The 55,588-nt window shown below is 65.7% G+C and carries 54 protein-coding genes and 1 rRNA gene (1 of these 55 cut by a window edge); 23 read left to right on the top strand and 32 right to left on the bottom strand.

All coding sequences use genetic code 11. The annotated features are described in order from the left end of the window. On the bottom strand, window positions 1–937 hold the 5' portion of the coding sequence (locus ACY9XZ_RS05380) for a lysostaphin resistance A-like protein (RefSeq protein WP_463456041.1). The gene continues 80 nt to the left of window position 1, outside the view; the window shows 937 of its 1,017 coding nt (coding positions 1–937); it begins with the start codon at window positions 935–937; the stop codon falls past the left edge of the window. 138 nt (window positions 938–1,075) lie between these two features. Here ACY9XZ_RS05380 and ACY9XZ_RS05375 point away from each other — a divergent pair, with 138 nt between their 5' ends. From ACY9XZ_RS05375 to ACY9XZ_RS05360, 4 genes are all read left to right on the top strand, one after another. Further along, on the top strand, window positions 1,076–1,981 hold the full coding sequence (locus ACY9XZ_RS05375) for an acyltransferase (RefSeq protein ID WP_463456040.1): 906 nt from the start codon (window positions 1,076–1,078) through the stop codon (window positions 1,979–1,981). A 74-nt stretch (window positions 1,982–2,055) separates the two neighbouring features. Then, a complete protein-coding gene (locus tag ACY9XZ_RS05370; RefSeq protein WP_463456039.1) occupies window positions 2,056–2,763 on the top strand; it encodes an Nmad3 family putative nucleotide modification protein in 708 nt (235 codons plus the stop codon). Window positions 2,764–2,836: 73 nt separating this feature from the next. Continuing rightward, window positions 2,837–3,523: an RAD55 family ATPase gene (locus tag ACY9XZ_RS05365; protein WP_463456038.1), complete on the top strand. Its 687-nt coding sequence runs from the start codon at window positions 2,837–2,839 to the stop codon at window positions 3,521–3,523. Further along, complete coding sequence (locus ACY9XZ_RS05360; RefSeq protein ID WP_463456037.1) at window positions 3,520–3,930, top strand: hypothetical protein; 411 nt, start codon at window positions 3,520–3,522, stop codon at window positions 3,928–3,930. Before ACY9XZ_RS05365 ends, ACY9XZ_RS05360 begins: the two co-directional genes overlap by 4 nt. 132 nt (window positions 3,931–4,062) lie before the next feature. On the opposite strand, the gene ACY9XZ_RS05355 is transcribed toward ACY9XZ_RS05360, so the two are convergent. Beyond that, window positions 4,063–4,350 carry a DUF5789 family protein gene (locus ACY9XZ_RS05355; protein ID WP_463456036.1) on the bottom strand — a complete coding sequence of 96 codons (288 nt, stop codon included), beginning with the start codon at window positions 4,348–4,350 and terminating at the stop codon, window positions 4,063–4,065. 146 nt (window positions 4,351–4,496) lie between these two features. Here ACY9XZ_RS05355 and ACY9XZ_RS05350 point away from each other — a divergent pair, with 146 nt between their 5' ends. The 3 genes from ACY9XZ_RS05350 (at window position 4,497) to ACY9XZ_RS05340 (ending at window position 6,063) form a co-directional block, all read left to right on the top strand. Continuing rightward, window positions 4,497–5,273, top strand: coding sequence for a PHP domain-containing protein (locus ACY9XZ_RS05350; RefSeq protein WP_463456035.1), 777 nt, complete (start codon window positions 4,497–4,499; stop codon window positions 5,271–5,273). A gap of 54 nt (window positions 5,274–5,327) precedes the next feature. Then, window positions 5,328–5,492, top strand: a complete 165-nt coding sequence (locus ACY9XZ_RS05345; RefSeq protein ID WP_004516452.1) for a DUF6757 family protein — start codon at window positions 5,328–5,330, stop codon at window positions 5,490–5,492. 103 nt (window positions 5,493–5,595) lie between these two features. Beyond that, window positions 5,596–6,063, top strand: a complete 468-nt coding sequence (locus ACY9XZ_RS05340; protein WP_463456034.1) for a cupin domain-containing protein — start codon at window positions 5,596–5,598, stop codon at window positions 6,061–6,063. A 39-nt stretch (window positions 6,064–6,102) separates the two neighbouring features. Here ACY9XZ_RS05340 and ACY9XZ_RS05335 read toward each other — a convergent pair whose 3' ends face one another. The 7 genes from ACY9XZ_RS05335 to ACY9XZ_RS05305 all read right to left on the bottom strand — a co-directional run bounded on the left by ACY9XZ_RS05335 (window position 6,103) and on the right by ACY9XZ_RS05305 (window position 11,017). Further along, the gene (locus tag ACY9XZ_RS05335; RefSeq protein WP_463456033.1) at window positions 6,103–6,834 is read right to left on the bottom strand and encodes a type 1 glutamine amidotransferase; all 732 of its coding nucleotides are present in this window, start codon (window positions 6,832–6,834) and stop codon (window positions 6,103–6,105) included. 168 nt (window positions 6,835–7,002) lie between these two features. Next, window positions 7,003–7,140: a hypothetical protein gene (locus ACY9XZ_RS05330; protein WP_463456032.1), complete on the bottom strand. Its 138-nt coding sequence runs from the start codon at window positions 7,138–7,140 to the stop codon at window positions 7,003–7,005. 74 nt (window positions 7,141–7,214) lie between these two features. Further along, window positions 7,215–7,400 carry a hypothetical protein gene (locus tag ACY9XZ_RS05325; protein WP_463456031.1) on the bottom strand — a complete coding sequence of 62 codons (186 nt, stop codon included), beginning with the start codon at window positions 7,398–7,400 and terminating at the stop codon, window positions 7,215–7,217. Between the two features lie 6 nt (window positions 7,401–7,406). Beyond that, on the bottom strand, window positions 7,407–8,201 hold the full coding sequence (locus tag ACY9XZ_RS05320) for an aldo/keto reductase (RefSeq protein ID WP_463456824.1): 795 nt from the start codon (window positions 8,199–8,201) through the stop codon (window positions 7,407–7,409). A 115-nt stretch (window positions 8,202–8,316) separates the two neighbouring features. Then, window positions 8,317–9,300, bottom strand: a complete 984-nt coding sequence (locus ACY9XZ_RS05315; RefSeq protein WP_463456823.1) for a Gfo/Idh/MocA family protein — start codon at window positions 9,298–9,300, stop codon at window positions 8,317–8,319. A 30-nt stretch (window positions 9,301–9,330) separates the two neighbouring features. Then, entirely contained in the window at window positions 9,331–10,620 is a 1,290-nt protein-coding gene (locus ACY9XZ_RS05310) for a hypothetical protein (protein WP_463456030.1), read from the bottom strand. A 109-nt stretch (window positions 10,621–10,729) separates the two neighbouring features. Beyond that, a complete protein-coding gene (locus ACY9XZ_RS05305) occupies window positions 10,730–11,017 on the bottom strand; it encodes a DUF7577 domain-containing protein (protein WP_463456029.1) in 288 nt (95 codons plus the stop codon). A gap of 185 nt (window positions 11,018–11,202) precedes the next feature. On the opposite strand from ACY9XZ_RS05305, the gene ACY9XZ_RS05300 reads away from it, so the two are divergent. Beyond that, entirely contained in the window at window positions 11,203–11,640 is a 438-nt protein-coding gene (locus ACY9XZ_RS05300; RefSeq protein ID WP_463456028.1) for a DUF6735 family protein, read from the top strand. Between the two features lie 9 nt (window positions 11,641–11,649). Beyond that, on the top strand, window positions 11,650–12,369 hold the full coding sequence (gene nucS, locus ACY9XZ_RS05295) for an endonuclease NucS (RefSeq protein WP_463456027.1): 720 nt from the start codon (window positions 11,650–11,652) through the stop codon (window positions 12,367–12,369). A 70-nt stretch (window positions 12,370–12,439) separates the two neighbouring features. Here the strand turns inward: nucS and ACY9XZ_RS05290 are convergent, their stop codons facing one another. Then, the gene (locus tag ACY9XZ_RS05290; RefSeq protein WP_463456026.1) at window positions 12,440–12,691 is read right to left on the bottom strand and encodes a HalOD1 output domain-containing protein; all 252 of its coding nucleotides are present in this window, start codon (window positions 12,689–12,691) and stop codon (window positions 12,440–12,442) included. 83 nt (window positions 12,692–12,774) lie between these two features. On the opposite strand from ACY9XZ_RS05290, the gene ACY9XZ_RS05285 reads away from it, so the two are divergent. Then, window positions 12,775–13,530, top strand: a complete 756-nt coding sequence (locus tag ACY9XZ_RS05285; protein ID WP_463456025.1) for a helix-turn-helix domain-containing protein — start codon at window positions 12,775–12,777, stop codon at window positions 13,528–13,530. Between the two features lie 6 nt (window positions 13,531–13,536). Here ACY9XZ_RS05285 and mutS read toward each other — a convergent pair whose 3' ends face one another. Further along, window positions 13,537–16,374 carry a DNA mismatch repair protein MutS gene (gene mutS / locus ACY9XZ_RS05280; RefSeq protein WP_463456024.1) on the bottom strand — a complete coding sequence of 946 codons (2,838 nt, stop codon included), beginning with the start codon at window positions 16,372–16,374 and terminating at the stop codon, window positions 13,537–13,539. A gap of 490 nt (window positions 16,375–16,864) precedes the next feature. On the opposite strand from mutS, the gene ACY9XZ_RS05275 reads away from it, so the two are divergent. Further along, a complete protein-coding gene (locus ACY9XZ_RS05275; RefSeq protein WP_463456023.1) occupies window positions 16,865–17,254 on the top strand; it encodes a DUF7383 domain-containing protein in 390 nt (129 codons plus the stop codon). A 174-nt stretch (window positions 17,255–17,428) separates the two neighbouring features. Beyond that, entirely contained in the window at window positions 17,429–19,108 is a 1,680-nt protein-coding gene (gene thsB, locus ACY9XZ_RS05270; protein ID WP_463456022.1) for a thermosome subunit beta, read from the top strand. A gap of 405 nt (window positions 19,109–19,513) precedes the next feature. Here thsB and ACY9XZ_RS05265 read toward each other — a convergent pair whose 3' ends face one another. Next, window positions 19,514–20,386: a hypothetical protein gene (locus tag ACY9XZ_RS05265; protein WP_463456021.1), complete on the bottom strand. Its 873-nt coding sequence runs from the start codon at window positions 20,384–20,386 to the stop codon at window positions 19,514–19,516. A 76-nt stretch (window positions 20,387–20,462) separates the two neighbouring features. Here ACY9XZ_RS05265 and ACY9XZ_RS05260 point away from each other — a divergent pair, with 76 nt between their 5' ends. Next, the gene (locus ACY9XZ_RS05260) at window positions 20,463–21,458 is read left to right on the top strand and encodes an ornithine cyclodeaminase family protein (RefSeq protein WP_463456020.1); all 996 of its coding nucleotides are present in this window, start codon (window positions 20,463–20,465) and stop codon (window positions 21,456–21,458) included. Here the strand turns inward: ACY9XZ_RS05260 and ACY9XZ_RS05255 are convergent, their stop codons facing one another. The 3 genes from ACY9XZ_RS05255 to ACY9XZ_RS05245 are packed head-to-tail and all read right to left on the bottom strand — an operon-like array spanning window position 21,459 to window position 22,078. After that, complete coding sequence (locus tag ACY9XZ_RS05255) at window positions 21,459–21,680, bottom strand: DUF7535 family protein (RefSeq protein WP_463456019.1); 222 nt, start codon at window positions 21,678–21,680, stop codon at window positions 21,459–21,461. Window positions 21,681–21,725: 45 nt separating this feature from the next. Further along, window positions 21,726–21,893, bottom strand: a complete 168-nt coding sequence (locus tag ACY9XZ_RS05250; protein WP_463456018.1) for a hypothetical protein — start codon at window positions 21,891–21,893, stop codon at window positions 21,726–21,728. Then, on the bottom strand, window positions 21,893–22,078 hold the full coding sequence (locus ACY9XZ_RS05245) for a hypothetical protein (RefSeq protein WP_004960172.1): 186 nt from the start codon (window positions 22,076–22,078) through the stop codon (window positions 21,893–21,895). The genes ACY9XZ_RS05250 and ACY9XZ_RS05245 overlap by 1 nt, the downstream gene beginning before the upstream one ends. Window positions 22,079–22,245: 167 nt before the next feature. Here ACY9XZ_RS05245 and leuS point away from each other — a divergent pair, with 167 nt between their 5' ends. After that, complete coding sequence (leuS, locus tag ACY9XZ_RS05240) at window positions 22,246–24,936, top strand: leucine--tRNA ligase (protein ID WP_463456017.1); 2,691 nt, start codon at window positions 22,246–22,248, stop codon at window positions 24,934–24,936. 53 nt (window positions 24,937–24,989) lie between these two features. Here the strand turns inward: leuS and ACY9XZ_RS05235 are convergent, their stop codons facing one another. The 12 genes from ACY9XZ_RS05235 to ACY9XZ_RS05180 all read right to left on the bottom strand — a co-directional run bounded on the left by ACY9XZ_RS05235 (window position 24,990) and on the right by ACY9XZ_RS05180 (window position 36,220). Beyond that, window positions 24,990–25,442: a peroxiredoxin gene (locus tag ACY9XZ_RS05235; protein ID WP_463456016.1), complete on the bottom strand. Its 453-nt coding sequence runs from the start codon at window positions 25,440–25,442 to the stop codon at window positions 24,990–24,992. Between the two features lie 2 nt (window positions 25,443–25,444). Beyond that, a complete protein-coding gene (locus ACY9XZ_RS05230; RefSeq protein ID WP_463456015.1) occupies window positions 25,445–25,852 on the bottom strand; it encodes an Hsp20/alpha crystallin family protein in 408 nt (135 codons plus the stop codon). Between the two features lie 62 nt (window positions 25,853–25,914). Further along, entirely contained in the window at window positions 25,915–26,730 is an 816-nt protein-coding gene (pheA, locus tag ACY9XZ_RS05225; protein WP_463456014.1) for a prephenate dehydratase, read from the bottom strand. A 66-nt stretch (window positions 26,731–26,796) separates the two neighbouring features. Continuing rightward, window positions 26,797–27,636 (bottom strand): aldo/keto reductase, encoded by an 840-nt coding sequence (locus tag ACY9XZ_RS05220; protein ID WP_463456013.1) that lies wholly within the window; start codon window positions 27,634–27,636, stop codon window positions 26,797–26,799. A gap of 83 nt (window positions 27,637–27,719) precedes the next feature. Then, window positions 27,720–28,349, bottom strand: a complete 630-nt coding sequence (locus tag ACY9XZ_RS05215) for a hypothetical protein (protein ID WP_463456012.1) — start codon at window positions 28,347–28,349, stop codon at window positions 27,720–27,722. A 105-nt stretch (window positions 28,350–28,454) separates the two neighbouring features. Further along, window positions 28,455–29,873, bottom strand: coding sequence for a dihydrolipoyl dehydrogenase (gene lpdA, locus ACY9XZ_RS05210; protein WP_463456011.1), 1,419 nt, complete (start codon window positions 29,871–29,873; stop codon window positions 28,455–28,457). Window positions 29,874–29,912: 39 nt separating this feature from the next. Further along, complete coding sequence (locus tag ACY9XZ_RS05205; protein ID WP_463456822.1) at window positions 29,913–30,221, bottom strand: hypothetical protein; 309 nt, start codon at window positions 30,219–30,221, stop codon at window positions 29,913–29,915. A 141-nt stretch (window positions 30,222–30,362) separates the two neighbouring features. Next, window positions 30,363–32,006, bottom strand: a complete 1,644-nt coding sequence (locus ACY9XZ_RS05200; RefSeq protein ID WP_463456010.1) for a dihydrolipoamide acetyltransferase family protein — start codon at window positions 32,004–32,006, stop codon at window positions 30,363–30,365. 3 nt (window positions 32,007–32,009) lie between these two features. Beyond that, a complete protein-coding gene (locus ACY9XZ_RS05195) occupies window positions 32,010–33,008 on the bottom strand; it encodes an alpha-ketoacid dehydrogenase subunit beta (RefSeq protein ID WP_463456009.1) in 999 nt (332 codons plus the stop codon). Continuing rightward, entirely contained in the window at window positions 33,005–34,111 is a 1,107-nt protein-coding gene (gene pdhA, locus ACY9XZ_RS05190) for a pyruvate dehydrogenase (acetyl-transferring) E1 component subunit alpha (RefSeq protein ID WP_463456008.1), read from the bottom strand. Before pdhA ends, ACY9XZ_RS05195 begins: the two co-directional genes overlap by 4 nt. Before the next feature lie 172 nt (window positions 34,112–34,283). Further along, window positions 34,284–35,213 carry a lipoyl synthase gene (lipA, locus tag ACY9XZ_RS05185; RefSeq protein WP_463456007.1) on the bottom strand — a complete coding sequence of 310 codons (930 nt, stop codon included), beginning with the start codon at window positions 35,211–35,213 and terminating at the stop codon, window positions 34,284–34,286. Between the two features lie 125 nt (window positions 35,214–35,338). Next, the gene (locus ACY9XZ_RS05180; RefSeq protein ID WP_463456006.1) at window positions 35,339–36,220 is read right to left on the bottom strand and encodes an NmrA/HSCARG family protein; all 882 of its coding nucleotides are present in this window, start codon (window positions 36,218–36,220) and stop codon (window positions 35,339–35,341) included. Between the two features lie 203 nt (window positions 36,221–36,423). Between ACY9XZ_RS05180 and ACY9XZ_RS05175 the strand changes: the two genes are divergently transcribed. Together ACY9XZ_RS05175 and ACY9XZ_RS05170 are read left to right on the top strand one after the other, a co-directional pair. After that, complete coding sequence (locus tag ACY9XZ_RS05175; protein ID WP_463456821.1) at window positions 36,424–38,793, top strand: DEAD/DEAH box helicase; 2,370 nt, start codon at window positions 36,424–36,426, stop codon at window positions 38,791–38,793. 205 nt (window positions 38,794–38,998) lie between these two features. After that, complete coding sequence (locus ACY9XZ_RS05170; protein ID WP_463456005.1) at window positions 38,999–39,238, top strand: hypothetical protein; 240 nt, start codon at window positions 38,999–39,001, stop codon at window positions 39,236–39,238. A gap of 206 nt (window positions 39,239–39,444) precedes the next feature. Here ACY9XZ_RS05170 and ACY9XZ_RS05165 read toward each other — a convergent pair whose 3' ends face one another. After that, window positions 39,445–40,101: an HAD family hydrolase gene (locus ACY9XZ_RS05165; protein WP_463456004.1), complete on the bottom strand. Its 657-nt coding sequence runs from the start codon at window positions 40,099–40,101 to the stop codon at window positions 39,445–39,447. A gap of 248 nt (window positions 40,102–40,349) precedes the next feature. Continuing rightward, the gene (locus ACY9XZ_RS05160; protein ID WP_463456003.1) at window positions 40,350–43,538 is read right to left on the bottom strand and encodes a methyl-accepting chemotaxis protein; all 3,189 of its coding nucleotides are present in this window, start codon (window positions 43,536–43,538) and stop codon (window positions 40,350–40,352) included. Window positions 43,539–43,779: 241 nt separating this feature from the next. On the opposite strand from ACY9XZ_RS05160, the gene ACY9XZ_RS05155 reads away from it, so the two are divergent. From ACY9XZ_RS05155 to pheT, 5 genes are all read left to right on the top strand, one after another. Further along, the gene (locus tag ACY9XZ_RS05155; protein ID WP_463456002.1) at window positions 43,780–44,502 is read left to right on the top strand and encodes a PDDEXK family nuclease; all 723 of its coding nucleotides are present in this window, start codon (window positions 43,780–43,782) and stop codon (window positions 44,500–44,502) included. Window positions 44,503–44,784: 282 nt separating this feature from the next. Continuing rightward, window positions 44,785–45,810 carry a tRNA-intron lyase gene (gene endA / locus ACY9XZ_RS05150; RefSeq protein ID WP_463456001.1) on the top strand — a complete coding sequence of 342 codons (1,026 nt, stop codon included), beginning with the start codon at window positions 44,785–44,787 and terminating at the stop codon, window positions 45,808–45,810. 121 nt (window positions 45,811–45,931) lie between these two features. After that, on the top strand, window positions 45,932–47,581 hold the full coding sequence (locus tag ACY9XZ_RS05145; RefSeq protein ID WP_463456000.1) for a tryptophan--tRNA ligase: 1,650 nt from the start codon (window positions 45,932–45,934) through the stop codon (window positions 47,579–47,581). Window positions 47,582–47,850: 269 nt separating this feature from the next. Next, on the top strand, window positions 47,851–49,362 hold the full coding sequence (pheS, locus tag ACY9XZ_RS05140; RefSeq protein ID WP_463455999.1) for a phenylalanine--tRNA ligase subunit alpha: 1,512 nt from the start codon (window positions 47,851–47,853) through the stop codon (window positions 49,360–49,362). Further along, the gene (pheT, locus tag ACY9XZ_RS05135) at window positions 49,362–51,113 is read left to right on the top strand and encodes a phenylalanine--tRNA ligase subunit beta (RefSeq protein WP_463455998.1); all 1,752 of its coding nucleotides are present in this window, start codon (window positions 49,362–49,364) and stop codon (window positions 51,111–51,113) included. Before pheS ends, pheT begins: the two co-directional genes overlap by 1 nt. A 172-nt stretch (window positions 51,114–51,285) precedes the next feature. Here pheT and ACY9XZ_RS05130 read toward each other — a convergent pair whose 3' ends face one another. The 3 genes from ACY9XZ_RS05130 to ACY9XZ_RS05120 all read right to left on the bottom strand — a co-directional run bounded on the left by ACY9XZ_RS05130 (window position 51,286) and on the right by ACY9XZ_RS05120 (window position 53,159). After that, window positions 51,286–51,765: an RDD family protein gene (locus ACY9XZ_RS05130; protein WP_463455997.1), complete on the bottom strand. Its 480-nt coding sequence runs from the start codon at window positions 51,763–51,765 to the stop codon at window positions 51,286–51,288. Window positions 51,766–51,804: 39 nt separating this feature from the next. Continuing rightward, window positions 51,805–52,857, bottom strand: coding sequence for a quinone-dependent dihydroorotate dehydrogenase (locus tag ACY9XZ_RS05125; RefSeq protein ID WP_463455996.1), 1,053 nt, complete (start codon window positions 52,855–52,857; stop codon window positions 51,805–51,807). A gap of 104 nt (window positions 52,858–52,961) precedes the next feature. Then, complete coding sequence (locus tag ACY9XZ_RS05120; RefSeq protein WP_004516407.1) at window positions 52,962–53,159, bottom strand: hypothetical protein; 198 nt, start codon at window positions 53,157–53,159, stop codon at window positions 52,962–52,964. 248 nt (window positions 53,160–53,407) lie between these two features. Here ACY9XZ_RS05120 and ACY9XZ_RS05115 point away from each other — a divergent pair, with 248 nt between their 5' ends. Both ACY9XZ_RS05115 and ACY9XZ_RS05110 read left to right on the top strand, forming a co-directional pair. Beyond that, window positions 53,408–53,716, top strand: a complete 309-nt coding sequence (locus ACY9XZ_RS05115; RefSeq protein WP_004516406.1) for a non-histone chromosomal MC1 family protein — start codon at window positions 53,408–53,410, stop codon at window positions 53,714–53,716. Window positions 53,717–54,378: 662 nt separating this feature from the next. Then, window positions 54,379–55,588, top strand: a 16S ribosomal RNA gene (locus ACY9XZ_RS05110); the annotation flags it as partial.

Here is a 55,588-nt window from a genome sequence, read left to right as displayed (position 1 = left end):
GGCCGTACTCGCGGCGAACCCACCAGTACAGCGCGGCCCCGCCGACGCCGAGCAACGGGAGGGCGATGAGGCCGCCTTCGGGACCGAACTCGCCGCCGGTCACCAGCGCGGGACCGGTCGCGTCAGTCGAGAGCAGGGCGACGCCCATTCGGAGGCCGCTGACGGGGAAGCCAAACAGCGCGAGCGTGTAGTTCCAGGCGACGTGGAAGCCGCTAGCGACCCCGAGTCGGCCGGTCAGAACGTAACACGCGCCGAGCAGGAGGCCGTAGAGGGTGATGTTGGCCACGCTGAGCAGCGACGCGCTGGGGTTCGTCCAGTGGAGAACACCGAACAGTGCGCCCGTCAGCCCCGTCGCGACGATGATTGCGCGTCGCGTGCCGACCCAGCCGGCGAGCCCCTCGGCCGCGTTCGTCAGGAGATAGCCGCGGACGAGCACCTCCTCGGCGGTCGCCTGCACGAGGAAGAACGCCCCCAGAGCGAGGACGGCCACCAGTGGATCGAACGCTGTCAGGGGGAGCGGCCCACTGTCGACAGTTGCGAGCGCGACGCTGACTTCCGCCAGTCCGGCGGCGAGTTCGATGAGCAGGACGAGCGTAGGTAGCCCGACGCCAAGCGCGAGGCCGAAGGCCGCGTCGCGCCACCACTGCCGGTCGAACCCCAGCCCGTAGTCACCGAGCGTCCGTCGGTCGAGCAGATAGCCGATACTGACCGCGACGGTCGTTCCGGCGGCGAAGACGCTGACCTGCCGACCGACGACGAACGCCGGCCCGGAGAGGTTCGCTACCCCCCGCAGTAGTTCTACGAGCCCAGCGACGACGATGAGGCCGAACCCGGAGAGGAACAGCCAGACCGTGACCCGCCACGGCGCTCGCAGTCGGCGCTCCGCGGGATTGACGATGTAGCGCCGTACCTCCAAAATGAAGTCCGACCTGACCATGTCGTCGCGTGGAACGGGGGCGTCTTAACTGTGGCTTGCTCGCCGAACCCAGTGTGATATGGTGTCGTGACACAGGTGTTACTGGGTACGTTTCACGTAACGGAAACCCCTATCTGCCCGCGAAGCCACGTACCCGACATGACGAAGCGTCACGTGTCGCTGCCACCGCTCGCCGAAGAGGGGCTCAGGGCGTTTATCGACGAGGTCGACGAACGCCTCTCCGGCGACGAGGACACCTGCGACGTTGTCACTGACGTGCTGGTCGACCTCCACGGCGACCGGGAGGCCTACGAGCGCTGGCAGGACGGCGCGGATATCTCCCCGGCTGAACGGGTCCGACTGCAGGGGTACGACCCCTGTAACACGACCCTCGAAAGCGAGTACTACGCCGAGAAAGACGAGGAGCGGTTCAAACGTTCGAAACACCTCCAGTGGCTCTGGCGGCAGTTCGACGCGACGCCGATGGCGGACAACGTCGAGTTCGCGCTCCGGTTCCGGCGGATGCTCGCCGACCACCTGTTTGAATCCTGCGGCGAGGGCTGTCGCTTCTTCAAGGGCATCTCCTTTACCTACGGCCACAACATCGAGGTCGGCGACAACGTCGTCGTCCACGACGACGTCCATCTCGACGACCGCGGGAAGCTCACCATCGGCGACCGCGTCTCCATCTCCGACGACACCCACGTCTACAGCCACGACCACGACGCCGTCGACCAGACCCACGTCGACAACTACCACACCATCATCGAGGACGACGTGCGCCTGACCTACGACTCGATGGTCCGCGCCGGCGTCCGGATCGGCGAGAACGCCATCCTCGCGGCGAAGTCCATCGCCGGCAAGGACATCCCTGCCCACCACATCGCCGCTGGCACGCCAGCCAAGTCCCTGACCGTCAAGGACGGCTGGGAGTCCGTCGCGGAGCCCATCGAGGGGGCGAACGTCGACCGCCGCGCCGAGCGGCAACTGTCCGTCGACCTGCCCGAGGGGCTGGATGTATTCGACGAGTTCCAGCGGGACCTCCAGCCGCCGGACCGCCTGTAGCCGGCGCGATCCTACCACTCCGCCCCTCTTTGCCCCAACAGAAGTCCTTTCTCTCAGACCGACCAACGACAGCTATGCGAAGCGTCGCCATCAACGTCGGAGCCAACACGAACGAGCCCGGCTTCCGCGGCCCGCTGTTTCCCGACGGCTCTTTCGAGTACATCCCGATCCCCGAATCGAAACCGACCAGCGAGCCCGTGCCGACCTACGGCGATCTCGACCTGGGGACCGACGTGTCCGCGGTGGCCGACCAGCCGGTCCACTTCGACCCGGAGTTCCCCGAGGCCGGCGGACAACGCTACACGTACGGCGACGAACACGGCGTGAAGGCGGGGCCGCTGTCGGAGCTGTCGGCCGGCGACTACCTGTTCTTCTATGCGACGCTTTCGACTGTCGAGGAGCGCCCGGCCTGGGCGTCGCCGGAGTGGGGTGCCCACGTCATCGGTCACTTCCGACTCGCCCGCGACGCGGTGACCGGCGACGAGTACCGCAACCTCCCGTCCGAGGAACAGGCTCAGCTTGCCTCGAACGCCCACGTGAAACGCGACCCCTTCGACGCTCGCGTTCTCATCCGCGGCAACGCCGACGAGTCACGACTGTACGATACAGTGGTCCCGCTGTCGGCCCCCAGCGGCGGCATCGACGCGAACGAACTGGTCACCGAACTGTCCTCGGACTCGGGGGAGGGGCCGTGGTGGCGGCGGCCGATGCGGTTCGACGAGACCGGTACGGAGCGACTGCTCGAACTGGCCGATAGCCACCCCAGCGCTATCGACTGTTGATGCAGCCGAATGAGTTATCACCGGTGAAAATAGAAGGTGAAAGCATATGTCCAGACGGACTCAGGTAGCTGATATGCGTCTCTCTAGCGGGGTCCCCGGTTTCGACGAACTCATTCAGGGGGGTTTGCTCCCGAATCGTCTCTACGTGGTCAGTGGCCCGCCGGGCAGCGGGAAGACCACCTTCTGTTCACAGTTCATCACGCAGGGCGTCAAAGAGGGCGAGACCTGCCTGTACGTGACGATGCACGAGACCAAATCGGAGCTGATGCAGGACATGGCCGGCTACGAGTTCGGCTTCGACCGCGCGATGCAGTCCGACGCCATCCAGTTCCTGAACCTCGTCACCGAGAGCGGCAAACGCACGATCACGCAGTTCGGCAGCGAGGGCGGCCTGACGAACCGACTCGTCGCCTACATCAGACAGAACGACATCCAGCGGGTCGTCATCGACTCGACGATGCTGTTGCAACATTTCATGAACGACGTCGAAGACGAGATCACGGGCTTTCTCTCCGCGCTGAAACAGACCGACGCGACGACGCTGCTCATCTCCGAGATGACCGATCCCTCCTCGTACAGTGACGAACACTACCTCGCCCACGGTGTCGTCTTCTTCCACAACTTCCTCGAAAACGGGAGCATGACCCGCGGCGTCCAGGTCATCAAGATGCGGGGCACCGCCATCGACTGTGACATCCGGGAGATCTCCTTCTCTGATTCCGGCTTACAGGTCCACGCTGATCGGAAAGTAGAGACATGAATCGCTACGAGCGCGAGTTCGGGACCGACTGGGAGGCCCTCGACAAGGACGAGGCCACCGACCGGGCCTACGCCATCGGCGTCGCCGAGCGCCTCGGGGAGTACAACCGCGAGGAACTCGAAGCCATCTACGCCGAGATGAACTCGGCGTACCACAAGAGCATGGTCGAACTCGCGTACGACGAAGGGCGCAACGAAGCCAAGGAAGCGGCAGAGACGACCAGCGCCGATAGGGACGCCCTCTGGGCCGACCTGATCAACGGCGAGAAGACGTACATCGACGAAGACGACGTGCCGACCGGCGGCCGCGACGGGCTGCCGTCGGCGCTCGACTCCTCGGAACTGCTTGATAGACAGTCTATCGACAGTACCGACGCTGTCGACAAGCCGGACTTTCTGGATCGGTAGCCACGCCCGATGCGGTTGTCATTCCTGGCGTGCGTGAGTACTTATCGACACCAATAGCGCTGCTGCTCGGCCGTGAAAAAACGAAGGAGACGGGAAGCCCGTCCAGAGCTGGGGTGACCGCGGTCTGGGCCGTTAGAACGAGACTTCGTCCGGCCCGTCTTCGCCCATGCAGATCGGGTCGCGGTCGGAGTAGCCCTTCCGGCCGATGGCCTTGCTCGAAACGCCCGAGAACGCCGCGAATTCGGCGTCTTCCGCGCTCTCGAAGGTTTCCGGGGCCGACCGGCTGAGCGCGTCGCCCAGCCGTTCGGTGCCGTTTGGCAGTTCCAGTTCCATGTCGCCGTCGCTCTCGATGATTTCCTCGGCGGAGATCGGGTAGTCGTACGATTGGAAGGCGTCCGTTGCGTTGCTTAGCATTCGCATATCTCGGGAAAGTTCATGGTCGATAATAAACCTTCACTATAGATAATCATAATATCCCTTAATGCGTATAAGGCGCTCACGTCTCGTGTGCTCATGACACATGATTTCACCAGAAGCGGCTTCCTGCTGGGGATTGTGGGTGTGGTATGGTCGTCGCTGACTTGCACGTACACACGACCCGCTCCGACGGGACGCTCTCCTTCGACGAGGTCCCGGCCGCCGCGAGCCGAGCGGGCATCGAGGGTGTCGCCGTCACGGACCACGACCGACTCCAGCCCGAACTGGACGAGCCCGTCATCGAACGGGACGGCCTGACACTGCTCCACGGCATCGAACTCCGCGTGGAAACCGACACCCAGCGACTGGATCTGCTGGGTTACGGCGTCGACCCGACCGACGAACTCCGGAGCGAGTGCGAGCGTATCCAGCGAAACCGCCGCGAACGCGGCGCGCGCATCATCGATTGTGTCGAGGACCGACTGGGCGTCTCGCTGCCCGTCGAACCCCGTGACGGCCTGGGCCGTCCCCATATCGCCCGCGCCATCGCCGAGGTGTCGGGCCACTCCTTCCAGTCCGCGTTCGACGAACTCATCGGCGACGGCTGTCCCTGCTACGTCTCCCGGGAGGTCCCCTCGTTCGAGCGCGGCTGCGCGCTTCTCTCGAACGCATGCGGGCTGGTCGGCCTCGCCCATCCGTTCCGCTACCCCGATACCGCGGCCGCGCTGTCGAAGTGTGCGTCGCTTGATGCCGTCGAACGGTGGTATCCGTACGGTCGGCCCGTCGACGCTGGCCGCGTTGACGACGCCATCGAACGCTACGACTTGGTCCCGACGGGCGGCAGCGACGCCCACGGCGAAACAGTGGGTGGCACCGGCCTGGACGCCGCTGCCTGGGATCGGGTCGAAACCACCCTCGGCGTCTGACAACCGGCAGACGGAACCCGAGGGTTCAATGTCGTTCGGGTCTACTGTTCAGGTATGCAGTGTCACTACTGCGACCGTGAAGCCGACATCGCCGTCGAGAACGACGGCGTCAAGGTCGGCGTCTGCAAGACACATTTCCGTGAACAGATGGCGGAACTGGAAGACGCCGACTGGCTCGAAGACCTCGACGAGGAACTCGATATCGACCGACGCGAGTGATCGACGCTCCGTTTCTCTGCTTCTGCCGTGGCGGAACTCCCAGTGCCACCGCCGTAGCCGGCCTGACTAACGGTTAAGGACCGGCCGCCTGTACATGGCAGCTATGGAGAAAGTCTGTCTCGACGCCGTCGAATCGCGAATGGGACCGGCGTCGGTCAAGCGGGCGCTCGCCGGGCCGCTCGGCACCGACGACATCGCGCTGAACTACTACGAACTGGCACCCGGCGAGGCCTTCGGCTTCGGCTACCATCGCCACCCGGACCAGGAAGAGGTGTTTCTCGTCCAGTCGGGCACGGCGACGTTCGAGACGGAGGACGGTGACGTGCATGTGGCGGCCGGCGAAGCCATCCGCTTTGCTCCCGGCGAGTGGCAACGCGGCCGCAACGAGGGCGAGGAACGCGTCGTTGCGCTCGCGCTCGGCGCGCCACAGGAGATGGGCGATACGGACATGCTCCGGCACTGCGAGGACTGTGGCGGTCGCACGCACAACTACGTCGAGATGACGGACGACCGGGACGCGCTGGTGACACGCTGTGAGGAATGCGACGCCGAGACCGGCCGGTTCACCTGACGCGCCTGCAGGCGCGCTGGGGGCACAAGGTGTGTCGGGTCAGTCGTCGGCAGCGGCGGCGGAACCGGAGTCATCGGTAGCGGTCGCGTCGCCCGTGTGACGCGCGGCGAACCGCGTGAAGTTGTCGAACAGCCGCTTGGCCTCGCAGGCGGCGCGGTAGTTCTCTTCGGTGACCCCATCGAGCACCGCCTCGATGCGTTCCTCGGAGAGCTGCTCGTCCTTGCTTTTCGTCACCGTCTCGGCCGTCTCGGGGTCGTACTCGGGATGGAACTGCACCGAGAAGACGGTGCCCTTCCGGAACCCGTGGACGCCGTAGTCGTTCTCGGCGAACGTGGTCGCGCCCGGCGGTACCTCCGCGACGCGGTCCGAATGCGTCGTGAAGACGGTAAAGGACTCGTCGACGCCGGCGAGCAGTTCGTTCTCGCCGTCGTGTTCGACCGTCCGGTAGCCGATCTCGTACTCGCCCATCGGCTCGACGGTGCCGCCGAGCGCGTGCGCGAGCAGCTGGTGGCCGAAACAGACGCCCAGGAACGCGATGTCGCGGTCGACCGCGTCCGCGACCCAGGATTCGAGGTCCCGGATCCAGGGCTCGTCCCAGTAGACGGACGCGCGGCTGCCCGTGACCAGACAGCCGTCGAACGCGAAGGAGTCGGGCAGTTCGCGCTCGGTCACGTCGTATTCCACGAGGTCGGCGTCGAGTTCCCGCCGGAAGTTCCGGCGGTTGTCCTCGCCGTCGTGGGCCGCGTTCAGCAGGGCGATTCGTGGCCTCATTACCAGTACGCAACGACTCAAATCGTAAAAGCATGCGTATCGACGGCAGTGCTTGCCGCACTGTTGCCCGGGACGCCGGTGTCACTGCGACCGCGGGTCCAACGCCTATCGAAAACTATCGAGCCTTCAGAACTGTCTCGCTGCGGGCTGTCGACTGCGATATGCGCGTTACGTCCGGTCCGCTTCCGGGTTGTTCGTCCGCCGATAGGAGCCGACCATCTTCCACAGCGTGTCGTTGAGGTCGTCGTCGCTGGTTTCGCTCTCGATCTGGCGGTACAGGTTTTCCGAGACTTCGATACGAGGCATCGGGTGTGTATAGAGAGTGGGAGTAAATAAATCTCCGCTGACACGGAATCGAGTAAAAGCTTCAACGCGCCCCTCTAGGGGCCGTATAACCATTTGGCCCCGTAGAAGACGAACCAGGCCATCCAGATGCAGAACACGACCAGCCACGTCCCGTACTGGACCGTCGGATCGGGAACCAGGACGTACGCCACGACAAGGAGGACGGCGATGCTCGCCGCGGCCGTGGCGTCCCAGCGGTCCAGTGCGGGCGGGTCGACCATCGGGAGCTACTGTGAGATGCCGTAGGTGTCGTTGTCCCAGTCGTTGACGCCGGTGTCGTACACCGCCTCCTCGCGCTCGATGGCGTCGATGCGTTCGCGGTCTGCGGCGTCGAGTTCCCAGTCGAACAGGTCGAAGTTCTGCCGGACGTGCTCGGGCGAGGAAGATTTGGGCAGCACCACCACGTCGTTCTCGACCGCCCACTTCAGGATGAGCTGTGCCGGCGACTTGTCGTATTTCTCGGCCAGATCCTGGATCACGTCGTCGGCGAACACCTCTGTCCGACCGAGCGGCGCGGCCGCCTCGACGACGGTGTCGGTATCGCGGCAGAACTCGACGACCTGGTCCTGGGTGTTCCAGGGGTGGTACTCGATCTGGTTGACGGCGATGGGCACGTCGGCGACGTGCTGGGCGGCCCCGAGCTGATACGCGCTGAAGTTCGAGACGCCGACGTTGCGGATTTTCCCCTGGTCTTTGAGCGTCGCCATCGCGTTCATCGTCTCGCGGACGGAGGTCGCGGGGTTGGGCCAGTGGACGAGATACAGGTCGAGGTAGTCCGTTCCGAGGCGGTCGAGCGACGCCTCGCAGGCCTCGATGACGGACTCGTAGTCGAGGTGCTTCGGCAGCACTTTCGACGTGAGAAACACGTCCTCGCGGTCGTAGTCGGCCAGGGCCTCGCCGATCTCCGCTTCGTTCTTGTAGCCTTCGGCGGTGTCGACGTGAGCGTAGCCCGCGTCCAGCCCGGTTCGGACGGACTCCTGAACGGTCTCGCCGTCGATGTCCCAGGTCCCGACGCCGACCATCGGCAGTTCGTCGCCACTCGGTAGCGTCACTGTAGGGGGTGTCACAGTACGTGCCTCACTCGCCGCAGTCAAAACCGTTTCGCGCTCATCGCGTCACGGCACCCGCCCGGTTTCCTCACTCGGGGTTGGCGATGTCGACCGGCTCGCCGGTATCTGCGCTCCGGGCCAGTGCGTCCATGGCGCGCATGTTCCCCAGCGTCTCGGCGCGGTCGATGGGCGGCGTCTCGCCGCTCTCGACGGCGGCTGCGAACGCCTCGACCTGCAACTGGTAGTGATCGACGGGGTCGAACGTCTCCGTGACCTCGCGGCCGTCGACGCTGTAGGTCAGCGAGACTGACTGGTCGTGTTCCGGGCCGAAGCAGTTCGGGGCTTCGAGCCAGCCGTCGTCGGTTTCGACCCGGTAGTACTCCCGGCTTGGCCCGTCGAACCCGCAGGCAACCGAGGCGACGCGTCCGTCGTCGTACGAGAGAACGCCGCTGAGGTTCGTGTCCACGCCGCTGTCCCACGAGTCTCGGGTGTGTGCGAACGCGCGGTCGGGCTCGCCGAGGAAGCCCCGTGCCGCGCTGACGGCGTAACAGCCAACGTCCATCAGGCTCCCGCCGGCCAGTTCCGGGTCCAGCCGGATATCGTCGGGATCGCCGAGCGGGAACTTGAACGACGCCTCGACGGTGTGAATCTCGCCCAGTTCCTCCTCGACGATCTCCCTGGCCCGCCTGGTCCGCGGGTGGAACTGGTACATGAACGCTTCCATCAGCGCGACGCCCTGGTCGGTACAGTAGTCGAAGAGGTCGGCGGCCTCGGCAGTGTCGACCGCCAGCGGCTTCTCACAGAGCACGTTGAGGTCGTGGTCGGCGGCTCGCTGGCTCCACTCGGCGTGGAGCGCGTTCGGGAGCGGGTTGTAGACCGCGTCGATGTCCGCTTCGGCGAACATCGTCTCGTAGTCGCCAAACGCGCTGTCGATACCGAGGGTATCGGCTACCTCGCTGGCCCGGTCCCGGGAGCGGGAGCTGATTGCCGTGACCGTGTGATCCGACTTCTGGATGCCCGGAATCACGTCTTCGCGCCCGATTTTCGCTGTCGAGATGACACCAAAGCGCATACCCATACCCGACTCCCCTCCAATAAACAATTACCGACCGCTGGGCTCTGAGCCGACACTGACTCCCCGCTCGGATACGGGAGTCAGTTCGGCCGCTGACGGGTCGCGCCTGTCGGGAACGAGTTCGGTGGCGACCTCGCGTGCGCGCTCGAAGTGGGCTGTCGCGTCTTCACACGCGGCGACGGGTGCCTCTCGCTTCGAGTCGTCGCTGGCCTCGCGTCGCCCCTGTCGTCCCGCCTCACGGTGCGCATCGACCAGTTCGACGGCGACGTCCGCGAGCGCTTGCCGGAGCGACCCCCGGTCGCCGTCGAACCGGCGGTCACGGCCCCAGTCCAGTTCGTACGCCGTCCGGTACCGGTCGAGGGCGTCTTCCCAATGTGTGGCCCGTGCTGCCGGGTCTGTCGTGGCTCTGGCCGCGCTCGCGGCCACCTGTGCCGCGTCGACCGGGGCCGACAGGAGTTCGGCGTATTCTGCCTCGACTGCGTCCCGGGCGTCCGTGACGGCCTCCGTTGACGGCTCCGGTGCCGTCACCGCCAGCGCCCGGTCGTACTCGACGGTGGCCTGTTCGTACGCGTCCGCGGCCCGTTCGTACGCCCGGTTCTCCCATGCGTCCCGGGCCGTGTCGCGGTGTTCCTCGGCCGCGCCCACGTGGCGTCGCCGCTGGCAGGTGTCGATTCGGGTCTGCACTGCCTGGCGGCGCTCATCGATGGCCGCTGTCGCCCCGACCGCTTCGACTCGTTCCCGACTGTCGTCGAGTGCTTCCTGTGCGGCGGTGATCTGCGTGGCTGCTGTATCGAGGTCTGTCGCCGCCAGGGCTCCCGCTGCGGCCTCGACCCGGGATTCCGCCCGGTCAAGCTCGGTCAGTGTCCGCGTCCAGATCTGTGTCGCTTCGTCGACGAAGGCCCGAACCGGCCTCAGGTCGCCCTTGCACTCGAACGCCCAGCGGTCTTCGTCGACGGTGACGGTTTCGAGCGTCGACGTACGAAGCCCCGACGTGCAGTGGACGGCCACGATGTCTTCGTAGGGGAGCGAGATGGTTCGGTCACCGCTGTCGTTGCCGACGACGAACAGGACCCGAACGGTCGTGGCGAGCAGAAACGCGCGGTAGTCGCCGGCCGGGACGTACGACTCGTTGTCTCCCCGGGCAGCGACGACGCCGGACCGGTCGTTGGACGCGAGATATCGCGGCCTCTCCGCCGCCCGTAGATACTGCCCCAGCGGCTGCTGGAGCCGGCGCGTGCGTCCGAACAGCCCGCCGGTGTCCGTCCGGCCGAATATCTCTGGCCGGTCAGCGGATTGCAGATCGACGACGTTCCCCATTGTCCACCCCGTTCATGACAGTATATTAAATGTATCTTCGCAGAAATAAATCCTTTGGCCGATAACAGCGGCCGGACTGTTCGATTCCAGCCGGGACTTGCGAACGGCGTCAGTACGGCTGGCTTCGGTCCGTCGGCTGGCGCTGCGGGCTCCCGCTCGTCAGATCGGCGACGCACTGTCGGCAGAACTGGTAGTCCTGCTCGTTCCTCGCCCCGCAGTGGGGACAGTCGATGGACTCAGTGCTGTTGTCGGTGGCGTTCCCACGGCGCCCCTCGGCATCGCCCTGTCCGGTCGCACCGGCGGGGTCACCCCGGTGCCGGTACGCGTACAGCATGGTCAGGACGTGAAGCCCCACGAGAAGCGCGATTGCGCCGTAGAGCCACTCGCTCACCATCATATGTTAGTGTACGGTAACGTACTACTTGAGGGTTGTGCCGAGTTACCAATGGTCGGCTGGTTCGATGGGTTCCGGCACCCTACATGGTGACTTTGTGGGGGCGGACGGTGTTCTGTGGGCCAGCGTTCAAATAGGACCACGGGGCCAGGGGCACCCATGTCCGCTCACACGCTCGGTGGTCCCTGATGGGCCGTCGAACGCTCGTGGCCGTCGCCCGTCCCGACGGCTGTTACGACTGTCGCATCGCCCACTGGGGCGTCGACGCCGACCCGGTAGCCCAGTCCCGACCGCTCGGGAACGGGTGGACGGCGTCGGCTGTTCTCGCTGCCGTCGATGCCACCCACGAACAGGTGGTCGTACTCGACGGGTCGGTCCGAACCTACGCCGTCTGCTGGCTCGACCCGACGCTGTCGGACCCCGACGATATCGTCCTCGCTCGTACTGCTGACCCCATTGGACTCCGTGAGTGGTGGGTCGACCGCAAGGACGAGGCATGTCGCGTTCTGGAAAGCGAGACGCGGGACCCGGAACCGGTTCGGCGTGACCTGCTCGCGGCGCTCCGAAACCGCGCTTCGGCCGTGCACTACCCCGACGACGCGTCCTTTTTACGCGGGGACCGCTAACCGCCACACGTGACCGCCGTCGAGACGCTGACCTATCCAGACCCCGCCGACGCGCTGGAACTCGCGTCGCGTGCCACCGACCGCAGCGCGCTGGTGACGCTCGTGGGTACCTGTACGGTCGAGTACGAGGGTCGAGCGGCCAGTTCGCTGGGGCTCGGCGACCGCCACGTCATGCTCAAACCCGACGGGGCTGCGCTGGTCCACACCGACGAGGGCCAGCAGCCGGTGAACTGGCAGCCACCGGGGTGTGAACACAGCGTCAGCGTCGACGACGGCTCGCTGGTCGTCCGTTCCACGCGGTCGACCCCCGCGGAATCGCTGGAGGTCGTCTTCGAAACGGTCGCCCACGCCGCCGCCTTCGACGTGAGCGATTCCGAGGACCTCGCGCTCACCGGGACCGAAGCTGACCTGAAAGACCGAATTCTCGACGAGCCGGCGCTGGTCGAGTCGGGCTTTACGCCGCTTGCGACCGAACGCGAGACCCCCGCCGGCGCGGTCGACATCTACGGCGAGGACGCCGGGGGCCGGACGACGGTTCTGGAGCTCAAACGCCGGCGCGTCGGTCCCGACGCAGTCGGCCAGCTGGGTCGGTACGTCGATGCCCTGGAGCGTGATCTGCACGCCGAGACCGAGGTCCGTGGAATCCTCGTTGCGCCCTCGGTGACCGACCGGGCGCGTCAGTTGCTCGCCGAGAAAGGGTTGGAGTTCGTTTCACTGGAGCCGCCGTGACTGTTTCTGCTGCACGTATCCGTGTCGCCCCAATCTGACTGACGTCGGCACCTCACAGTAGGTGACGCGATTACTCGTCTACGGTGACCGTCCCATCGGTATCGACGACCACGCGGTGGCCGCTGTAGTCGAACGCGACGTGGCCGTCGGTGTTCGAATCGGTTATGCACGCTGTCAGTGCATCCGGATTGATACTGTCGGCCAGCGGCGGGAGGGACTCTATGGGTTGCCCCTCTGCGGTCGCCACGGCGCGAACGACTGCCGTGACGATGGACTGGTCGGTGCCGTGGGCTTCTATGACGGATGGTGATATTCCAGACACGGTTCTCTGTTCCTCGTGAGTAATTTATCCTGTACCTGCAAAGTTCAGTGTGGCTAGCATAGTGAACGCCATCGGTATGAAGCATGACAACATTCTTCACGGGGTATCGACTACGCCAGTATATGTCTCAACAGCCTGGTGACGGCCGGGCGGTCACACGTGTGAAGTTTGATATTTCTGACGGATCATATCCTTTTGTGTCGATGTCGGAGGCGGAATCGTGCTCAGTAATCCTGGAGAAGTGTCTCCCGCAGACGGGCGACACGTACGCGGAGTTCCTCTCAATCGAGGGTGCTCGCCCCGACCAACTCGTCGAGTACGTTGAGGCGGATGCACAGCGCGAGGCGCGGGTGCTTGACCGCACCAGCGACGGCGGACTCGTCGAGATCGACGTCCAGGACAGTTGCCCCATCGTTTCGCTTGCAGACGCCGGTGCGGTGCCACAGACCGCTCGCGGCGTCGACGGGCAGGGAACTGTCGTGGCCGACGTGCCACGGCAAACGGAGACGGCGGCGGTTATCGAGGAGTTCCTGTCGTCTCATTCGGAGGCCGAACTCATCGCGAAACAACATCGCGAGTCCATCGTGCCGCTGTTCGGGTTCCAGAACTACGCTGCCCTCACTGATTCATTGACCGACCGCCAGCGGGAGGTCCTCGAAACGGCCCACGAAGCGGGGTACTACAACTGGCCCCGCGGGGCGACGGCCGCGGATCTGGCTGAACTTCTCGATGTCTCGGAACCGACGCTCCACAAGCACCTGCGGGCCGCCGAACAGAAACTCGTCACGGCCATGTTCGCCTGTCCGCACGAGGAACTGGCCGCTGACAGCGATAGCTGACCGCCGTTATTCGATCTGGTCCTGCAAGTCCGCGAGTGCGTTCATCGCCTCTATCGGTGTCATCGTCGCGACATCGAGCGACGCCAACTGCTGTGCCACTGACTCCGGTAGCTCTCCGTCGATGGCAGCCCCGTTCGCCCGCACTGTCTCCTGGTGGCTGTCCACTGTACCGTCGCCGGCCGACCCCGCCGCTTTTCCGTTTTCTGTCGGTCCTGTCGTCTCCGCAACGGCGGACGCCGCGTCGCAGTCAGCCGATGAGCCGGCCTCAGTCTCGGTAGCATCTCGGCGCTCTTCTCTGTCGGCGCTCGTTTCGCCAGCGTCGGCATCCATCAGGAGGTCCCGCGAGCGCTCGACGACGGATTCGGGGACGCCGGCCATGCTCGCCACCTCGACGCCGTAGGAGGCCGCTGCGGGACCGGGCGCGAGTTCGTGGTCGAAGCGAACGTCGCCGGCTTCGCGGCTGGTCTCGAAGTGGCGGTTGGTCGCGCCGGGCAGGTCGGCGGCGACGGCGGTAAGATCGTGGTGATGGGTCGCAAACAGCGTGTACGCGCCGACCTCGTTGTGGAGATGTTCGGTGACGGCGCGGGCGATAGCCAGCCCGTCGGCCGTCGACGTGCCCCGTCCCACTTCGTCCAGCAGGACGAGCGAGTCTTCGGTCGCCGCGTCGAGAATCGTCGCCAGTTCGGTCATCTCTATCATGAACGTCGAGCGGCCGCCGGCGATGTCGTCGCTGGCCCCGACGCGGGTGAACACCCGGTCGAGTATCGGGAGGTCGGCCGCCGCTGCGGGGACGAAGCTCCCGGCCTGCGCCAGCAGGCAGATGAGCGCGACCTGGCGCATGTACGTCGATTTCCCGCTCATGTTCGGCCCTGTGACGACGGCGAGGAAGGGCTGTATATCGTCAGCGGCGACGCCGTCGCCGCTTCCGTCTCCGCTCTCCGGCACTGGTCCACTACCGAGATGCGTGTCGTTCGGCACGAAGGCGTCCTCGGTCCGCTCAACGACGGGGTGGCGGCCGGCGGTGATGTCGATGCCGTCGTTCCCGACGGTGGGTCGGCAGTAGTCGTACTGCGCCGCGACCTCGGCGAAGGAGACCAACACGTCGAGGCGAGCCAGTCGGTCTGCGAGCGCCTGTACGCGCTCGGCTTCGTTGGCCACCTCGTCCCGGACCGCACAGAACAGGTCGTACTCCAGGTCGTCGGCCGCGCTCTCGGCCCGCAGAATCTCCTCCTCGCGCTCCTTGAGTTCCGGCGTGTAGTAGCGCTCGCTGTTTTTCAGCGTCTGGCGGCGCTGGTAGTCCTCGGGGACGGAATCGAGATTCGCGTTCGTCACCTCGATGTAGTAGCCATGCACCGAGTTGTGGCCGACCTTCAGCGAGTCGATGCCGGTGCGCTCGCGCTCGCTCGCTTCGAGGTCGTCGATCCACTGCTTGCCAGACTGCTCGGTCGAGCGCAGTCGGTCCAGCTCCTCGTCGTAGCCCTCGCGGATGACGCCCCCCTCTGTCACCTGCTGTGGCGGGTCCGTGCGGATCGCCGCCTCGATTTCCTCGCGGGTCTCAGCCAGCGGGTCCAGCGTGGCGTGTAGGTCCGCGAGCAGGCGCGCGTCTGCGTCGGCGATTTGGTCCCGAATCTCGGGCACGACCGACAGCGTGGCGGCCAGCGACCTGAGGTCGCGCGCGTTCGCTCGACCCCGCGAGACGCGTGAGATGAGCCGTTCGAGGTCGTACACCTCCGACAGCAGGGCCGACAGCTCCTCTCGCCGCGCGGGATCGCGCTGGAGTTCGGCGACTGCGCCGTGGCGGGCCTCGATGCGGTCGGCGTCCAGCAGCGGCCGGCGGAGCCAGTCGGTCAGTTTCCGCCGCCCCAGCGCACACGCCGTCTCGTCGACCGTGTCGACGAGCGTGCGGTTCTCGTGGCCCCTGACCGACCGGCGCTCGAACAGTTCGAGGCTCTCGACGGCCACGGCGTCGAGCAACATGTACTCCCGCGGGTCGTACCGCGTGAGGTGATTGAGGTAGTCGAGCGTGCCGGCGGGGTCTACGTCCGCATCCACCGGCTCGCCGTCGGGACCGACGGCCCCGCTGCTGCCGCGGGTGTACTCAGCGTAGGCCAGCAGGCCGCCACAGGCCCGGATTTCCGCGTCGCCGGCGAGCAGGCGCTCCGGCGGGCCGAAGTACTGGCCTACGCGGTCGGCAGCGCGGTCCCGGGCGAAGGCGTCCGCGTCGTAGCGTGTCACCAGACAGGCCGGGCCGAAGACGGCATCTCGGTCTACGTCGACGTCGGGGCCGACGATTGCCTCCGCCGGGCCGAACCGGCTGAGTTCGTCGGCGACGGCCGTCTCCGAGCCAACGCTCGTGGCGTAGCAGTCCCCGGTCGAGACATCGAGCAGCGCCAGTCCGTACCGCTCGCCGGCGGTCAGGGCGGCGACGTAGTTGTTGTCCGCCCCGCCCAGGAGTTCGCTCTCGGTGAGCGTCCCCGGCGTGACGATCCGCGTGACTGCTCGTTCGACCACGCCGCTGACCTCGTCGGGGTCCTCGACCTGATCGGCGATAGCGACCCGGTAGCCCGCGTCCAGCAGCGTCTCGACGTAGGACTCGGCGTTGTCGATGGGGATACCAGCCATCGGATACTCGCCGGTCGAGTCCTCGCGCTGGGTCAGCGTGATCTCACACAGCCGGGCGACCCGCTGTGCGGCCGCACAGAAGGCCTCGTAGAAGTCCCCGACCTGAAAGAGGACCAGAGCGTCGTCGTACTGCCGGCACAGCTCGTAGTACTGTGCCATCATCGGCGTCAGGTCCTCTTCGAGCTCGGCCATCTTCTCGGGCGGGCCAAGCGCAGCGTCCATACCGGAGGGCAACAGCCGGTCACTCATAGGCGCTCCGCTCTTGTTTGTGCCGTGATCGCTCGGGGTGACACTGCGGCCGCAACGGTGGCGTTTTGTTTAGCAATAACAGACACAGAGAGCCAGAAAGCCCCGGCTGTCATCGGACGCGCAGCGTCCGATTGCCCGCGAGAGCTTCGCTCTCGCCCTGGCTGAACTCGGGGGCCTCGCTGCGGTCCTCACTGCGTTGCGGTCCTTGCGTCGTCCGCCATCGTTCAGCCAGCCGCCCCTTTCAGTCCCACCCGTAGCCGGTTGGACAAGCCATATTGGGCGGGACTGAAAGGGGCCGCGTTCTCAGCGAACCCCGGCGAAGTAAGCACCTACTGGAGCGCAGCGAGCCGCGGGAGCTGAGAACGTGGGGGCTTTCTGGCTGTTCTTCAAATCTGTCTGCTAACTAAAAGCTGCGGGCGCGACCGGCCCCTGATTTTTATACTGCCCGGGAGACGTAGCTCATATGTCACGTCGTGCCAACTACGCGCTCTGTCAGTTCCAGCAGCATCTCGGCCCGTCGGCGGACTCGCTCGACGTTCCCTGGGCTGAATACACCGGTGATGCGACCGACCCGGTTTCTTTCGACCTCCCAACCTCGTCGCCGGCGGACCCGTACGTCCAGATGCAGGTGTTCGAGGTCGAGGACTTCGACCACGAAATCGTGGTCAACGGCGAGCCGCTGTCGGGGTTCGACATCGCGCCGGGCGAGGGCTGGCAGCTCTGGATGGACACGATTACACCCGAGCGCCTTCACGTCGGCGAGAACACGATTCAGTTCCGCCGAAGCCCCGATTCCGAGGACGCCTTCGTCGTCGGATCGGTCACGGTCCACTGGACGGAGCCCGTCGAATGAATATATAAACAGGTCACAGTGGCCCTGATGAGGCGTGCCAACAGCTACCATTGTTGGCGGTCAGTACGACCTCAGTCTGGTGATTTCACCTGTTCTCGTTGCGTCAACGGGCAACCGCCGAGCACCCTATAACCCTTACTTTTATATAGAACCACATGCAATCTTCGCTTGATTATGAGCCAACGCCAGATGCAGGGCCAGCCGATGATCATCCTGGGAGAGGACTCCCAGCGGATGAAGGACAAGTCTGCACAGGAACACAACATCTCGGCCGCTCGCGCGGTCGCCGAGTCGGTACGCTCGACGCTCGGCCCGAAGGGGATGGACAAGATGCTCGTCTCCTCGATGGGCGACGTCACCGTCACCAACGACGGCGTCACCATCCTCAAGGAGATGGACATCGACAACCCGACAGCCTCGATGATCGTCGAGGTCGCCGAGACACAGGAGGACGAGGCCGGTGACGGCACCACCTCCGCCGTCGCCATCGCAGGCGAACTCCTCAAGAACGCCGAGGACCTCCTCGAACAGGACATCCACCCGACGGCGATCATCAAGGGGTTCAACATGGCCGCCACGCAGGCCAAGGACGAACTCGCCGACATCGCCACCGACGTCGACCCCGACGACGAGGAACTCCTGAAGAAGGTCGCCGAGACCTCGATGACGGGCAAGGGCGCGGAGCTCAACAAGGAGCTGCTCGCCCAGCTCATCGTCGACGCGGTCAACGCCGTCACCGTCGAGGCCGAGGACGGCTCCGTCATCGCGGACCTCGAATACCTCAACATCGAGACCCAGACCGGTAGCTCCGCGGGCAACTCCGAACTCCTCGAAGGCGCGGTCATCGACAAGGACCCGGTCCACGAGGAGATGCCGACCGACGTCGACGACGCCGACATTCTGCTCGTCGACACGGCCATCGAACTCGACGAGACCGAGGTCGACGCCCAGCTCTCCGTCGACGACCCGAGCCAGCTCCAGAACTTCCTCGACAAGGAAGAGGAGCAGCTCAAGCAGATGGTCGACCAGATCGCCGACACCGGCGCTGACGTCGTCTTCTGCCAGAAGGGCATCGACGACATGGCTCAGCACTACCTCGCCGAGAAGGGCATCCTGGCCGTGCGCCGCGCCAAGAAGTCCGACATCGAGTTCCTCAAGGAAGTTCTGGGCGCTCGCATCGTCTCGGACCTCGACTCCGCGACCGCGGAGGACCTCGGCCACGGCTCCGTCACCCGCGACGAGGCCGAAGGCCTGTTCTACGTCGAGGGCAGCGGCGACGAGGCCCACGGCGTCACCCTGCTGCTCCGTGGCTCGACCGACCACGTCGTCGACGAACTCGAACGCGGCGTACAGGACGCGCTGGACGTCGTCGCATCGACGGTTGCCAACGGCAGCGTCCTCGGCGGCGGCGGCGCACCTGAAGTCGAGGTCGCCCGCCGGCTCCGCGACTACGCCGACAGCGTCGAAGGCCGCGAACAGCTCGCAATCGAGTCCTTCGCCGACGCGCTGGAGATTATCCCGCGCACGCTCGCCGAGAACGCCGGTCTCGACAGCATCGACACGCTGGTCGACCTGCGCGCCGCTCACGAGGACGGCGACGTCAGCGCCGGCCTGAACGTCTTCTCCGGCGATGTCGAGAACACGCTCGACACCGGCGTCGTCGAGCCGACCCACGCCAAGCGCCAGGCCATCTCCTCGGCTGCAGAGGCCGCGAACCTGGTCCTCAAGATCGACGACATCATCGCTGCCGGCGACCTCTCGACCTCCGGCGGCGATGAAGGCGGTGCGGGCGGCCCCGGTGGCGCCCCTGGCGGTATGGGCGGCATGGGCGGCGGCATGGGCGGCATGATGTAGGAGGTCGACCGGAGGGAGACCTCCGAACGAGCGAGCGGGAGCGTAGCGACACGCGAGCAGGGTAGGGCCGAACGAAGTGAGGGCCTACCTCACAACCGAGCGGGGAACGGAGTGACCCGCGAGCAGGGAGCACGACCGGAGAAACCGCCGAACAGCTCTGTGGGCGTGTTTCGACGGCATCAACGACTCGCAGACGATATTTTCGACCGGTGCAGTTCAGCTATCGACGCTCACAAAATCGCTGTGACACTGCCGATATCGAGCCGTGAAACAGGAGCAACAGTTAGGTGCGTCTCTGGGGAGTATTCACTGTCCCGGTCCGTTTGGTGGGACGGACTGGTGACAGCGGGTGGGGACCTCTTCCCGTTTTAGCGCTGATTCTACGGCGTCCAGCTGTCGCTCGCTTCATTCCGGGCGTGCTGTTCGGTTTTGGTACTGCTCGATTCCCCGCTCTTCGAACACCACGTCCGTCGTCCCGAGGTCGCTGAAGCGGAGAATCTCGGTTACTCGGTGGGTAGCCGTCTCGTTGACGACCGTGTACTGGAGGGCGTAGCTCCGGACGACGCCGTTTGGCGTCACGGTCGCCGAAAGGGAGACGTTGGTCACCCTGTCGACGGGCTGGGTTGCGATGGCGCTATCGTCGGCCGCTCCGGCTCCCTTGATGCGATACAGCGAGACCCCGTACAGTTGCTTGATGACTTCATCGCCGGGGCGGATGGACGTGACGTTGGTGGCCGAAAGCAGCGCTATGAGACGGCCGCTGAACGTGGGTTCGAAGAACAGTGCGGCCCGCGGGGGACGCGGCGGGCCACCGATACCGCGGCTGTCCGCGACCACCGCCGTCGATGTCGAGCCGTTGACGGTGGTCCGTTCGAGCGCGCGGCCGTCTCGCCAGGTGCCGTGGACCTCACGCGCAGTCACGCCCTGACCGGTCACTGTTTGGGAGGCCGTATACGACCGGTAGCCCGCGCTGATGCTGGCACGGGTCCGGACGCGCTTGTGCAGGTCGCTGCCGTTCATGACGGTCCTGGTGTGCTGGACCCGATAGGAGGTGTTCGAGAGCTGGGCCACGTGAGCGCGGCCGAGTGCAGTGGCGTTGACGACGCGGTCGCCGACGACGCCCGGGGCGCGCTGTTCCGGGCTTGTCGGCGCGTCCGCAGTCGGGACCGGGGCCGGTGTCACGGTCTCCCTGGCGGCCGCGCCGTCCCCGAACAGGCCGGCACACCCGGCGCTCAGCAGGCAGAGACAGACCGCGGAAATCGCCGCCCCGCGACGCATACCAGTGACTGGTCGCGTGGCGGTATAACCCCTGTGACGGCGGAGGTATAAGTGCCGTCGAGTGCCAGTGTTTCGTATGCAGACGCTGCTTCTCGGCGCGGACGCGGTCGAGGACCACGCGGCGATGCCGGCAGTCATCGACGCGGTTGCCGCGGCTTTCGCCGCCGATGCCATGGAGAACACCGTCATGCCGGCCAAGTCCTACATCGACCTGCCGCAGTACAACGGCGACTTCAGGTCGATGCCGGCCTACGTCAACGCGGAGACGTGGGACGCCGCCGCGGTCAAGTGGGTCAACGTCCACCTGGACAACCCCCGCGACCACGACCTGCCGACCGTCCTCGGGACGCTCATCTACTCTGACCCAGAGACGGCGTTCCCGCTGGCCGTGATGGACGGCACCGTCCTGACGCGCCTGCGGACCGGGGCGGCTGCGGCGGTCGCCACCGACCACCTCGCCGTCGCCGACGCGGACTCGCTCGGGCTGGTCGGGGCCGGCACGCAGGCCTACACGCAACTGGAGGCCATCTCGTCGGTCCGGGACATCGAGACGGTGGTCGTCGCCGACCGGGACGCGGAGAAACAGCAGGCGTTCGTCGACGCTTTCGCCGACCGATTCGACGTGCGCGCAGGCAGCATCGAGGACGCCGCCGGCTGTGACGTGCTCTCGACGATCACGCCCGTCAGGTCGCCCATCGTCGACCGGGAGTGGCTCGACGAGCGCACGCACGTCAACGCTATCGGGGCCGACGCCGCCGGCAAGCAGGAACACGACGAGCGCACGCTGCTCGACGCGAAGCTCGTCATCGACAACTACGAACAGTGCACCCACTCCGGCGAGATCAACGTCCCGTGGGGCGAGGGCGTCCTGACCGACAACGACCTCCACGGGGAGCTCGGCGACATCGTCGCGGGCACGCTCTCGGGCCGGACCGACGACGACGGGCTCACGCTCTTCGATTCGACGGGGCTGGCGATCCAGGACGTCGCGGCCGCACACGTCGTCTACGAGAACGCAAACGCCGCCGGCGACGGGACGCCGTTCTCGCTCGTCGACACCGACACGACCTGATTACGGCGAGGGCGTGAGCATGTCGGTCACTTTCGAGATGGCCCAGACGATGATGATGAACGGCAGGAGCGGGACCAGCAGAACGAGCAGGCCGGCGAGCATCCCCCAGCCGATCATGTCCATGCCCTCGTTGGGACGGCTCCGCGACCCCGGCGTGACCGACCGGAGCGCCGCCGGCAGTCGTCCGCTCTCTTTCGTGTCGTCGTCAGGTGATTTCGCCATACTTTCTCTTGCACTGAGACGTGTATAAGCCTATGCCCCGGTGTGCTACATCGCGCCGGCGACGCCGCTGCCGATGGCGGCCCCGCAGTTGCCACAGGCGACGAGGTAGAACCGTTTAGAGGCCGTAAAGAAACCGGTCGTCGATTCCATATCGAGGAACTCCACGTCCTCCTGGTCGGTCATCTCCGCGTCGCATTCCGGACAGTGGACCATCAGGCTGCACCTCCGTTCGACTTCGCGCCGGCGACGCCGCTGCCGATAGTGACGCCACAGGCCGCGCAGTTGGCGGTGTAGAAGCGCTTGGAAGCTTTGATGAAGCCGGTGGTCGCGTCCACTTCGACGAACTCGATGTCGTCGGCCGTTTCGAGTGAGGTCTCACAGTCAGGGCAGTGGACCATACATTTTTGACACCAGCGGAATCCAGCAAAAATCTTGTGTGGGTCGCGGCGATACCGCCGCTCGTCGGGCCCCCGTCTTGTGGCGGTGTGGTCCGGGAGCGGGTTATCAGACGCCCGTCTCCCGAAGGGAAAGGTATAGCACCGTCGCTGCCGGATGTTCCGATATCATGACCACGACCGGTGAGGAACGCGAGCGGGGGTTCGATCACACGGAGATCGAACCCCGGTGGCAGCGCACGTGGGACGAGGCCGACGTGTTCCGGATCGGCGACGACGAGACCGACCCGGAGTACGTCCTGGCGATGTTTCCCTACACCTCCGGCAGCCTCCACATGGGCCACGTCCGGAACTACACTATCACGGACGCCTACGCCCGCTTCGAGCGGATGCGCGGTGAGAGCGTCCTCCACCCGATGGGCTGGGACTCCTTCGGCCTACCCGCCGAGAACGCCGCCGAGGAGCGGGACACCAACCCGCGGGACTGGACGATGCAGTGCATCGACTCGATGCGCGAGCAGCTCACGGAGATGGGCTTTGGCTACGACTGGGACCGCGAACTTGCGACCTGTGAGCCCGAGTACTATCAGTGGAACCAGTGGCTGTTCAAACAGTTCCGCGAGGCAGGGCTGGTCGAGCGCCAGGCCGCCGAACTGAACTGGTGTCCCTCCTGTGAGACAGTGCTGGCGGACGAACAGGTCGAGGGCGAAGACGAGCTCTGCTGGCGGTGTGACACGCCCATCGAGGCCCGCGAGATGGACCAGTGGTTCTTCACCATCACCGACTACGCCGAAGAGCTACTGGAGTCGCTCGACGACCTCGACGGCTGGCCGAACAACGTCCGGGAGATGCAGCGCAACTGGATCGGCAAGCAGGAAGGCGCGAGCGTCGCCTTCGAGATCCCCGGCTACGGCGACGTGGACATCTTCACAACCCGGCTGGACACTATCCACGGGGCGACCTTCTTCTCGCTGGCCCCGGGCCACCCCGTCGCCCAGGAGATCGCCGCGGACAACGACGAGGTCGCCGAGTACATCGAGACCGCCGAGGACGCCGACGAGGACGAACTCGACGTGACCTCCGGCGTGTTCACCGGCGAATACGCCGAAAACCCCGCCACCGGCGAGGAGATCCCGGTCTACGTCGCCGACTACGTGCTGACCGACGTGGGGACCGGCGCGCTGTACGCCGTGCCGGCCCACGACGAACGTGACCACGAGTTCGCACAGGCCCACGACATCGACATCGTGCAGGTCGTCGAACCGACAGATGATGCGGACGCTGACCCCGAGGACATCGACGTACAGGACGCAGCGTATCCCGAGGACGGCCTGTTGGTCAACAGCGGCGAGTTCGACGGGCTCACCAGCGAGGAAGCGCGCGACCGCTTCGTCGAGGAGTTCGACGGCGAGCACCGCACGGAGTACAACCTCCGGGACTGGGGCATCTCCCGACAGCGCTACTGGGGCACCCCGATTCCGATGATCCACTGCGAGGACTGTGGCTACGTCGAGGTCCCCGACGAGGACCTCCCCGTCGAACTGCCGGAGTTCGTCCACACTACCGGGAACCCGCTGGACGCCGCCGAGGAGTGGAAACACGTCGATTGTCCGGAGTGTGGGGCCGACGCGGTGCGGGAGACGGACACGATGGACACCTTCGTCGACTCCTCGTGGTACTTCCTGCGGTACACGTCGCCGGAGATGGACGACGCCCCCTTCGACACCGAGCGGGCCAGCGACTGGATGCCGGTCGACCAGTACGTCGGCGGCATCGAACACGCCGTGATGCACCTGCTGTACGCCCGCTTCTTCACGAAGGTACTGGACGACCTCGACATGGTCGACGGCGTCCGCGAACCGTTCACCAACCTCACGAACCAGGGAATGGTGCTTGGCGAGGACGGCAACAAGATGTCCAAGAGCCTGGGCAACGGCGTCTCGCCCCAGCGCATCATCGAGGAGTACGGGGCCGATACGGCCCGGCTGTTCATCATGGAGGCCGCCCAGCCCGAGAAGGAGTTCGCCTGGAGTCCCGAGGGTGTGCAGTCCGCCCACAGCTTCCTTCAGAACGTGTACACGCTGGTTTCGGAGTACGCAGACGGTGAGGCGGGGACCGCCTCGGACAAAGCCAGCGCCGGCGACGACATCGCCGACTACGTCGGCCGCGAGATCGACGCCACCGCCGCGAACGCGACGGCGGAGTTCGAGGACTTCCGGTTCAACCACGCGCTCCAGGCCGTGCGGGAACTGGTGTCGCTGCTGCGCCGGTACCAAGAGGCGACCGACCCCGACGCCGACACCTTCGAGCGCGGGCTGGCGACGGCGGCGAAACTGCTCGCTCCGGTCGCCCCTCACGCCGCCGAGGAGATGTGGGCCGAACTGGGCCACGACGACCTCATCGCGGAGGCCGAGTGGCCGGCGGCGGAGGCCCCCACGGACTACGAAACGGAGCGCCAACTGGTCGAGAACACCCGCGAGGACATCCGCGACATCGTCGAGACGGTCGGTATCGAGGACCCACAGACCATCACGCTCGCGGTCGCGCCGGAGTGGAAGCACCGCGTGCTGGACCTCGCCCGAAACGCCGACGGCAACGTCGTCGGAACCGTCATGCAGGACGAGGAACTGCGCGAGCAGGGCGAGGCGGCCGCGGACTTCGCCAAGGAACTGGCCGGCCGCGCACAGTCGCTGGACGAGCAACTGCCGCCCGAGCACGAACAGGACGCGCTCGAACGGGCCGCGTGGCTCATCGAACGCGAGTTCGGCGCTGATGTCGTCGTTCAGGGACCCGAGGAAGCGGACGCCGACCTCGTCGGCAAGGCGGGTCCCGGTCGGCCGGCTATCGACATCGAAGCATAGCCTGTCGCGGTCAGCCACGGGCTAGTACCGCTTGCTGCTCTCTTATTGACTGCTCACTCGACAGCGATAACGCCGGTGTCGACGAGATCCTCGAAGACGTTCGTCGCGTGGCCCTCGGGAGCGACCCGTTCGTACACGCCGACGACGCGCTCGTCGGCGATGATGTACGTCGTCCGCTGGCTCCGCCCGTCGACGAGGGGCACGTCGAAGGCCTCGCACAGTCGCCCCTCGGGGTCGGCTAGCAGGTCGAAGCTGATGTCGTTCGCCGCGGCGAACTCACGGTGACTCTCCACGCCGTCCGTCGAGACGCCGTACAGCTCGACCCCGGCGTCCCGGAACCGCTTTGCATGGCCCTCGAACTGTGCAGCCTCTGTCGTACAGCCCGGGGTATCGTCCGCCGGATAGAAGTACAGCACTGTCGGCTGCTCGAAGCCCGGCTGGACCGCGTCGCCGTGCTGGTTCGTCGCTCTGATCGTCGGCACGTCTGTCCCGGGTTCGAGCACCATCGTCAGTTCACGGGGATGTCCGTACCGTCGTCGTCCTCGCTGTGGACGACCTTCGCCAGCCGGACCGTGAGCACGCCGTCATCGTAGCTCGCTGTGGTCTCCTCCTCGTCGACAGCTTCGGGGAGGCGAACGGACCGGCTCAGCGACTGCTGGCGGCGCTCGCGCTGGACGTACTGGCCGTCGGCGGATTCCCGCTCCTGGCTCGACGAGGCGCTGACGGTGAGCTCCCGCTCGTCGACGAGCTGAACGTCGATGTCGTCCGTGTCGTAGCCGGGCAGGTCCGCGTGGACGACGAAGGCGTCGCCCTCGTCGACGACGTCGACCGGGACAGCGCCCATGTCGACGCCGAACTGGTCACCCAGCATATCGAACGCGCGCTCGATCTCGCTAAGCGGATCGCGATCTGACATACGCGGGGGTACACGGGCCCGGAACTTAACGCTTGAACCGCGGCCGGCGATGTCCCGCCGGCTCAGTTGACGACCGTCTGCGAGTCGTACGACCCCAGCCGGCGGACCCAGCCCTTCTCGGCGATCTCTTCGATGTCTTCGAGGGCCGCCTGCGTGCGCTGTTCGTACAGCCCCGCCGAGATATCGATGTGGAAGACGTAGTCTCCGAGCCGCTCGCCGCTGGGCCGGGATTCGAAGCGGGTCATGTTGATGTCGCGGTCGGCCAGCGGCTCGAGGAGTTCCAGTAGCAGCCCAGGGTAGTCGACGTTCGGCGAGATGATGAGCGAGGTTTTCCCGCCGGCTTCCGAACGTTCGCTCTTCGGGGCGACGACGACGAATCGCGTCGCGTTTGAGGCCCGGTCCTGGATGTCCTCGGCGAGGACTTTCAGCTCGGTCCCGTTGGTCGCGTTCTCGGGGTGACCGATGGCGGCGATGTCCGAATCGCCGCGGGCGCGCTCGACGCCGCGGGCCGTCGACGCGACGGCTTCCACGTCCACGCCGGGGTAGTGTTCGTCGAGCCAGCCGCGACACTGGGCAAGCGCCTGGGCGTGGCTGGCGACCAGCGAAAAGGAGTCGTCCTGTGCCAGCAGCGCGTGGCGGATCGGCGTGATGACCTCCTCGACGACGGCGATGTCGTACTCTGCGAAGGCGTCGAGCGACTCGGTGACGGACCCCTCGATGCTGTTCTCGACGGGAACGACGCCGCGCTCGGCCTCGCCGTCCGCGACGGCCTCGACGATGGCGGTCACCGATTCGGAGAAAGAGATCTCCCCGTCGGTGACTGCCTGTGCGGCGCGGTGGGAGTAGGTCCCTTCGGGACCCAGGGTGACAGTGGTCATACCCGGGGTACAGCGGTGGGAACCAAAAGAACGGTGGTCATCGGCAAGCGCTGTGCTGGAGCAGCCTCACGATAGCCGGGCCAGCTCCTCGTCGCTGAGTTCGATGGCGCTTGCGGCGACGTTCTGTTCGAGGTGGTCGAGGCTGCTCGTCCCGGGAATTGGGAGCGTCACGTCCGAGTGGCCAAGCAGCCACGCCAGCGCGATCTGGTAGGGGGTGGCGTCGTGGCGCTTGGCTATCTCGTCGATACCGTCGACGTCGCCGAGGTCCCCAGCGCCCAGCGGGAACCACGGGATGAAGCCGATACCGTACTCCTCGCAGGCCTCCAGCACGTCCTCGTCGTCGCGGTGGGCGACATTGTACTGGTTCTGGACGGTCGCGATATCGACGATATCGCGGGCGCGGTCGAGCTGCTCGACGGAGACGTTCGAGACGCCCACGTGGCGGATCAGTCCCTCGTCTTTCATCTCGGCGAGTGCGTGTATCGAGTCCTCGAACGGCGTGTCAGGGTCCGGCCGGTGGTGCTGGTACAGGTCGATGGGGTCCATCCGCAGCCGGTCCCGCGAGCACAGTTGCGCGTTGCGGAGGTAGTCCGGGTCGCCGTGGGCCAGCCAGTCGGCGTCGGTGTTGCGGAGCAGGCCGCCCTTCGTCGCGATGACGAGGTCCTCGCGCTCGGTGTCCAGCGCCTCGCCGATGAGCCGCTCGGAGACGCCCGGGCCGTATGAGTCCGCCGTGTCGATGAAGTCGACGCCGAATTCGACCGCCCGCTCCAGCACCGCGCGGGCCGCGGCTTCGTCGTCCGGTTCGCCGATGACGTCCTCGCCGGTGAGCCGCATCGCGCCGAAGCCGAGCCGGTGGACCGTGAGTTCCCCGCCGATATCGAAGGTGTCACTCTCGTTTGTGACCATACGAACACGGTGGTCGTCCCGCCTGAAAACAGCCGCGCATGTTACAGTCGGTGCCGCTACTGTCGACGTCTCGCGCTGCCAGCTTACTCGTCGCTAAGGTGGAACAGCGCGAGGTAAACGAAGAGATACCGCGAGGCGTAATAGATCGCGACGCTGGCGGCGAAGGCGAACAGCGAGACGGTCGCGACCGACACGCCGAACCCGGAGTCGACGAACGGGTTCCGACCCATCGCTGCGATGTACGACGACACCATCTCGCCACCGCCAAGCCCTACAGCGAACAGGCAAAGCGAGAGCACGATCGCCAGGCCGCCCGTCCCGAGCCCGACGTACCGCGCGAAGTCCTCGGCGTTGAGGGCCGCGTGTGCCTGTCGCTCAGTCAGCGGAGCGAGCCGGACCCGGTAGAGGACTGAGCCGACGAGCAACGTCGCCCCGAACAACTGCAAGAAGGCGCCGAACAGCCCGAGCAACAGCACTTTCGGCGAGGCGACGGTGGGGTCAACTGCGGGGAGAAACGCCGCGGTGCTGTCCGGATACAGGCCGTAGATCGGCAGGAGAAGCGCCAGCGCGCCGAGCAGGGCGCTCTGGAGCGCGAGCGTTCGTGGGACAGTCTGTCTGAGATACGAGTGGCGTTCGTAGCGGAGTCGCTCGTACGTCGTACCTGAAATGATCGCTTGGGCGATGGTGTCGTCGGGCTGTGAATCAGTAGACATATCTTACCGGTTCCTAATCACCGACAGTTTACTCAATCCGCAATATAACCCTTTTGCACGGCGCAACATTCAGGGTGGCTGTCAATACGCGCCACTTTACCGCCCTCAGCGCGTGTGAATCGCCTCGCCGCGTGCGGCCGCGGTCGCCTCGTGGACCGCTTCGGAGAGCGTCGGATGCGTGTGAATCGTTCCGGCGATGTCTTCGAGCCGCGCACCCATCTCGATACCCAGCCCAAGTTCAGCGATTAGTTCGGACGCCTCCGGGCCGACGATCTGTGCCCCGAGCAGGAACTCCTCGTCGGCGTCGGCGACGACGCGGACGAATCCCTCGCGCTCGTTGACGGTGAGCGCGCGGCCGTTGGCCCGCATCGGCATCTGTCCGACGACCGGCTCGAAGCCGGCCGCCTCGGCTTCGCTCTCGGTCATGCCGACGGTGGCGATCTCGGGGTCGGTAAAGACCGCGGCGGGGATCGCCTGGTGGTCGAATGCGGCGGGTTCGCCGGCGGCGGCCTCCGCCGCGACCTTGCCCTCGGCCATGGCCTTGTGGGCGAGCATCGGTTCGCCGGCCACGTCGCCGACGGCGAACACCGACTCGGCGTCCGACCGCGCCTGGTCGTCGGTCGGAATGAAGCCGTCCTCGTCTGTTCCCAGGTCGACGTTCTCCAGCGCGAGCGTGTCCGTGACCGGTTCGCGGCCGACCGCGACCAGGCATTGCTCGGCGTTGTACTCGATGACCTCGTCGTCGGCGTCGACCGTCTGGACGCGGATGCCCTCGTCCGTCCGCTCCCAGTCGTCGGCCGCCTCGCCGAAGCTGAAATCGATGCCCAGGTCTTCGGCGCGCTCGCGGACGACCGCCGCGACGTCGTCCTCGTAACCGGGCAACACGTCGTCGAGCATCTCGACGACCGTGACCTCCGCGCCGAGTTTGGCAAACACCGTCGACAGTTCCATCCCGATGTAGCCCGCGCCGACGACCACCAGTTTCTCGGGGACCGATTCCAGCGCCAGCGCGTCCTTCGAGGAGAGAATGTGTTCGCCGTCGAACTCGAAACCCGGGACCTCCATCGGTCGGCTCCCCGTGGCGACGACGGCATGTTCGAACGACAGCGATTCCGAGCCCTGCCCCTCGCCGCCGTGGGCGACCCGGACCGTCCCGTCGTCGACGAACTCGGCAGTGCCCTCTACCAGATTGACGCCGGCGCTCTTACACAGCGACTCGACGCCCCGTGTCAGCCGCGTGACGACGCCGTCTTTCCACTCGGTCATCCCGGCCATGTCGACGGCCGGGTCCGCGAACACGCCCATCGACTCGCCCTGTCGGGCGTCGTGGGCCACGTCAGAGGCCGAGATGAGTGCTTTCGAGGGGATACAGCCGTGGTTCAGGCAGGTCCCGCCGTAGGCGTCCCGCTCGACGAGTGTCGTGTCCAGTCCCAGTTGTGCGCCCCGGATCGCGGCGACGTAGCCGCCCGGTCCGCCGCCGATAACAAGCAGTTCGGTTCCCGTAGTGACGTCTCCGACGACCATAGCGGCACCTCGTCCGGACCGGTGAAAAGGTATCGCCCTTCAGCCCGCTGTCACTCCCCGCCCGCGCCGCCGGTACAGGTAGTACCCGATGACCGGAACTGACACCGCAAACGCCGCGAGCAGTGTCGACCCCAGCCCGTGGACCACGCCGGCGAGGGCATACAGCGGCGTCGGGGTCCAGTCCGAATCGGTTCGCCGGAGGTGCCGGCTGTCGAGAAGGAGGCCGACTGTGAGAAGCAGGCTGAACAGCACACCCGCCCAGCTGGCGAGGACGGTCAGGGCAAAGGCACCGAGGGACGTGCCGAGATTCACAGTCCCGGTCGACGCTGACGAAATGAACAGTTCCATTGACAGCCGCGAGAGGGCGACACAGCCCGGCGGCAGGGCAAACAGCGCGGCTAATCCGTACCAGGTCCATCTGTCTCTCGTGGAGGGCATCACGCATCCTGTCGCCCCGGCGACTCCTTTTGCTTTCGGTCGTCTCCGATCCTATTCTAACAGAAGCCGCGTCGGGTCCGTCAGATACGCCTTGAGCGTGTTGACGAAGCGGGCCGCGTCGGCCCCGTCGATGACGCGGTGGTCGATTGCCAGCGAGAGCGGGAGCGTGGGTTTCGCACGCACCTCTCCGTTTTCAACAACTGGCCGTTCTTTCAGCGCCCCGATGCCGAGAATCGCCGTCTCTGGGACGTTGATGATGGGACTGGCGTACTCGCCGCCGATGGCCCCGAAGTTCGTGACGGTGAACGTCCCGCCCTGCATCTCCGACCGCTCGATGTCGCGGCTGCGAGCCCGCCCGACGAGGTCGTTGATCTCGCCGGCGAGTACCAGCAGTCCCTTCCCGTCCACGTCGTCGACGACCGGGACGACCAGCCCGTGGTCGGTCGCCGTCGCCACGCCGATGTTGTGGGCGTCCCTGTAGACGATTTCCTCGTTTTCGGTGTCAAGCGCCGTGTTGAGCACCGGGTGCTGGTCCAGCGCCGCCGCGACGCATTTCACGACAAAGGGTGTGTACGTCAGGGTGACGCCGCGCTCCTCGGCGAGCGGTTCGAGCCGCTCGCGGGCTTCGACGAGTCCGGACACGACTACCCGGTCGTGGTGCGTGGCGTGGGGCACTTCCCGGCGTGAGCGGGCCATCTGCTCGCCGATGGCTCGGCGGACGCCGCGGTAGGGCTCGCGGCGTTCGCCCTCGCTCGCCTCCACAGCCGCCGGTTCGGCTCCAGCGCCAGCCGCAGTCGTGCCACCGGCCTCGGCCGCCGTCGCGCTCGCCGCGCCGCCGGCGCTCACGGCTTCGGCATCGGCTGCCTGTGCGGCCTCTTGGGCCTCCGCGTACGCCCGGACCGCCCCCTCGTCAACGTAGGGCTGGCCGTCCCGCGTCTCGTCGGTCGGGATCGCGTCGATGTCCACGTCGAGTTCACGGGCGACCTTTCTGGTCGCCGGCGTCGCCAGCGTCTGGTCGCGCCGCTCGGCCTGCTGGCCGTCTCCCGAGACGCTTCTGACGGCCGACTTCACGGCGGCCCCGTCGTCCGCGTCGCCCGCGTCGTCGACCTGTGAGGGCACTGCGGTCGACCCGTCGCCGTCGTCGGACACCTTCGAAACGACCGACGTGGGGCCGTCGTCGCTGTCGGCTGTCTCGTCACCTGTTGCTGTTGCCGCCTCGACGTCCGCCTCGGTGACGCGGCCACCCGGCCCGCTCCCGTCGATGGCCGCGATGTCGACGCCCCGCTCGCGGGCGAGTCGGCGGACGCTCGGCGAGGTGAACACGCGGCCGTCGGCCGTCGTCACGTCTGCCTGTCCCGACTCGTCAGCGGTTGCGGCATCACCGGTCGCCCCGCTGTCGGCTTGCGCTGCCTCGTCCGCTTCCGTACTGTCGGCCGCCGTATCGCTCGCCTCGGCGTCGCCCTCCTCCGCGATGGTGATGAGCACCTCGCCGGTCTGGACCATTTCGCCGACCTCGGCGTGCAGTTCCTGCACGACGCCGTTGACCGGCGACGGCACGTCGACGGCGGCCTTGTCGGTCTCCACCTCCGCGAGGACCTGATCCTCTGTCACGGTGTCGCCCGGCGAGACGTGCCAGCTCAGCACCTCTCCCTCTGCGACCCCTTCCCCGAGGTCCGGGAGCTTGAACTCGAACATGCCTCAGAACTCGACTGCCTCTCTGATACCGTCTTTGATGCGGGCGGGTTCGGGCAGGTAGTAGTCCTCTAGGGCGTACAGCGGGTAGGGCACGTCGAAGCCCGTCACCCGCGTAATCGGAGCCTCTTGGTACAGCAGCACCTCCTCCTGGATGGTGGCGATGATTTCGCCGGCCAGCCCGCCGGTCTTTGGCGCCTCGTGGACGACGGCCGCCCGCCCGGTCTTCTTGAAGGAGTCGACGATGGCGTCTGTGTCCATCGGCGACAGCGTCCGCAGGTCGACCACCTCGGCGTCGATACCCTCCTCGGCCAGTTCCTCGGCGGCTTCGAGCGTCGGCCGGGTCATCGCGCCCCAGGTGAACACGGACACGTCGCTCCCCTCGCGGCGGACCTTCGCCTCGCCCAGTTCGACGGTGTAGGGGTCGTCGGGGACCTCCTCGCGGAACGAGCGGTAGATGAGCTTCGGTTCGAGGAAGATGACGGGGTCCGGGTCCCGGATAGCCGCCGTCAGCAGCCCTTTCGTCTCCTTCGGGGTCGACGGCACGACCACCTTCAGGCCCGCCTCGTGGACGTAGAACGCCTCCTTGGACTCGGAGTGGTGTTCGGGCGCACGGATGCCGCCGCCGTAGGGCGCGCGGACGGTGAGCGGGCAGTTGTACCGGCCGCGGCTTCGCGTGCGAAGGCGAGCGGCGTGGCTGACGATCTGGTCGAACGCGGGGTACATGAACCCGGAGAACTGTATTTCCGGAACCGGCCGCATCCCGTAGGCGGCCATGCCGATGGCCGTCCCGACGATGCCCGACTCCGCCAGCGGCGTGTCGACGACGCGCTCGTCGCCGAACTCCTCGTGGAGCCCCTGGGTCGCCCGGAAGACGCCGCCGTTCTTGCCGACGTCCTCGCCCATCACGACCACGTCTTCGTTCCGTTCCATCTCGCCGTAGAGGCCGTCACGAACGGCCTGTACCAGTGTCAGACTCTGTGTCGTTGCGTCCTGTGTACTCATTCCAGTAGCACCTCGTCACCGTGTCGCTCGCGCAGGTCTTCGAGGTAGTTCAGTTGCTGTTCGAGCCGCTGTGGCATCTCCGCGTACACGTCCGCGAACATCTCCTCGGGCTTTGGCCGCTCGGTCGTCTCCGCGGTGTCGATGGCGTCTGCGACCTCCGTCCGGACCGACTCGTCGATGGCGGCGACCTGCTCGTCGTCGAGCAGGCCACGGTCCCGGAGGAACGCCTCCATCCGCGGGATGGGGTCTTTCTGCTTCCAGCGCTCGACCTCGCTGTCGTCGCGGTACACCGACGGATCGTCGGCGGTCGTGTGTGCGCCGAACCGGTACTGCACCGACTCGATCATGGTCGGCCGAAGCCCGTCCTCGGGCGGGTCGTGGGCCTTCTCGATGGCCTCGCGGGTCACCTGATACACCGCGAGCGGGTCCATCCCGTCGACCTGGACCCCGTCGAAGCCGTAGGCGTTGGCCTTCTGGGCGAGCGTCTCGCTGGCCGTCTGGCGCTCCCGCGGGACCGAAATCGCCCACTGGTTGTTGTTACAGAAAAACACCGCGGGCACGTCGAACACGCCCGCGAAGTTCAGCCCCTCGTGGAAGTCCCCCTCGGAGGTCGCGCCGTCCCCGAAGTACACCAGGACGGCGGTGTCGTCGCCGTTGAGCTTCGAGGCCCACGCGGCCCCGGTCGCGTGCGGAATCTGCGTCGCAATCGGGACCGCGAGCGAGAACACCTGTACGTCCTCGGGCGGCGAGTTACCACGTTCGGACCCCATCCAGTACAGCAAGTCGTCCGCCAGGTCCCACCCCCGCACGGACAGGGCGATGTGTTCCCGGTAGCTCGGAAACAGCCAGTCCCCCTCCCGCAGGGCGAGGGCGCTGCCGACCTGGGACGCCTCCTGGCCCGACATCGGCGGGTAGGTCCCCATCCGGCCCTGCCGCTGCAGGCTCACCGCTCGCTGGTCGAAGTGGCGGCCCAGTTTGAGCAGCCGGTACATCTCCACCAACTCGTCGTCAGAGAGGTCCGGCACCGTCGCGCCGTCGACCACCGTCCCGTCCTCGTCGAGAATCTGTACCTGATCCGCGGGGTCGCGCTGGAGGACACTCATAGAAACCGCCTCCCTCGAAGTAGCATACGAGAACTGTTCACTCGCGCCACGCTTAGAGCTTTCGCGGCAGTGAGAAATATCGCCGACGTAGGTATTACGGTCAGTCTGCCCTCAGCAGTGGCTCTGAACCGAACACAGTTCCGAGCTATATCGCTGTGATAACTCGGATGTATCAGTCATTTGCACGAACGCTGGCCCGCGCTTCGGCTGGGTTCTGGCCCTCCTGCAGGACGCTCTCGACGAACAGCTCGCCGGCGCGGTACGACGACCGGACCATCGGCCCCGACGCGCAGTACAGGAAGTCGAACTCCGCCTCGGCGACCTGCTGCCAGGTATCGAAAACGTCGGGGTGGACGTATTCGGAGACCTCCAAGTGCGACCGGGAGGGCTGGAGGTACTGGCCGAAGGTGACCACGTCGACGCCGGCCTGTCGGAGGTCCGACAGCGTCTGGTACACCTCGTGGGCGTACTCGCCGACGCCCAGCATCAGGCTGGTCTTGGTGTAGCAGTCGCTCTCGCGGTTGGCCTGCCGTAGCACCGAGAGGGACTGCTCGTAGCCCGCTCGGCGGTCCCGGACCGGCCACTGGAGGCGGTCGACCGTCTCGATGTTGTGGGCGATGACGTCCGGGTCGGCGTCGATGATCTTCCGAACTAATTCGGGCTCGCCCCGGAAGTCCGGGATGAGACACTCGACCAGAATCGACGGGTCCCGTTCCTTGATCTTCCGGATGGTCTCGGCGAAGTGGCCCGCGCCCTGGTCGGGCAGGTCGTCGCGGTCAACCGACGTGAGGACGACGTAGTCCAGTCCGATTTCGGCGACGGCGTCGGCCACCTGCTGTGGCTCGTCGGGGTCCAGTGGCTCCATCCCGCCCGTCTCCACGTCACAGAAGTTACAGCCCCGTGAACAGCGGTCGCCCATGAGCATGAACGTCGCCGTCCCCGGGCCGTCCCGCCCGCTCCAGCACTCACCGAGATTCGGGCAGTTGGCTTCCTCACAGACGGTATGGAGGTCCCGGTCCCGGAGCGTCTGCTTTATCTCTGTGAACCGCTCGCCCGACGGCGGCCGCATCTTCAGCCAGTCGGGCTTGCGTGAACGACTCATGACTCGATCTTAGTGGCTCCGCTCAAAAGAAGTTGGGTTCGTCACCCCGGCAGTTCTGTCGGTGAACGGCCAGCGAGATATACTGCGACAAAATAAAACGTCCCCTAACCCCAGACAGAGGCTCCCTACTGTGTGCCAGCGGCGGCCGTCGCCGGCTGCCACACGTCACTGTCGGCGAGATACGCCTCGAAGGCCGTCGTCTCGATGCCCCACTCGGCGAGGGCAGGGATATCGATGTCGTAGCCCACGTCGTTGAACCACTGGAACATGTCGGCCAGTTCGTCGCCGGCCATCTCGCGGTAGTCCTCCACGTCGGCGTGGACCGGTTCGACCTCGTGGCCGAGCTGGTCGCTGAACGCCGCGGCGAACGCTTCAAGCGTCAGGTCGTCGCCGGCAAGCGTGATGACTTCGCCGAGGAATGTGTCAGGGTCGGACAGCGCGGCCACGACGGTCTGGCCGATGTCGGTCGCATCGACGACGGCCAGGGAGACGCCCTCCTCCAGGGGCATCACTAGCTGGCCGTCCATGATGTCCTCGCGCATCATGGACGCGAAGTTCTGCATGAAGAACACCGGGCGGACCACCGTCGCGGGAAGCCCGAGCTCCTCGATCCGCTGTTCGACGGCCCACTTGGATTCGAAGTGTGCGAGGCCGGTGTCCGCGTCCGCGCTGCCGACGGAACTGTAGACGAAGTGGTCGACACCGGCGTCGGCCGCGGCTTCGGCCAGCGTGATGCCCTGTTCGACCTCCACGTCGGTCCCCTGTTCCATAAACGTCGTGACGCCGTAGACGGCGTCCTTCCCGTCGACGAGCTCCGCCATTCGGTCGGCGTCGGTCATGTCGCCCTCGACGACGGTGACGCCGCGGGCTTCGAGGGCCTCGGCACCGTCGCTCGTGGCGTCGCGTGTCAGCCCGTAGATCTCCCACTGTTCGCTGTCAGCAAGGAGGTGGTCGATGACTGCGCCGCCCTGGGTTCCGGTTGCACCGGTGACGAGTACGTTTCTCATAACGTATAGATATACAACGGAGATATAGATAAACTAGCAGGGAGCCGTGGTAGCACGGACTTTCGAGGGTACTGCTGACCCAGCGATTGCCGACCGTCCCTGACAACGGCGACCGCCCCACCGCACACGCTGCCATAGAAACGCCTTTGCCGTCGCGGAACTGCGACTGTGACGTGTCATCCCGAACCGACAGCGAGCCGACTGTGGCGGTCGCGGAGGTGCTCCCCGACTTTGCCGACGCCTTCCCCTTCGAGGAGTTCAACCGGATGCAGTCGGCGGCCCTGCCGGCCCTGCTGAACCGCGACGACAACGTCGTCGTCAGCGCGCCGACGGCCAGCGGGAAGACGGCACTTGCCGAACTGGCCATCTGCAAGACGCTCGCTGAGGACGGGACCGCGCTCTTTCTCGCGCCGCTACGCGCACTCACCAACGAGAAGGAAAGCGAGTGGGAGCGGTTCGAGGAGCTTGGCTACTCGGTCTACGTCGTTACCGGTGAGCGGGACCTGAACCCCCGCCGGGCCGAGCGGGCCGACATCCTCGTGATGACGCCCGAAAAGGCCGATTCAGCCACCCGAAAACACGAGACCAGCCGCTATTCGTTCATTACCGACGTGGACTGCTGTGTCATCGACGAGGTCCACCTGCTTGACTCGGACCGGCGTGGGGCAGTGCTAGAGGTCACCGTCTCGCGGCTCCGCCGGCTCTGTGACCCACGCGTGGTGGCGCTGTCGGCGACGATGCCCAACATCGACGACGTGGCGGCGTGGCTCGACGCCCCCGACGAGACCACCTTCGCCTTCGGCGAGGAGTACCGGCCCGTGCCGCTGAACGCCGACGTGAAGACCTACTCCCACGGCGAGAACGCCTTCGCCGACAAGTACCGCCGTCTCTACCGGGCGCTTGACCTCGCTGAGCCACACATCCGCGAGGAGGGGCAGGCGCTCGTGTTCGTCTCCTCGCGTCAGGACACCGTGCAGGCGGCGAAGAAGGCCCGCGACGAGATTACCGAACGCGACATCCCGATGGGCGCACGCGGGGACTACGACTTTCACAACGACGCCGCCGACCTCTCGAACGACACGCTCCGCCAGTCCGTGCTGGACGGCGTGGGCTTTCACCACGCCGGTCTCGCCCGCGAGGACAAGAACCGCGTCGAGCAGTGGTTCAAGGAAGGAAAGATTCAGCTCCTCTTCTCGACCTCGACGCTCGCGTGGGGCGTGAACCTCCCTGCCCGCTGTGTCGTCATCCGCGACACCAAGCTCCACGACCCGCTGGAGGGTGAGGTGGATATGAGCCCGCTCGACGTGCTCCAGATGCTCGGCCGCGCGGGCCGGCCCGGCTACGACGACATGGGCTACGCATGGATCGTCTGCGACCGCTCGGACGCCGACAAGTACCGCCGTCTGCTCCGGGACGGCAAGGAGATCGAGTCCCGGCTGGCGGCCGAACTCGACGCCCACCTGAACGCCGAAATCGCGCTGGGGACCATCGACGACGTGGACGACGTGATGGACTGGCTCGCCACGACCTTTTATTATGCTCGCTCGCAGTCGGCCCCCGACGAGTACGACGCCGGCAGCGACCTCCGAAACCGGGTCAGCGACACGCTCTCCGCGCTCGTCGACGAGGGCTTTGTCGAACAGGACGGCCTCAACGTCGAGCCGACGCGGCTCGGCCAGCTAGCCTCGAAGTTCTATCTCCGGCTGTCGACCGCGCGGCGGTTCGCCGACATCGCCGAACGCTGTCAGGACGCCGCCGACCCGGATTCCGCCGTCTCCGTTGACGCCGACGACCTGCTGACTGCGGTGGCCGGCGCGACCGAGTTCGACAGCGTCAGCGCCCGCTCCGACGAGGAGGACGCCGTTCACGCGGTGCTTGGCAGCGATGTCGACGACAGCCTCGACGCCGGTCAGCGGAAGGTGCTCGCCATCCTCCGCTCGGGCATGACCGGGACGACGCCGACGGAACTGAAAAGCGACGCGTGGGTCATCCGCCAGAACGCGCTCCGCCTGCTAGCCGCGATGCGGGAGTTCGTCGACACGCTGGGGCCGGCCCGCTACGCGAACCTCGCCTGCCGGGTCGAAGCCCGAGTCGAACACGGCATCAGCGCCGACGCGGTGGGGCTGACAGCCATCGACGGCGTCGGCAGCGGCCGCGCGGGTAAACTCGCCGCCGCTGGGCTCACGTCGCCCGCCGACGTGGTCGAAGCCGGCGAAGACGGCCTCGTCCGTGCGGGGCTCTCCGACGGCGTCGCCGAGCAGGTGCTCGCGAACGCGCGGGACCTCCCCGTCATCAGTATCGATTGGGGAGATTTCCCCGAGACGATCGCGCCCGGCGACAACGATATGCGGGAGGTGTCGGTCACAAACACCGGCGGCAGCGCTCGCGCGGGCCTGCGAGTGACGGTCAACGGGCGTGAGATGACCGCAAAGCCGTCGTATCTCGGCGAGGCCACGCTTCCGGTGGCCGTCTTCGGCGCGGACGCGGATGAACTCACCTTCACTGTCGAGGTCGCGTTCCCCACGTTGCCGCTCCCGACGGTTACCGAAACCCGGTCCGTGCTGGTCCGGTAACCGCCGTCTCGACTGTTTCCCCGAAACGCCCTCAGAAGGCGCGATAAAATTTACAAAGGATTTTAGAAGCGTTATTCGGTCCCGTGAAACATCGCTGAAAAGTGCTGAAATCCCGTTAACGTTCCGAAAAGAGCACGAATTATCCCCAAGGGTCTGGCGTTTATATGGGGGTATGGGTTCTTACGAAGAAGTGAGGAAGCCCACAATGTCCAGCGCATCGCCGTTCCGTTCCCCGACGGAAGCCGCCCCAAGCAGCGTCGACCTCCAGTCACTCACTCGTCCCCTGCAGTTCATCGCGTTCTGGCTGGCTATCGTCACACCGCTGGCGTATCCGCCGCTGTTGCTGGGTGGACTGGACAGTCAGAGCTTCCTCGTCTTCGTGGGTGTCGTTGCCCTCAACGTCTTCGGCCTGCTGGCGGGCCGAGGATACGGTGACCCCGCCTGACCTGGCCGGGTCTTCCTCCCCTCCACGCTGGCACGTCTGGCATACAGCTTTCCGGTTCTCCCTCTCGAACTCTTGTCCGCGATACTGACACCCGCTCAGTATCGTTTCCCGGTTTTCGGTCCGATTCCGTGCCGCACTGCCGTCTTTCATTGCTTCTGATTCTGCCTCATCTACCAGTTCCCCCTCAAAGACACCATAATCAGCTGTTACACATCGCCTAACAGCACCTCGCGCAGTGTCTCGGCGTCGTCCGCAGTCTCGTGGACCATCGAGAGGTCCGTCTCGTCACCGTCGCCACGGAACCCGACGGTCGTCATCCCGGCGGCGACGGCCGCACGCGCGCCCATCGTCGAATCCTCGACGGCCCAGCAGTCCTCGGGCGCGACACCCAGTTCTGCTGCGCCGTGCTCGTAGATGTCCGGTTCCGGCTTGCCGGGGCCGTCGATGTCGTTTGCGCTGATCGCAACGTCGAACTTCGAGAGGAGGTCGAACCGCTCGTCGGCCACGTCGATCCAGTCCCACGGTGCGGATGTCGTCAGCGCCAGCGCGACCCCGGCGCTCCGGAGGTCATCCAGTAACTCGTGTGCGCCATCGAGGAAGGCCGCCTCTTCGCCGTAAATCCGCTCACCGTGCTCCTCGAACAGTCCCTCGAACGCTTCGCGGCTGATTTCGAGGTCGTATTCGGCGGCCAGGTCCGGGTACAGCTCCCGGTAGTTCCGGCCGGTGATCGCCGAGACGGGGATGTCGTCGTTCGGTGCGGCTGTCGGGAGGATTTCCTCGCGCTGGGCACGGACCCAGTGGTCTTCGGACTGGACGAGCACGCCGTCCATATCGAAACAGATGCCGGCGGGGACTTCACTCATTGCCACTGTCTCGACCCCCGACGGCTTTGGCTGTTGCGACTCCGGCGGCGCTGACTACGCGTTGATGCCTCGGTATCCCGGCCTTGAGTTACTTGTTCGTGAACAAGCCTGCAGCCAGCAATCACCGCGGCCACTGGAGTTCCCTCAGTACCGCACCGCGTGTCGTACAAAAGCGGTGTCGCGTTCCGCACGGTCGATCCGGTTTGTTCGGACCTGCAGCGGTCGGAACCCGCCTGACTCGCGGTTGATCAGTCGTCGCCAGCGGCCGACTCAGCACCGTCTCTGTCGAGTGATTCTAGCTCAGTCGTGTCCGTGTCGTCGCTGACTTCGAACTCGTCGACCAGTTCCTCAAGGTCGTCTGCGAGGCCGGCAACGGACCGGACGTTCTCGGAGACGCTGGTGAGCGAACTGGACTGCTCCTCGGAGGCGGCCGAGACGTTACTGGCCTCTGCGGCTGTTTCCTCGCTGACGCTGCTGACTTCGTCGACCATCGCCACGACCTCCTCGGTGGTCGCGGCCTGCTCGTCCGTGGCGTCGCTGATCTCCGTGACGCCGCTCTCGGCCTCGTCGACGACTTCGGCGATCTCGTCGAACAGTTCGATGGCGTTCTCGGTCGTCTCGACGCCGCTCTCGACCTGGTCGCGCATCGCTTCGATGTCGTCGACCGTCTCGTCCGTCGAGTCCTGTATCTCGGTGATGAGTGACTCGACTTCCTCGGTCGCCTCGCCGGCTTCCACTGCGAGCGATTTGATCTCGTCGGCGACGACGGCGAAGCCCTCGCCGGCCTCACCGGCGCGGGCGGCCTCGATGGAGGCGTTGAGCGCGAGCATGTTGGTCTGCTCGGCGATGTCGGTGATCATCGCGACGATCTCGCTGATCTCTGCCATCTCCGTCTGGAGGTCCGAGACCTGGTCGACCGCGTCGTCGGCGCCGTCCTCGATTTCCTGAATCTCTTCGGACGCCTCGGCGGCCTGTTCGCTCCCCATCTGTGCCCGTCGGGCCGCTTCCTGAGCCGTGTCGGCCACGTCGACCGACGAGGAGGCTATCTCCTCGATGGTCGCGGACATGTCGTTCATCTCGCTGGCGACCTCTTGGAGGTTGTCGGACTGGTTGTCGGCCCCGCTGGAGATCTCCTGCACCGACTGGGCGACTTCCTGACTCGCTTCCTCGATCTCGGTCGTACTCGCGGCGACCTCCTGGCTGGCCTCGTTCACGTCCTGTGCGATCGACTGGACCTTCGCGATGCTCTCGTCGACCGCGTCGAGGCCTTCGTCGATGTTCGCGAGGACATCGCCGTAGGCCCCAGGGAGGTCGGTGTCGAGGTTCTGGTCGAGGTGTCCTTCCCGGAGGTCCGCGCTCACGGCCCGGAGCTGCTCGAAGCTCTCCGAGAGCTGCGTGAGCCCGGAGTTGAGTTCGCGCATGACCTCGCCGTAGTCGCCGGGGAGGTCGGTGTCGAGGTCCTGGTCTAACTCCCCGGCACGGATGTTCTGGCTTGCCTGGCTGATTTCGGTGAAGCTCGCCCCGAGCTGGGTCATGCCGTCTTCGAGACCCACCATGATCTCACCGAACTTCCCGGGCATGTCGGTCTCGATCTCGTCGTCGAGGTGCCCGTCGCTGAGTGAGTTGCTGACGGATTCGATCTGGTCGACCTGCCGATTCAGGTTCGCTTGCATCTCCTCGAAGGCCGTCACCATCTCACCGATCTCGTCCTCACCGGTCGAAATGTCGTCCGTCTGGTCGAACTGCCCCTTCGACAGCGCTATCGCCCGGTCGCGGACCTGCTCGATCGGCTTCGAGATGTATCTGGCTGCTGCATATCCCATCACCGAGACCACGATAGCCGCGACACCGAACAGACCAATGACGAGGTTCTGCGCGGAGTCCGTCGTGCGCTGGAGCGCTGCGCCGAGCGCCGCGATCGGCTCGTTGATGTCCTGTTCGGGGACGGTTGCGACGAGGGTGAACTGCTTGTCCCCGAGTTCCAGCGGCGCGAAGCCAACGTAGCTCGTTGCGTTCCCCTCGCCCTCGACTTGTTTCGTGTGGGTCGTCATCCCCGACTCGCCGGCGAGCATCTGGTTCTGTGCTATCGTCCCGAGTTCCGCACCGTACTCGCCTTCCGGGACGTTCGTCCGCTGTTCGATCATGGCCCGGTCCGGGTGGCTGACGATCTCGCCGCGGTCGTTGAGGAGGTAGAGGTAGCCGCTCTCACCGACCGTCACGCGGTTCGTCGTCGCCGTGATGAGCGAGTAGTTGAACTGGGCCGCGACGACGCCACGGAATGTTCCGTCTCTGTAGACTGGCGTGGCGACGTACTGCCGCTCGTGGCCGTCCGAAGTCTGGATCTCACCGAAGTACGCCTCGCCCTGGGCCCCCGATTTTGCGGCGGTGAACCAGTCCGCGTCGGCGTAGGACTGCGAGCCGTCCGAGCCGGTCGTCACGTCCTGGCCCGTCCGGTCGGCGTGGAGGATCTCGTCACCGTTCGGCCCCGCGAACGTGATGTGTTCATACGCCAGATGTTCCTCCTCGCCCACGGTGACTGTCCGGGTTAAGAGATACCGCTCGAAGGAATCCGCCATCTCGCTTTCGGCGTCGTTGACCGCGGTCTGCTGGAGCTCATGGTAGTAGACGCTGGGCGCGATGACCCAGTCGAAAGGCTCGTAGTAGGTGTATGCGATGAATTTCGTCATCTCCGGATTCCCCTCCTGAGTCGTATCCTCCCACTCGTACTCGGCGATGCCCCACTCCTCGCCATTGCGGATCGCCTGGTCGGACTCGACTTCGGACTCGATGTCCTCGAAGACGACCAGCGTCCCGCCGCTGTCTTCGACGAGGTTGTACCCGTCGTCGAGGCTGTGGTGGACGACGACGTTGGAGTCGCTGTCGGTGATGTACGCGTACCCCGTGTCACCGAAGTAGCCGGGCTGGAACGAGTCGTACATGGTTCCTGCCGGACGCGTCTGGTCCCCGGCCGTCCCGCCGATCATCGCCTCGACTTCCCGTTTGACTTGCTCCTGTTCCGAGGGGGAGAGGTCCTCCCAGTCCCGGCCGTCGTACTGCTTTTCCAGCACCATCTGCATCGCGTTGTCGATGCTGGTGCGCATCTGGAGGGACGTGTACCCGAGCTGGCGCTGACTCGACTCCTGGACGAGTTCCATCTCGCCGTCCTGTGCGGCCAGGTAGTTCTCCATCGTGGAGGAATCAGCCAGTGATCGAACGTCGACCTCGCGCTGGTTGACCTGGTTCTGGATCCCCTCCTGTCGCGCCTCGACGCTGTTGTTCAGTTGGTCGGTCATCGCTCCCCGCAGGTAGGTGCCGCTCTGGGCCTGCGCGTCCTGGTTCAGCTGCCCCATGCTGTTGGCCGATAGCAACCCGACACCGGCAAGCGGTGCTAGCGAAATTGTAAGAAGTAGAACTATTAGCTTTATTTGCAGGTCCATACCAACGGTCGTATAATTCGCACCTTAATCCTTCTCGCCGTGTTATCTACATTGATAACCAACGGCCACAACGCTAATAAGACTGGAAATCTCGGTTTCCACTCTGAACAACTACAACTCAATCAGCGGCCGTCGGGTTGTGAATTATTGCTTTCTCAGATATTCGTTTCAGCTATCAACTCCGGGGGAAGCTCCGCTCGCGTGGGAACGTTCAAATACCAGTACGCAACCAGCCCGACCCATGCACGACGGAACCCATGTGATGGCCGGCGAGTGTACGACCGTTTTCGAGGGACCGCGCGAGCGGGAACAGCGCGGCGACGTACTCGTCGTCGTCAAACCGGATAACACCGTCCTGGTCCACGACGCCGCGGGGTATCAGCCGGTCGCGTGGCTCACACGCGCCGAAAGCGTCACTATCGACGACGGATCGGTGACCGCCCGCGACGGCGACGAACTCCTCCGGGTGGTCACCCACGAGGAACACGGCAGCGCCCGCTACCCGGCCTCGAACGCCGGCGTCCCGATACGCGACTGCCCCGACTGCGACGGGACGCTGGTCCGCGCCCGCAGCGAGGTCACCTGTACCGGCTGTGACGCCGCCTACGGGATTCCGAGCGATGCCGCGGTCACCGGCGGCCGGTGTGACGACTGCAGCCTCCCCACGCTTCGGGTGGAACGCGGCCGCGCCTTCGAACTATGTCTTGACCGGGACTGTGACTCGCTGGACGATGCCGTCACCGCGGCGTTCGACCGCGAATGGGACTGTCCGGACTGCGACGGTGACCTGTTGATTCTCCGCCGGGGCGGCCTGCTTGCCGGCTGTGAACACTACCCCGACTGTGACACCGGCTTCTCGATACCGTCCGGCGTCGTCATCGGCGACTGTGACTGTGGCCTGCCGCTGTTCGAAACCGCTGGCGGCACGCGCTGTCTGGACAGTTCTTGCTCGAAATCGGGGTGAGTGCTGGCGGTGGTGTTCGCTGAGGAATACAGTTTCGAACCGAAAGAAGGCCACATCTGGTCCCGTTTCACAAACCGACTTCGGGTGGGAATGAAAGGGGCGAGACGCTGGAGTCGGGGGCCGGTCTGCGCTCCTCGCTTCGCTGCGGTGCTTGAACCCGCCCCCGACTCCAGCGTCTCGGGGCTTTCTGGTTCTCTCTATTCGCGGCTGTCAAACCGAACGCACCTGCACTACCAGCCCGGACCCGCAGGGGCTTTGTCGCCGCGGGAGCCACGTCAGAGCATGGAACTGACGCTCGACGGTGATGTCGTCCGGGCCGGCTACGAGGCGCGCGAGCGGTTCTACGACTCGCGGGGCTACGGCCAGGTGCGTAACGGCGACATCGACCTGGCGCCGGTAGAGGCCGCACATCTCCTCTACCGGGGGGATATCGAGAGCATCGACGGGATGGATTTCCGCGCCTTCCTCGGATCCGCGGCCGTCTCCGAGGTCGACTTTGCCGTCTACAAGGACCTGCGGGACCGCGGTTTCTACCTCACGCCGGCCCGCGAGGGGTGGGTCGACGACACCGCGGGCACGGACTTCGTCGTCTATCCCCGTGGCAAGGGACCGTGGGATAATGAAGTGGCCTACCGCGTCCGGGTCGTCGGCGAGCGCGATACAGTTGCCGCCGCGGACCTGGGCGACTGCGTCCTGGCGGTCGTCGACGAGGAGAGCGAGGTGACCTATCTCGACACTGACCGGCGGGCTGTCGACGGGACCAGCGACGCTGTCGTCCCGTCTACAGCGGGGGAGCTGCTCGCCGAGCGGGTGGTGTGCTGGGAGCCGCCGGCGGAACTGTACGAGCAGGCGTTCTACGGCCAGCGACTCGACGACGACGGCGCGGTCCAGCTCTCGCTCGTGGAAGCCGCGTATCTCGCACAGGAGGGCCTGCTCACGGTCGACGGCGGGGCCGCCGCCGTCGTCGAGCGGGGCCGCGAGGTCGAGGGCGACCGCTTCGACCGCCGGCTGGCCGTCTACGCCGCCTTGCGGGCCAGCGGTGTCGCCCCGAAGACCGGGTTCAAGTTCGGCGCTGACTTCCGGACCTACGCCGACGTCGAGAGCGCCGAGAACCTGGGTCACTCGGAGCTCCTGGTCCGTGTGTTGCCGGCCGACCACCGCTTCGAGCCGCGGGACCTCGCGCTGGACGTGCGCCTGGCCCACGGCGTCCGGAAGACGATGGTGTTCGCGCTGACGGCTGACGGCGGCGGTGATAGTACCGATAGCGACAGTATCGAGTGGGTGGCCGTCGAGCGGCTGACGCCCTGAGTGGCGCACGCGGAGTCAGAGCCCGCGACCGCCTCGTGGACGGCGCTCGGAAACGAACCCTTTTTGCGCCGACCGGAACCAAAGCACCTGTAACGTGGCTCACCGCGAGCCGACCACACCCATGACAACGGACGACTCCCACCACGACGACGCATCGCCCGACGAGGACCGCCGCCAGTCGGGCGGAGAGTGGCGGGAGTCCGACGCTTCCGCCGGCAGCCAACCGGTGCTCACGGACGGCGGCACTGAGGCCGAAGGCGCTGACGAGGCGACGCTCGACCCGTGGGGCTCCTCGACTATCGCCGACTACCGCAAACTGTTCGAGCAGTTCGGCATCGAGGCGTTCGACGAGGTGCTCCCCGAGGTCCCCAACCCGCACTACCTGATGCGACGCGGCGTCATCTTCGGCCACCGGGACTACCGACCGGTCGCCGACGCGATGCGCAACGACGACCCCTTCGCCGCGCTGTCGGGGTTCATGCCGACCGGTGACCCGCACATCGGCCACAAGCTGGTCTTCGACGAGATCATCTGGCATCAGCAACAGGGCGGGGACGCGCACGCGCTCATCGCGGACCTCGAAGCTCACAGCGCCCGCGGGCTCACATGGGACGAGATCGACGAGCACGCGACGGACTACGTCCTCTCGCTGCTCGCGCTCGGCTTCGACCCCGAGGACGGCACGCTCTACCGCCAGTCGGACAATCGCGAGGTGCAGGACCTCGCGTTCGAACTCGGCGCGGAGGCGAACTTCTCGGAGCTGCAGGCCATCTACGACTTCGACGGCGAGACCGACGTCTCCCACATGCAGTCGGTCGTCACACAGATGGCGGACATCCTCTACCCGCAACTCGAAGAGCCGAAACCGACGGTCATCCCGGTCGGCCCGGACCAGGACCCGCACATGCGGCTGGCCCGGGACCTCGCGGCGCGGATGCGGTACTTCGGCGTGACCGAGGCCTTCGCCAGTTTCGAAGCGGATTCGGTCGAGCGGACGCTGCTCCGCCAGGCCTACGACGCCCGCGAGGAGTACGCCGAGGACGCCGACCGGCCCCGCTGTGGCGAGGCCGCCGACTGGCTGCGCGACCACCAGCCAGCGCCCGCCGACGCCCGCGAGTCCGTCGTCGCCAAACTCGACGAGGCGGGGAAGGAACCGCTCCGTCCTCGCATCCGCTTTCTCGACCGTAACGCCACCGAGGCGGCCTTCGAGGCGCTCATCGAGGCCATCGACGGCGAAAAGCGGGTGTACGACGAGCACGTCGACACCTTCGACCTGGACCACGCCGAGGCCGAGGAACTGGCCCGGCAGGTCGAACTCGACAACGGCGGCTACGGCTTCCAGCCGCCGTCGTCCATCTACCACCGGTTTATGACCGGGCTCACTGGCGGGAAGATGTCCTCCTCGATTCCGGCCTCGCACATCTCACTGCTGGACGACCCCGAGGACGGCTACGACAAGGTCAAGTCGGCGACGACCGGCGGCCGCACGACCGCCGAGGAACAGCGCGAGAAGGGCGGGAAGGCTGACGAGTGTCCCGTCTACGAGCTGTACGCCTACCTGCTGTCGGGTGACGACGACGAGTTCGCCAAGGAGGTGTACGACGAGTGCGTCGGCGGCGAACGGCTCTGTGGCGGCTGCAAGGAGCAGGCCGCCGAACTGATGGCCGAGTTCCTCGAAGACCACCAGGAGAAACGCGCCGAATGGGAAGACAAACTCGACGAACTCGACATCGACCTTGACTCCGACCGCGCGCCGACGAGCGCGGACTGAGAACCGGAGCTACCCAGCTTTCTGTCGAGACGGCTACACGCGCAACGTTTATATTTGCCAGCCACAACCGCTCAGACATGGCATCCGAATCCCACCCAGGCGTCGCTCGCCAGCCACTCGACAGTCCGGGGTTCGGCTTCTTTTTCGCCGTCTGACCGCGCGTGGACTCCGACGGCGTCGAGAGATGCGGTCGGACGAAACCGCGAGCAGGAAGTGAGAACCGTTAACTGAGCGACCCGCGGTTATCCCCACAAGACCGAGACACCCGTATGAAACGACCACAGGCACAGGTGGCCGTCCTGCAGGCCGCCGACGCACAGGAAGACAGGCGCATCGACGACGTGGCCGCGGACGCCGACCTCAAGCCGGAAGCGGCCACCAGAGCGGCGTTCGAACTCGAAGCCGACGGGCTGGTGTCCGTCACCGAGGAGACGCTGGAACACTACGAACTCACCGAGGAGGGCGACCGGTACGTCCGGGAGAGTCTGCCCGAACAGGACCTCTACGAGGCAGCTATCGACGCCGGCGCGGCCGACGACCCGGTCCAGATGGGACAGGTCATCGGCGCATCCGGTCTCGAAGGCGGCGCGGTCGACATCGCGCTCTCGAACTACGCCCGCAAGGCCTACGGCGAGATCGACAGCGGCGAAATCACGGCCAACGCCGACGCGGACCCCGGATCTGATCCCGAGATGCTGGCACTGGAAGCCGTCGCCGACGGGCGCGTCGAAGACGCCGACGCGGACGCGCTCGACCAGCTTGAACGGCGTGGACTCGTCGATGTCCGCGAGGAGACTGTTCGTTCGATCCAACTCACCGACGACGGCGTCACCGCGCTGATGGAGGGCGTCGAAGCCGCCGAGACCGTCGACCAGCTCACTCCCGAGATGCTCACGAGCGGCGAGTGGGAGGACGTGGCCTTCACCGAGTACAACGTCGAGGCCGACGCCGAGGACGTGAGCCACGGCAAGGAGCACATCCTCCGCCAGACGGCTAACCGCGTGAAGGACACGCTCGTCGGGATGGGCTTCTCCGAGATGGAAGGGCCCCACGCCGACGCCCAGTTCTGGATCAACGACTGCCTGTTCATGCCCCAGGACCACCCGGCCCGAACCCACTGGGACCAGTTCGCCCTGGAGGAACCGGAAGAGATCGGCCACCTCCCACCGGATCTCGTCGAGCGGGTCCGTTCAGCCCACAAGGAGGGCGTCGGCCCCGACGGCGAGGGGTATCACTCGCCGTGGACCGAGGACATCGCCCGCGGAATGGACCTGCGGGGCCACACCACGTCGCTGTCGATGCGCTACCTCTCGGGCCACCAGGTCGGCGAACTCGACCCGCCCGAGCGCTACTTCAGCGTCGAGAAGGTGTACCGTAACGACACGCTCGACCCGACCCACCTGCTCGAGTTCTTCCAGATCGAGGGCTGGGTGATGGCCGAAGACCTCTCCGTGCGGGACCTGATGGGCACCTTTACGGAGTTCTACGAGCAGTTCGGCATCACCGACCTGGAGTTCAAGCCCCACTACAACCCCTACACGGAGCCGAGCTTCGAACTGTTCGGCACCCACCCCGAGACCGGCGAGGTCGTCGAGGTCGGCAACTCCGGGATCTTCCGCGACGAGGTGCTCACGCCGCTGGGTGTCGACTGTGACGTGATGGCGTGGGGCCTCTCGCTCGAACGACTTCTCATGCTCATGTACGGCTTCGAGGATATCCGCGACGTGCACGGAACGCTGTGTGACCTTGAACTGCTGCGGGAGACGGAGGTGATGCGCTGATGCCGGTCGTCGACGTCGACCCCGACGAACTGCGGTATCTGACCGGTCACAGCGAGAAAGACGACGACGAACTCAAGTCGGATCTGTTCGACCTCGGTCTCGAATTCGAGGGCTGGACCGAGGACGACGAGTTCCAGCTTGAGTTCGCGCCGGACCGACTGGACCGCCTCTCTGTCGAGGGTGTCGCCCGGTCGCTGCGGTACCACTACGGCGACGACCGCGGGGTGGAGGTCCCCAACACGAACAGCGCCGACTGGACCATCGAAGTCGAGGACCAGCCCGACGAGCGCCCGTACGTCACCGGCGCTATCGTCCGCGGCCTGGACATGGACGACGCCGCGCTGGAGTCGCTCATCCAACTGCAGGAGAAGCTCCACGCGACGATGGGCCGCAAGCGGGCGAAAGGTGCGATTGGGGTCCACGACCTCACGATGCTGAAAGGCGACTCCGTCACGGATGAGACCGGCAAGTCCATCACCTACACCAGCGCGGACCCCGACGAGGCGACGTTCGTCCCCCTGGACGCCGACGCGGAGATGACTCCCAGCGAGGTCATGGCGTCCCACGAGACCGGCCAGACCTACGGCGACCTCGTGGCCGACTTCGACCGCGTGCCGGCCATCTACGACGCCATCGGGCTGTTCTCGTTCCCGCCGGTCATCAACGGCCGCCGGACCGAGGTCAGCGTCGACTCCCGGGACCTGTTCATCGAGATGACCGGGACCGACCAGTGGACCATCGACCACATGTGCAACATCGTCTGCTACGCGCTCGCCGCCCGCGGCGGCCAGGTCGAGAAAGTCGACGTGTCCTACGCTGACGATGCACCCGGCGAGTACGCCGGCAAGACCCTGGAGCGGCCGGACTTCTCGGTCCGGACGAAGACGGTCACCCACGACCGCATCGAGTCCATCCTCGGCGTCTCGCTGGACAGCCGCGAAGTCATCGACTACGCCGAGCGCGCTGGCCTCGACGCTACCGAAACCGAATCCGACGACGGCGCGGCCTACGAGGTGGAGATTCCGCCCTACCGCGTCGACGTCATCCACCCGCTGGATATCATCGACGACATCGGCCGGGCGCTCGGGTTCAACAGCCTCGAACCGACCTACCCCGACGTGTCGACGGTCGGCGGCCGCCACGACCGCTCCCGGCTCGAGGACGCCGCCCGTGACGCCCTCGTCGGCCTAGGCTTCGAGGACCTGCTGAACTTCCACATGATCAACGAGGCCGAGAACTTCGAGCGGATGGGGCTGTCGGTCCCAGGGACCGACGAGCAGGCCGCCGACGCCGTCGGCCAGGCTGACCCAGTCACCATTCAGGAGCCCTACAGCGAGGACTACACCATCCTCCGGACCTGGGCGCTCCCCTCTATCATGATGGTGTTGGAGAACAACACCCACCGGAGCTACCCGCAGGACCTCGCCGAGATCGGGCTGGCCGCGGGTCTCGACGACTCCGAGAACACCGGCGTCGCCGAACACCGCACCGTTGCTGCCGCGCTCGCGCGCACGGACGCCTCCTACGAGGACGCGAAGGCTCGCCTGCAGGCGCTCGCCGACGCCTTCGACAAGGACCTCGAAACGCCGCCGACCACGCATCCGTCGTTCATCGGCGGTCGCGCCGCTGAAGTGGTCCTCGACGGGGAATCGGTCGGCGTTATCGGCGAGATTCATCCGAAAGTGCTCGTCGAACACGATCTGGAACTGCCTGTGGCGGCGTTCGAGTTCCGACTAGACGCTCTGGAATAACGCGAGGACCAGCGGGAGCGAGCGTTTTTTTCGCCCAAGTTTTTCGAGGAGTGGTGGTCGAGCACTGCGAGACCACCCGACGCTGAAAAAGGTGGTTGCAGCACGATCTGGAACTGCCTGTGGCGGCGTTCGAGTTCCGGCTGGACGCGCTGGAATAACGCGAGCGGGTGGCCTATCGCTCGTCCGGATACACGTACTCGACGTCGCTCGGCTTCTCGTCCGCTTCTTCGTCGGTCTCGATGACAATTGTCGAGGAGAGTTTATTGAACAGTCGGACTCCCTCGTCCTCGTAGGCGAGCCAGCCCACGATGATGTCTATCGGGAGCAGAAACGCCTTCCCGAAGCTTTCGACGGCCGCCGTGCCGTAGTCGATAGCGTCGCCGCGTTCGTCCGTGACGGCGATGTTCATGACCATCTTGCCGACTGACTGGCCCTGCCGGCCTTCGAGCACGGTCCAGTACACGAACAGGCCGAGGCCGTTCAGACCGGTGAAGGGGGTGGTAACTGCGAGGCTGCCGGTCAGGAGTGAGAACACGCCCGCGGCCTCGCCCAGTGCGGAGAGGACGGCACCGACGAGCAGGATGTCGAGGAGCCACGCGAGAAAGCGGTCGTCCCAGGCGGCGATGTGCAGGGTGCGGGGAGTGGCGGCCATGCCGGCGATTCGCCGCAACTCTACTTCAAGATTCGCCGGCTACAGGTCCGCGCCGACGGCGTCCTCGACCGAATCGAAGCCGTCCTCCGCGAGCAGGTCCAGCAGCCCCTCGTTAATCTCGCGAGCGATGGACGGGCCGCGGTACACCAGGCCGGTGTACAGCTGGACGAGCGAGGCCCCGGCGCGGATCTTCCGGTATGCGCCCTCCGGCGTCGAGACGCCACCGACCCCGACGACAGGCACGTCGACGCGCTCGGCGACGAAGCGGACCATCTCCGTCGCCCGGTTCTCGATGGGCTTCCCGGAAAGGCCGCCCGTCTCTGCGGCATTCGGCGAGCGCAGGCTGGCGGGCCGGTCGGTCGTCGTGTTCGTCGCGACGACGCCGTCCAGGTCGAGTTCGGTCACCAGATCCAGCGCGTCCTCGACTGCCGGCTCGGGGAGGTCAGGCGATAGCTTCACGAGCAACGGGGCCGCGCCCGCGTTCTGGAGTTCGCCGAGGATGGCTTCCATCGCGTCGCGGTTCTGCAGCTCCTCGAACCCTTCCGAGTTGGGACAGGAGACGTTGACGACGAAGAAGTCACCGCCCTCGGCGACGTGTTCGTACGTGGTCCGGTAGTCGCCGGGGGCCTCCTCGGTCCCGACGTGTTCCGTCTTGGCGATGTTGACGCCGACCGGGAACGGCGCGTCGACGTTTTTCAGCCGTTCGCCGATGACGATGGCCCCGTCGTTGTTCAGCCCCATCCGGTTGATGATGGCCTCGTCCTCTCTCAGCCGGAACATCCGCGGGCGGGCGTTGCCGGTCTGTGGCTCGGCCGTGACACCGCCGACTTCGGCGAAGCCGAAGCCGAGCGACGCCAGCGTCTCCGCGATGGTCGCGTTCTTGTCGAAGCCGGCGGCGACGCCGACGGGGTCGTCGAAGGTGTGGCCGAAGGCGTCCACGGCGAGTCGGTCGTCAGCGACGGTGTAGCGGTCGGCCATCGCCTCGGCGACCCGCGTTCCGTCGACTGCCTCCAGCAGCCGGTGGACGCTCCGGTTGGCGGTCTCTGCTGGCAGGGAAAACAGGACTGGTTTCGCGATATCGTAGGGTCTCATTGTGTGGGTGGTCCGGTTGGTTCAAAGAACGGTGGTGAACGACCGATATCGGGCGTCGGCCCCAACAACCCCGCCCGGTGGCACTGTGTCACCGCGATGGTGCCTCAAAAGTCGTGTTCGACCTCTTCGGGGTCGGCCTTCTGGATGATAATCTTGTTGTCGCGGACGCGAACGAACACTTCGTCGCCGATCTCCATCCCGGCGACGGCCAGCTCGTCCTCGTGAATGTTGATATGTACGTTGTGGTACTCGCCGTCCTCATCTTTGGCGCCACTCGGGCTGAGCTTCTTCTTTCGCACCATCGCGCTATCCTACTCCGCACTTCACCGCAGGATACACTTAAGTCTACCGTGCCGCCGGCCGCTGGCCGGTGGTTTTCTCGGCGCGCGTGACGACATGGGTCCGAAAACCCGGCCTGAATCAGCCGGTCTGGGGGGTCAAGGCGGCACGCGACGGTCGCAGTATATAAACTCACCCCCCGACGGAGGGCGGATTGGGGGGTATATTTATGTTCTGGCATGTGCTGAATTGGCATGGAGCGGTGAAATCCATGGCACCCGACAGTGACAAGCGCAACTTCGCACTGCGCGAAGACGGTGACGAATCGAGCGTCTTCTCGGGCGGAACACCTCGGCAGGCTGCACTGAAAGCAGCGCGTCGACTCGAACCGGCCGACGGTGAAGACCAGGCTGACCCTGAGGAGATACGACTACGGGAGAAAGGGACCCACAAGGTCCACATCTACGAGGCGTGGGCATGGGTCGAGGAGGCGCCGGACGACAAACCCGACTGGATGCCCGGCGACATCACGAAAGGGAACGTCTCGAAGCAGGGCGTCGAACACCTAGACGAGATCTAGGTCGCGGTCCCGACATTTTCGGTGGCTTCTCGCGTGATATTCCCGGTCGCGCGCTCCCGTGCGCGCGAGTGATAGTGACCTTCCCTCAGCCACTGCTGTCCCGTGAGCCGTACTCTCCGTTTGTACACGTGTGGGACACTCACACCCGTGTAATTCCGTCTCGCGGGCGACTTCCTTCGACGGGGTTAAGTGTGGATCACTCATCGGAATGAAACGCGAACGCGGTCAGGGGGCGACGCCCCCCGAACGAACGCACTCGTTCCGACGCCCTTAAGTGTAACAGGGTGTTCGGAATGAACGCGAAGGTCGCTCGCGTCGTGCGGTTCGACGCGGGCTGCGATCCGATGCCCTTAAGTGTAACAGGGTATTCGGAAAGAACGCGAACGACGTTCGGTCGGGGCATCGAACCCCTGCCGACACGGACCAGGCGGGACCGACTCGCCAACGAAACTCGAAGCCTTTATGGTGGCTTCGAGACAACAATCAGGTCCGAAGAAATGAGGATTCCACCCCTGCGGTCCGCCGTCAAGATGGGATCTGATGTTAGCCCTGATAGTTCGGTGACACTCGGTCGACGGGTGTCCTCGAACACCCTTCGATAGCGACCACACCCATTATATGGGTGTGATCCCGCCTAACCCCCCGGCCTTGTGCCGGGATACATTCCGGTTGATCCTGCCGGAGGCCATTGCTATCGGAGTCCGATTTAGCCATGCTAGTCGCACGGGCTTAGACCCGTGGCATATAGCTCAGTAACACGTGGCCAAACTACCCTACAGACCGCGATAACCTCGGGAAACTGAGGCCAATAGCGGATATCACTCTCATGCTGGAGTGCCGAGAGTGAGAAACGTTCCGGCGCTGTAGGATGTGGCTGCGGCCGATTAGGTAGATGGTGGGGTAACGGCCCACCATGCCGATAATCGGTACGGGTTGTGAGAGCAAGAACCCGGAGACGGTATCTGAGACAAGATACCGGGCCCTACGGGGCGCAGCAGGCGCGAAACCTTTACACTGCACGACAGTGCGATAGGGGGACTCCGAGTGCGAGGGCATATAGCCCTCGCTTTTCTGTACCGTAAGGTGGTTCAGGAACAAGGACTGGGCAAGACCGGTGCCAGCCGCCGCGGTAATACCGGCAGTCCAAGTGATGGCCGATATTATTGGGCCTAAAGCGTCCGTAGCCGGCCGGACAAGTCCGTTGGGAAATCGACGCGCTCAACGCGTCGGCGTCCAGCGGAAACTGTCCGGCTTGGGGCCGGAAGACTTGAGGGGTACGTCCGGGGTAGGAGTGAAATCCTGTAATCCTGGACGGACCACCAATGGGGAAACCACCTCAAGAAGACGGACCCGACGGTGAGGGACGAAAGCTAGGGTCTCGAACCGGATTAGATACCCGGGTAGTCCTAGCTGTAAACGATGCTCGCTAGGTGTGCCGTAGGCTACGAGCCTGCGCTGCGCCCTAGGGAAGCCGAGAAGCGAGCCGCCTGGGAAGTACGTCTGCAAGGATGAAACTTAAAGGAATTGGCGGGGGAGCACCACAACCGGAGGAGCCTGCGGTTTAATTGGACTCAACGCCGGACATCTCACCGGTCCCGACAGTAGTAATGACGGTCAGGTTGACGACTTTACCCGACGCTACTGAGAGGAGGTGCATGGCCGCCGTCAGCTCGTACCGTGAGGCGTCCTGTTAAGTCAGGCAACGAGCGAGACCCGCACTTCTAGTTGCCAGCAATACCCTTGAGGTAGTTGGGTACACTAGGAGGACTGCCGCTGCTAAAGCGGAGGAAGGAACGGGCAACGGTAGGTCAGTATGCCCCGAATGGACCGGGCAACACGCGGGCTACAATGGCTCTGACAGTGGGATGCGAC

This window comes from Haloarcula sp. HT12, from assembly GCF_055271655.1.
Note: the sequence above shows the minus strand (reverse complement) of the source record. Positions and strands in the feature narration are given on the sequence as shown.

Excerpts from the sequence above, each read along its gene's own strand:
- ACY9XZ_RS05375 (WP_463456040.1), top strand. The coding sequence starts at position 1,076 with ATGACGAAGCGTCACGTGTCGCTGCCACCGCTCGCCGAAGAGGGGCTC.
- ACY9XZ_RS05370 (WP_463456039.1), top strand. The coding sequence starts at position 2,056 with ATGCGAAGCGTCGCCATCAACGTCGGAGCCAACACGAACGAGCCCGGC.
- ACY9XZ_RS05365 (WP_463456038.1), top strand. The coding sequence starts at position 2,837 with ATGCGTCTCTCTAGCGGGGTCCCCGGTTTCGACGAACTCATTCAGGGG.
- ACY9XZ_RS05360 (WP_463456037.1), top strand. The coding sequence starts at position 3,520 with ATGAATCGCTACGAGCGCGAGTTCGGGACCGACTGGGAGGCCCTCGAC.
- ACY9XZ_RS05355 (WP_463456036.1), bottom strand. The coding sequence starts at position 4,350 with ATGCGAATGCTAAGCAACGCAACGGACGCCTTCCAATCGTACGACTAC.
- ACY9XZ_RS05350 (WP_463456035.1), top strand. The coding sequence starts at position 4,497 with ATGGTCGTCGCTGACTTGCACGTACACACGACCCGCTCCGACGGGACG.
- ACY9XZ_RS05345 (WP_004516452.1), top strand. The coding sequence starts at position 5,328 with ATGCAGTGTCACTACTGCGACCGTGAAGCCGACATCGCCGTCGAGAAC.
- ACY9XZ_RS05340 (WP_463456034.1), top strand. The coding sequence starts at position 5,596 with ATGGAGAAAGTCTGTCTCGACGCCGTCGAATCGCGAATGGGACCGGCG.
- ACY9XZ_RS05335 (WP_463456033.1), bottom strand. The coding sequence starts at position 6,834 with ATGAGGCCACGAATCGCCCTGCTGAACGCGGCCCACGACGGCGAGGAC.
- ACY9XZ_RS05330 (WP_463456032.1), bottom strand. The coding sequence starts at position 7,140 with ATGCCTCGTATCGAAGTCTCGGAAAACCTGTACCGCCAGATCGAGAGC.
- ACY9XZ_RS05325 (WP_463456031.1), bottom strand. The coding sequence starts at position 7,400 with ATGGTCGACCCGCCCGCACTGGACCGCTGGGACGCCACGGCCGCGGCG.
- ACY9XZ_RS05320 (WP_463456824.1), bottom strand. The coding sequence starts at position 8,201 with ATGGTCGGCGTCGGGACCTGGGACATCGACGGCGAGACCGTTCAGGAG.
- ACY9XZ_RS05315 (WP_463456823.1), bottom strand. The coding sequence starts at position 9,300 with ATGCGCTTTGGTGTCATCTCGACAGCGAAAATCGGGCGCGAAGACGTG.
- ACY9XZ_RS05310 (WP_463456030.1), bottom strand. The coding sequence starts at position 10,620 with ATGGGGAACGTCGTCGATCTGCAATCCGCTGACCGGCCAGAGATATTC.
- ACY9XZ_RS05305 (WP_463456029.1), bottom strand. The coding sequence starts at position 11,017 with ATGATGGTGAGCGAGTGGCTCTACGGCGCAATCGCGCTTCTCGTGGGG.
- ACY9XZ_RS05300 (WP_463456028.1), top strand. The coding sequence starts at position 11,203 with ATGGGCCGTCGAACGCTCGTGGCCGTCGCCCGTCCCGACGGCTGTTAC.
- ACY9XZ_RS05285 (WP_463456025.1), top strand. The coding sequence starts at position 12,775 with ATGACAACATTCTTCACGGGGTATCGACTACGCCAGTATATGTCTCAA.
- mutS (WP_463456024.1), bottom strand. The coding sequence starts at position 16,374 with ATGGACGCTGCGCTTGGCCCGCCCGAGAAGATGGCCGAGCTCGAAGAG.
- ACY9XZ_RS05275 (WP_463456023.1), top strand. The coding sequence starts at position 16,865 with ATGTCACGTCGTGCCAACTACGCGCTCTGTCAGTTCCAGCAGCATCTC.
- thsB (WP_463456022.1), top strand. The coding sequence starts at position 17,429 with ATGAGCCAACGCCAGATGCAGGGCCAGCCGATGATCATCCTGGGAGAG.
- ACY9XZ_RS05265 (WP_463456021.1), bottom strand. The coding sequence starts at position 20,386 with ATGCGTCGCGGGGCGGCGATTTCCGCGGTCTGTCTCTGCCTGCTGAGC.
- ACY9XZ_RS05260 (WP_463456020.1), top strand. The coding sequence starts at position 20,463 with ATGCAGACGCTGCTTCTCGGCGCGGACGCGGTCGAGGACCACGCGGCG.
- ACY9XZ_RS05255 (WP_463456019.1), bottom strand. The coding sequence starts at position 21,680 with ATGGCGAAATCACCTGACGACGACACGAAAGAGAGCGGACGACTGCCG.
- ACY9XZ_RS05250 (WP_463456018.1), bottom strand. The coding sequence starts at position 21,893 with ATGGTCCACTGTCCGGAATGCGACGCGGAGATGACCGACCAGGAGGAC.
- ACY9XZ_RS05245 (WP_004960172.1), bottom strand. The coding sequence starts at position 22,078 with ATGGTCCACTGCCCTGACTGTGAGACCTCACTCGAAACGGCCGACGAC.
- leuS (WP_463456017.1), top strand. The coding sequence starts at position 22,246 with ATGACCACGACCGGTGAGGAACGCGAGCGGGGGTTCGATCACACGGAG.
- ACY9XZ_RS05235 (WP_463456016.1), bottom strand. The coding sequence starts at position 25,442 with ATGGTGCTCGAACCCGGGACAGACGTGCCGACGATCAGAGCGACGAAC.
- ACY9XZ_RS05230 (WP_463456015.1), bottom strand. The coding sequence starts at position 25,852 with ATGTCAGATCGCGATCCGCTTAGCGAGATCGAGCGCGCGTTCGATATG.
- pheA (WP_463456014.1), bottom strand. The coding sequence starts at position 26,730 with ATGACCACTGTCACCCTGGGTCCCGAAGGGACCTACTCCCACCGCGCC.
- ACY9XZ_RS05220 (WP_463456013.1), bottom strand. The coding sequence starts at position 27,636 with ATGGTCACAAACGAGAGTGACACCTTCGATATCGGCGGGGAACTCACG.
- ACY9XZ_RS05215 (WP_463456012.1), bottom strand. The coding sequence starts at position 28,349 with ATGTCTACTGATTCACAGCCCGACGACACCATCGCCCAAGCGATCATT.
- lpdA (WP_463456011.1), bottom strand. The coding sequence starts at position 29,873 with ATGGTCGTCGGAGACGTCACTACGGGAACCGAACTGCTTGTTATCGGC.
- ACY9XZ_RS05205 (WP_463456822.1), bottom strand. The coding sequence starts at position 30,221 with ATGGAACTGTTCATTTCGTCAGCGTCGACCGGGACTGTGAATCTCGGC.
- ACY9XZ_RS05200 (WP_463456010.1), bottom strand. The coding sequence starts at position 32,006 with ATGTTCGAGTTCAAGCTCCCGGACCTCGGGGAAGGGGTCGCAGAGGGA.
- ACY9XZ_RS05195 (WP_463456009.1), bottom strand. The coding sequence starts at position 33,008 with ATGAGTACACAGGACGCAACGACACAGAGTCTGACACTGGTACAGGCC.
- pdhA (WP_463456008.1), bottom strand. The coding sequence starts at position 34,111 with ATGAGTGTCCTCCAGCGCGACCCCGCGGATCAGGTACAGATTCTCGAC.
- lipA (WP_463456007.1), bottom strand. The coding sequence starts at position 35,213 with ATGAGTCGTTCACGCAAGCCCGACTGGCTGAAGATGCGGCCGCCGTCG.
- ACY9XZ_RS05180 (WP_463456006.1), bottom strand. The coding sequence starts at position 36,220 with ATGAGAAACGTACTCGTCACCGGTGCAACCGGAACCCAGGGCGGCGCA.
- ACY9XZ_RS05170 (WP_463456005.1), top strand. The coding sequence starts at position 38,999 with ATGTCCAGCGCATCGCCGTTCCGTTCCCCGACGGAAGCCGCCCCAAGC.
- ACY9XZ_RS05165 (WP_463456004.1), bottom strand. The coding sequence starts at position 40,101 with ATGAGTGAAGTCCCCGCCGGCATCTGTTTCGATATGGACGGCGTGCTC.
- ACY9XZ_RS05160 (WP_463456003.1), bottom strand. The coding sequence starts at position 43,538 with ATGGACCTGCAAATAAAGCTAATAGTTCTACTTCTTACAATTTCGCTA.
- ACY9XZ_RS05155 (WP_463456002.1), top strand. The coding sequence starts at position 43,780 with ATGCACGACGGAACCCATGTGATGGCCGGCGAGTGTACGACCGTTTTC.
- endA (WP_463456001.1), top strand. The coding sequence starts at position 44,785 with ATGGAACTGACGCTCGACGGTGATGTCGTCCGGGCCGGCTACGAGGCG.
- ACY9XZ_RS05145 (WP_463456000.1), top strand. The coding sequence starts at position 45,932 with ATGACAACGGACGACTCCCACCACGACGACGCATCGCCCGACGAGGAC.
- pheS (WP_463455999.1), top strand. The coding sequence starts at position 47,851 with ATGAAACGACCACAGGCACAGGTGGCCGTCCTGCAGGCCGCCGACGCA.
- pheT (WP_463455998.1), top strand. The coding sequence starts at position 49,362 with ATGCCGGTCGTCGACGTCGACCCCGACGAACTGCGGTATCTGACCGGT.
- ACY9XZ_RS05130 (WP_463455997.1), bottom strand. The coding sequence starts at position 51,765 with ATGGCCGCCACTCCCCGCACCCTGCACATCGCCGCCTGGGACGACCGC.
- ACY9XZ_RS05125 (WP_463455996.1), bottom strand. The coding sequence starts at position 52,857 with ATGAGACCCTACGATATCGCGAAACCAGTCCTGTTTTCCCTGCCAGCA.
- ACY9XZ_RS05120 (WP_004516407.1), bottom strand. The coding sequence starts at position 53,159 with ATGGTGCGAAAGAAGAAGCTCAGCCCGAGTGGCGCCAAAGATGAGGAC.
- ACY9XZ_RS05115 (WP_004516406.1), top strand. The coding sequence starts at position 53,408 with ATGGCACCCGACAGTGACAAGCGCAACTTCGCACTGCGCGAAGACGGT.